The organism is Streptosporangium saharense, from assembly GCF_014203715.1.
Classification (GTDB): Bacteria; Actinomycetota; Actinomycetes; order Streptosporangiales; family Streptosporangiaceae; genus Streptosporangium; species Streptosporangium saharense.
Map to the genome: position 1 here is coordinate 583983 of NZ_JACHJP010000001.1, position 57671 is coordinate 641653.

34 protein-coding genes (2 of these 34 cut by a window edge) are annotated in these 57671 nt (G+C 70.6%); 18 read left to right on the forward strand and 16 right to left on the reverse strand.

Going from position 1 to position 57671, the window contains the following annotated elements; translation table 11 throughout:
- A protein-coding gene (mca, locus tag FHS44_RS02970) for a mycothiol conjugate amidase Mca (protein ID WP_246435058.1) crosses the window boundary here: on the forward strand, positions 1–427 show its 3' end. Its footprint begins 470 nt before the window's first position; 427 of the gene's 897 nt are visible here — the last part of the coding sequence; its start codon lies off the left edge, out of view; it ends in the stop codon at positions 425–427.
- A 234-nt stretch (positions 428–661) separates the two neighbouring features.
- On the opposite strand, the gene FHS44_RS02975 is transcribed toward mca, so the two are convergent.
- From FHS44_RS02975 to FHS44_RS02985, 3 genes are all read right to left on the reverse strand, one after another.
- Positions 662–1384: a PaeR7I family type II restriction endonuclease gene (locus FHS44_RS02975; protein WP_184712300.1), complete on the reverse strand. Its 723-nt coding sequence runs from the start codon at positions 1382–1384 to the stop codon at positions 662–664.
- Between the two features lie 15 nt (positions 1385–1399).
- Positions 1400–3043: an Eco57I restriction-modification methylase domain-containing protein gene (locus tag FHS44_RS02980; RefSeq protein WP_184713410.1), complete on the reverse strand. Its 1644-nt coding sequence runs from the start codon at positions 3041–3043 to the stop codon at positions 1400–1402.
- 190 nt (positions 3044–3233) lie between these two features.
- On the reverse strand, positions 3234–5198 hold the full coding sequence (locus FHS44_RS02985; protein WP_184712301.1) for a multicopper oxidase domain-containing protein: 1965 nt from the start codon (positions 5196–5198) through the stop codon (positions 3234–3236).
- A gap of 459 nt (positions 5199–5657) precedes the next feature.
- Between FHS44_RS02985 and FHS44_RS02990 the strand changes: the two genes are divergently transcribed.
- From FHS44_RS02990 to FHS44_RS03030, 9 genes are all read left to right on the forward strand, one after another.
- Entirely contained in the window at positions 5658–10334 is a 4677-nt protein-coding gene (locus FHS44_RS02990) for a non-ribosomal peptide synthetase (RefSeq protein ID WP_184712302.1), read from the forward strand.
- A 312-nt stretch (positions 10335–10646) separates the two neighbouring features.
- On the forward strand, positions 10647–15425 hold the full coding sequence (locus tag FHS44_RS02995) for a non-ribosomal peptide synthetase (protein ID WP_184712303.1): 4779 nt from the start codon (positions 10647–10649) through the stop codon (positions 15423–15425).
- 34 nt (positions 15426–15459) lie between these two features.
- Positions 15460–34620, forward strand: coding sequence for a non-ribosomal peptide synthetase (locus FHS44_RS03000; protein WP_184712304.1), 19161 nt, complete (start codon positions 15460–15462; stop codon positions 34618–34620).
- A gap of 359 nt (positions 34621–34979) precedes the next feature.
- Positions 34980–36317, forward strand: coding sequence for an enterobactin transporter EntS (entS, locus tag FHS44_RS03005; RefSeq protein WP_184712305.1), 1338 nt, complete (start codon positions 34980–34982; stop codon positions 36315–36317).
- Positions 36318–36334: 17 nt separating this feature from the next.
- The gene (locus FHS44_RS03010) at positions 36335–36547 is read left to right on the forward strand and encodes an MbtH family protein (RefSeq protein WP_184712306.1); all 213 of its coding nucleotides are present in this window, start codon (positions 36335–36337) and stop codon (positions 36545–36547) included.
- Positions 36544–38598: an ABC transporter ATP-binding protein gene (locus FHS44_RS03015; protein ID WP_184712307.1), complete on the forward strand. Its 2055-nt coding sequence runs from the start codon at positions 36544–36546 to the stop codon at positions 38596–38598. Before FHS44_RS03010 ends, FHS44_RS03015 begins: the two co-directional genes overlap by 4 nt.
- Complete coding sequence (locus FHS44_RS03020; protein ID WP_184712308.1) at positions 38591–40291, forward strand: ABC transporter ATP-binding protein; 1701 nt, start codon at positions 38591–38593, stop codon at positions 40289–40291. Before FHS44_RS03015 ends, FHS44_RS03020 begins: the two co-directional genes overlap by 8 nt.
- Positions 40288–41157: a siderophore-interacting protein gene (locus tag FHS44_RS03025; protein WP_184712309.1), complete on the forward strand. Its 870-nt coding sequence runs from the start codon at positions 40288–40290 to the stop codon at positions 41155–41157. The genes FHS44_RS03020 and FHS44_RS03025 overlap by 4 nt, the downstream gene beginning before the upstream one ends.
- On the forward strand, positions 41154–41888 hold the full coding sequence (locus FHS44_RS03030) for a class I SAM-dependent methyltransferase (RefSeq protein ID WP_184712310.1): 735 nt from the start codon (positions 41154–41156) through the stop codon (positions 41886–41888). The genes FHS44_RS03025 and FHS44_RS03030 overlap by 4 nt, the downstream gene beginning before the upstream one ends.
- A gap of 194 nt (positions 41889–42082) precedes the next feature.
- Here FHS44_RS03030 and FHS44_RS03035 read toward each other — a convergent pair whose 3' ends face one another.
- Positions 42083–43192, reverse strand: a complete 1110-nt coding sequence (locus FHS44_RS03035) for a tetratricopeptide repeat protein (RefSeq protein ID WP_184712311.1) — start codon at positions 43190–43192, stop codon at positions 42083–42085.
- A gap of 581 nt (positions 43193–43773) precedes the next feature.
- On the opposite strand from FHS44_RS03035, the gene FHS44_RS03040 reads away from it, so the two are divergent.
- Positions 43774–44667 (forward strand): nucleoside hydrolase, encoded by an 894-nt coding sequence (locus tag FHS44_RS03040; RefSeq protein ID WP_246435059.1) that lies wholly within the window; start codon positions 43774–43776, stop codon positions 44665–44667.
- Between the two features lie 49 nt (positions 44668–44716).
- On the opposite strand, the gene FHS44_RS03045 is transcribed toward FHS44_RS03040, so the two are convergent.
- The 5 genes from FHS44_RS03045 to FHS44_RS03065 all read right to left on the reverse strand — a co-directional run bounded on the left by FHS44_RS03045 (position 44717) and on the right by FHS44_RS03065 (position 46488).
- Complete coding sequence (locus FHS44_RS03045; protein WP_184712312.1) at positions 44717–44938, reverse strand: BldC family transcriptional regulator; 222 nt, start codon at positions 44936–44938, stop codon at positions 44717–44719.
- Positions 44939–44949: 11 nt separating this feature from the next.
- Positions 44950–45183 carry a hypothetical protein gene (locus FHS44_RS03050; protein WP_184712313.1) on the reverse strand — a complete coding sequence of 78 codons (234 nt, stop codon included), beginning with the start codon at positions 45181–45183 and terminating at the stop codon, positions 44950–44952.
- A gap of 293 nt (positions 45184–45476) precedes the next feature.
- Entirely contained in the window at positions 45477–45815 is a 339-nt protein-coding gene (locus FHS44_RS03055) for a hypothetical protein (RefSeq protein WP_184712314.1), read from the reverse strand.
- The gene (locus FHS44_RS03060; RefSeq protein WP_184712315.1) at positions 45815–46123 is read right to left on the reverse strand and encodes a hypothetical protein; all 309 of its coding nucleotides are present in this window, start codon (positions 46121–46123) and stop codon (positions 45815–45817) included. The genes FHS44_RS03055 and FHS44_RS03060 overlap by 1 nt, the downstream gene beginning before the upstream one ends.
- Complete coding sequence (locus FHS44_RS03065) at positions 46120–46488, reverse strand: hypothetical protein (RefSeq protein ID WP_184712316.1); 369 nt, start codon at positions 46486–46488, stop codon at positions 46120–46122. The genes FHS44_RS03060 and FHS44_RS03065 overlap by 4 nt, the downstream gene beginning before the upstream one ends.
- Positions 46489–46933: 445 nt before the next feature.
- Here FHS44_RS03065 and FHS44_RS03070 point away from each other — a divergent pair, with 445 nt between their 5' ends.
- The 3 genes from FHS44_RS03070 to FHS44_RS03080 all read left to right on the forward strand — a co-directional run bounded on the left by FHS44_RS03070 (position 46934) and on the right by FHS44_RS03080 (position 49754).
- Positions 46934–48280, forward strand: a complete 1347-nt coding sequence (locus FHS44_RS03070; RefSeq protein ID WP_184712317.1) for an NsdA family TPR-like regulatory protein — start codon at positions 46934–46936, stop codon at positions 48278–48280.
- Positions 48277–48750, forward strand: a complete 474-nt coding sequence (locus FHS44_RS03075) for a pyridoxamine 5'-phosphate oxidase family protein (RefSeq protein ID WP_184712318.1) — start codon at positions 48277–48279, stop codon at positions 48748–48750. The genes FHS44_RS03070 and FHS44_RS03075 overlap by 4 nt, the downstream gene beginning before the upstream one ends.
- Before the next feature lie 104 nt (positions 48751–48854).
- Entirely contained in the window at positions 48855–49754 is a 900-nt protein-coding gene (locus tag FHS44_RS03080) for a phosphotransferase family protein (RefSeq protein WP_184712319.1), read from the forward strand.
- Between the two features lie 6 nt (positions 49755–49760).
- On the opposite strand, the gene FHS44_RS03085 is transcribed toward FHS44_RS03080, so the two are convergent.
- Entirely contained in the window at positions 49761–50768 is a 1008-nt protein-coding gene (locus tag FHS44_RS03085; RefSeq protein WP_184712320.1) for an NAD-dependent epimerase/dehydratase family protein, read from the reverse strand.
- A gap of 155 nt (positions 50769–50923) precedes the next feature.
- Positions 50924–51187: a hypothetical protein gene (locus FHS44_RS03090; protein ID WP_184712321.1), complete on the reverse strand. Its 264-nt coding sequence runs from the start codon at positions 51185–51187 to the stop codon at positions 50924–50926.
- A 349-nt stretch (positions 51188–51536) separates the two neighbouring features.
- Here FHS44_RS03090 and cyaB point away from each other — a divergent pair, with 349 nt between their 5' ends.
- Positions 51537–52094 (forward strand): class IV adenylate cyclase, encoded by a 558-nt coding sequence (gene cyaB, locus FHS44_RS03095; RefSeq protein ID WP_184712322.1) that lies wholly within the window; start codon positions 51537–51539, stop codon positions 52092–52094.
- Here the strand turns inward: cyaB and FHS44_RS03100 are convergent.
- Both FHS44_RS03100 and FHS44_RS03105 read right to left on the reverse strand, forming a co-directional pair.
- Entirely contained in the window at positions 52088–52723 is a 636-nt protein-coding gene (locus tag FHS44_RS03100; protein ID WP_221460302.1) for a TetR/AcrR family transcriptional regulator, read from the reverse strand. The two genes, cyaB and FHS44_RS03100, sit on opposite strands and share 7 nt — an antisense overlap.
- A 95-nt stretch (positions 52724–52818) precedes the next feature.
- Positions 52819–53511 carry an alpha/beta fold hydrolase gene (locus FHS44_RS03105; RefSeq protein WP_184712323.1) on the reverse strand — a complete coding sequence of 231 codons (693 nt, stop codon included), beginning with the start codon at positions 53509–53511 and terminating at the stop codon, positions 52819–52821.
- A gap of 169 nt (positions 53512–53680) precedes the next feature.
- Here FHS44_RS03105 and FHS44_RS03110 point away from each other — a divergent pair, with 169 nt between their 5' ends.
- Positions 53681–54322, forward strand: coding sequence for an HNH endonuclease family protein (locus FHS44_RS03110; protein WP_184712324.1), 642 nt, complete (start codon positions 53681–53683; stop codon positions 54320–54322).
- A 42-nt stretch (positions 54323–54364) separates the two neighbouring features.
- Here FHS44_RS03110 and FHS44_RS03115 read toward each other — a convergent pair whose 3' ends face one another.
- Positions 54365–54667 (reverse strand): hypothetical protein, encoded by a 303-nt coding sequence (locus tag FHS44_RS03115; RefSeq protein WP_184712325.1) that lies wholly within the window; start codon positions 54665–54667, stop codon positions 54365–54367.
- 290 nt (positions 54668–54957) lie between these two features.
- Between FHS44_RS03115 and FHS44_RS03120 the strand changes: the two genes are divergently transcribed.
- Positions 54958–55152: a hypothetical protein gene (locus FHS44_RS03120; protein WP_184712326.1), complete on the forward strand. Its 195-nt coding sequence runs from the start codon at positions 54958–54960 to the stop codon at positions 55150–55152.
- Positions 55153–55279: 127 nt separating this feature from the next.
- Positions 55280–55729 (forward strand): hypothetical protein, encoded by a 450-nt coding sequence (locus FHS44_RS03125; RefSeq protein ID WP_184712327.1) that lies wholly within the window; start codon positions 55280–55282, stop codon positions 55727–55729.
- A gap of 290 nt (positions 55730–56019) precedes the next feature.
- Here FHS44_RS03125 and FHS44_RS03130 read toward each other — a convergent pair whose 3' ends face one another.
- Both FHS44_RS03130 and FHS44_RS03135 read right to left on the reverse strand, forming a co-directional pair.
- The gene (locus tag FHS44_RS03130) at positions 56020–56508 is read right to left on the reverse strand and encodes a DUF3237 domain-containing protein (RefSeq protein WP_184712328.1); all 489 of its coding nucleotides are present in this window, start codon (positions 56506–56508) and stop codon (positions 56020–56022) included.
- Positions 56505–57671, reverse strand: the 3' portion of a protein-coding gene (locus FHS44_RS03135) for an ABC transporter substrate-binding protein (protein WP_184712329.1). It continues 414 nt past the right edge of the window; only the last 1167 of its 1581 coding nucleotides appear in the window; its start codon lies off the right edge, out of view; it ends in the stop codon at positions 56505–56507. Before FHS44_RS03135 ends, FHS44_RS03130 begins: the two co-directional genes overlap by 4 nt.

The window sequence follows — 57671 nt, forward strand, 5'->3', positions numbered from 1 at the left end:
CTTCGACGCGGCCGGTGACGGCGGCTTTTCTCCCGAGTCGGGCGAGCCCTGGCGGCCCGCCAAGCTGTACTACCAGGGCGCCCTGTCCAGGGCGTGGTTCCAGGCGATGCACGACGCCATGACCGGACGCGGCCTCGACTCCGGCATGGGCGCCGTCCTGGCCGAGCTGCCCACGGACGACGCCGCGCCGGAGTGCACGACGCGCGTGCCCTGCGCGGAGTACTTCGAGGTCAGGGACCGCGCGCTGCTGGCCCACGCCACCCAGGTCGATCCGCACAGCGGGTTCATGCTGCACGACCGGGACGTCGAACGCGAGGTCTGGCCAACGGAGGACTACCACCTGGCCCGCTCCCACGTCGAGATCACACTCCCGGAGGACGACCTGTTCACCGGCCTCCGGCGCCGCGGCGCCGTACCGGATCGGTGACCGTGGCCGGGAGCGTGCGGGTTGTCTGGGGAGAACCACGAAGGGGCGCATCATCTTGTGGTCCTCGTGGAGGCGTGGCCGTTTCTGGTGCCTGGAACTCAAAACGTCTTTTCCAGGCTCCCGACACGGCCGAGGGAACGACCGTTTTGAGAACTGGCCGCCATGGTTCCGGCTTCACCGGCGCGGTTCACCTCATACCCCTTGAACCAGGAATCGGTTTCAAGGGGGCGTGCCCTATGGTCGAGGAATGCCAAGCTCTTTCAGATAGGTGATCCTGGCGACGATCGCGGCCGCGAAGTGCTTCCAATCGAGACTCTCGACCAACTCGACGGGGCGGGGGTCGTCCGCGGACGATGTTATGTAGCAGACGGCGTCGTAGAGCCCTTCTGACATGAGACGTTCACAGAAAATTGAAAATCGGCGCTGATACGAGGCCCCCTGCCAGACGTCCTCTACCGCGAACTTCCCGTTGGCAGTTCGTACCGGTGAGCGTGAGCCAGGCGCGTCCTGCATGATGAAGAAATAGCCCAACCAGGGCTTCTCGCCCGGGAAGAGACCGGCCAGAGCCGCGCGCCTGAGGTCCACGGCACTACCCAAGGCCTCTTCGACACGATTGTTGTAGTTGTTTCCGAAGGAGGGCCCGCCCAAGGCCTTGAGTTCGAAAGCGGCAACCAGGGTGTCGCCGTGTGCGACCACCACATCCCACTTTTTCTGTGGACGGTAATATCCCGGAAGCTCGAGGCCGGTTGATACGCGGATGTCATCCGGGCCGTACCCGGCTTCGAGAAAGAACTTCGCCAGCAGGGCCGCGATCTCGTCGAAGTGCTTGCCGCCCCGCACGTCCCCCGCGGTTCCAGCGCCAACTGCCCCCTTGATCGCTGACATCTCTCGCTGTGTCTGCTTGGCTCCCCAATACGCTGCGAGCGCATCCTCGAAGTCTTGGCGGGTGACGGTCAAATGTGCCCCTGGTCGCTAATCCGGCAACTCCTCAAGCCCGTAGGCTCGGAGCGCGGCCTCCGTTGCGGCCTGCACGTCACGTCGATCGAAGGCGTCGGCCAGCGCTGTGCGCAACTCTTCACTCATCTCCGCCGGATCGGGGACGCGGATCTTCCGAAGATACTGAGCTTGGAACCTGAGGGTTCCGCCGCGCATCTTCACCGCGTACGCCTCCACGAAGGCTCCGGCGACCTTGGACAGGAGCAGGCCGCCAAGCACGCGCATGTCCCATGAGTTCGACACGATGTAGTACAGGTTGTGGTGAGGATACATCCCACCGCGATCAAGAACAGGATGGATGGCTGACTTCATGTCAGGGAAGAGAAGTTTCTCTTTCGCGACCAGCTTGTGGTCGACCTTGTCGATGGTCTTGTACCAGCGCTCAGGTTGCTTCACCGCCACATAGCGCTTGCGGAGATCGCCCGCGTGCTTGGCGAAGTAGGCTGACAAGCGCGGGTACCGGGAGAGGTTCACGAGTTCGCCGTAGGCTCCCCATGGATTGACCAGGTATGCGCCACCCCAATCGAGTGTGCCGCTGGTCGTGTCACGCACCATGGCGAGCGGGAGAAGGCGATCGCCTTCGACGAGATCCTTCTCGTAGGTGATGAAGACCTTGTCCGCTCCGGTGGCAACGCCGATGCCCACCCGTGTGCCTGTGGTCTCGTCCTCCAGGAGGCGGAAGCGGTCGCTGAGGTCCTCCAGCATGGCAAGGCGTGCGGGGGAGGCGGCAGGCCAAGAGTCCTCATTCGGGAACCAGTGCGGGAGACGAGCCGCGTGATAAGTCTCGTGACCTGCTTGGAACTGCCTGCCCTTGGCCCATGCCACGAAGTCCGCCGCTTCGCGAGCTCCGAAACCCTGGGTGGTGTCCGCGGCGATGGCAGGACCCTGTGAGGCGTTTCGAATGATGGTAATCGCGGGGTATGCGGACACAGGCTCTTGGAAGGCGTCCACGTCGTGCATGCTGAGGACGACTTCCACGCTGTAGCGTCGCGTCACAAGCTGCCGAAGCTTCTGTCCGTATTGATTGCGCATCCAGCGATCCGCGCAGATGAACCCCAGCCGCCCTCCCGGCTTCAGACTACGCAGCCCGATCTCGTAGAAGCCGACGTATACATCCGCCCTTCCGCTCATGGATGGGCACGCGGTGCGGTATGCGGCCATACGAGCGGCCGGCACGTCTTCGAGCCGGATGTATGGAGGATTCCCAACGACGAAGTCAGCAGGTCGCCCGGTATGTAGCGGCTGAAGGAGGTAGTCGCCCTGATTGACCCAAACGCGGACGACCTTCTCGACATCGGCTGACTCCCAGCCATCGGCAACAAGCTGACCGATCAGCAACTCGCGGCTCTGCCGTACGTTCGGGCCGAGAAGGTCAAATGCCTTCACAGCGTTGATCGCCTCGGAGAGAGAACGCCCGTGAGCACGGCAGGAGGCGCTGAGCCGCTCAACGATCGGACCGAGAAATGCCCCGACACCGCAGGCGGGCTCCACGATCCGCATCTCGGCGAGGTCCTGATCAGCCGTGTAGCCAACCAGATCAAGGATGGTCTCGACCACCCAGGGTCGTGTGAAGACCTCACCGTGCTGGACCGCTTCCGCCAGAGCGGGGGACAGGGGCATGGTGTCCGGAAGGAGAAGCTCTTGAGTCGCCACGGGGCGACCATACCCACTGGTTGACCGCTGTGCGGGAGCGTCGCGTCGGCCTGTGGACAAAGTCGGCCGTGCCACAGGGAGGTTGCCGCGCCGCTTTCCGTGATCGGTCCTTGTGCTTCCCCCGCTCGGGGATCAACGCGGGCCTACCGGGTGGCCCTCAGTGACCGTGACCGGGGGCGTGGGGGTCCATGGCCATGATCTGTTTGGGGAGGACCACGAAGGGGCGCATCATCTTGTGGTCCTCGTGTTCGTAGACGTGGCAGTGGTGCATGAACCGGCCTACCGAGCCGGTGAAGCGGCCGACCGTGGTGATCATCTCCTCGAAGCCGAGCGCGATCACGTCCTTCCAGCCGCGCTCCTCCGGCCGTAGCGTGCCGGGGCCGAGGACCTTGATCGGGGTCTCGGTGCCGCCGCCGAGCCGTCCCGAGGGGGTGGTGAAGTAGCGGAAGGTCGAGCCGTCCACGCGGAGCCGTTCCACGGCCTGGAAGGAGAAGCCGTGGGTGTGCATCGGGTGCGGCACCCCGCTGCCTTCGAGGGAGACGAAGCGCCAGGTCTCCCAGTCGCCCTCGTTGACATGGAAGGCGACCGGGTCGGAGTAGTCGCGGGCCAGCCTGCGGTAGGTCGTCACCCTGCCCTGCTGGTCCTCGAACTGGACGATCCCGTCGATCGGCAACGGCCCCGCCGGAGGCTGCTCGACGCGTTCCATCTCCCACAGTTCGGCGTTGATCGGGAAGGCCGGGGTGACCAGGACGAGCCGCTGCGGGTGCTCGGGCAGGGCGGCGGGATCGACCGTCTCGAAGTCACGGCTGATCCTCGCGGGCGGGGTGAAGCGCGGTGGGCGCCGTTCCTCCCGAACCCGGAAGGCGAGCACCTCGGGCACGGGTGAGGCGATGAAGGAGGCGTCCACCCAGCGCAGCGTGCGTCCGCCGAGGCCGGTGAAGTCGACCAGCACGTCCGCCCGCTCCGCAGGGACCGTCAGCACCCAGTCGTCGATCGGCACCGGGGCGGGCAGCAGCCCGGCGTCCGTGCCGATCTGGAAGACCCGCCCGGTGACCGGCTGCCCCTCCTCGTCGACCAGCCGCAGCAGGTAGGGGCGGATGCTCGCGGCGTTGAGGATCCTGAAGCGGTACCACGTCGCCCCGACCTCGGTGTACGGCCAGACCGTGCCGTTGACCAGGGTGTAGGGACCGGTGAAGGAACGCACCACGGTCTCGGCCTGCTGGGGATACTCGGCGATCTTGTGCAGCAGGCGGCCGTTCACCCTGCCGTCCGAGCCGGTGTCGAAGTTGCGGTCGCACAGCACCAGCGGGATCTCGCGGTCCCCGGAGGGGAGGCCGAGGCCGCGTTCCTCGTCGTCGCGGATGAGATACATGCCGGCCGTCAGGCCCGCCATGGTGTTGAAGCGGGTGATGTGCATCGCGTGGTCGTGGTACCACAGGGCCGCCGAGCGCTGGTCGTTGACGTACTCGGTGAGCTGCGCGCCCCCGGGCAGGATCGCGTTCTCCGCCCAGCCGTCGTGGCCGCCGCCGATGTGCGCGCCGTGCAGGTGCACCACGGTCCACGGCGGCAGCGCCGCGACGTCCGCCCTCGGGGTCGCCCCGCTCCTGCCGGGCAGGTCCCACACCGGGGCCGGGCCCGGGGCGTTGGGCAGCTGGACGGCGGTGAGCGGGTAGGCGCCGGTCAGCGCGTTGACCCAGGTGACGCGGAGCCGTTCGCCACGCCGTACCTCGATGGTCGGGCCGGGGAAGTGCCCGTCGTAGGCCCACAGCGGGGTCGGCGGCAGGTCGGCGTGCAGGCGCGCGGTGACGGCGCGCATGGTGACGGTCAGGTGCGACATGCCGCGCTCGCGGACGGGCCGCGCCTTCGGCGGGACGCGCAGCCGGTCGCGGTGCGGGCGAAGCTGCAGGATGTCGGCCCCCGCGGCGGACGTGCTGACGAACACCCTCGCCGCTCCGGGGGCGCGCGGGACCGGCGCGACGGCCCGCGCTCCGGCGAGGGGATGTACGGCGTGCGCCGTGCCGGGGGTGAGTGCCGCGTGCAGGCCGTAGCCTCCGGCGACCCCGACGACGGCGGCGCCGGACAGGAGGGTTCTTCTGGAGATCGAGGGTGTGTCGTCCGGCATTGGGGCGGCTCCCGTCGGAGGGATCAGCGGGCAGACAGACATCGAGCAGACAGCGGGCATCGGTCAGACACGGGCGGCCGCTGGGCGGCAGCGAGCAGCGCGGCCACGGGCGGTCAGCGGCGGGGAGTGAGCGGGGCGGCGGGCACGGGCAGGCACAGGCGGACGGTGGGTGGGCAGGAGGTCGGTGGATGTGGTGTGCGAAGATCGGAGCAGCCTTGAAGTTAGGCTAGGCAAACCTAATAAACAACCCCTGCGGACTCTTGAAATGCCGCAAAAAACACTTACTATCCATCCTGACAATTAACCATCCAGAGTCAGGAAATAGCGCTAAACGCTCTTGTCTGGATGATTAGGTTTGCCTACCCTAACTTAGGGTCGTCCTTGCCGGACGGCCGTGCGACCGCGTGACCACACACCATCCGAGCTGGCCAAACGGTTACAGGAGGCGGGCGACCCCCGATGGCGACAGATCTCGCGCCGACGTCCCACGCGCAACGGGCACTGTGGTTCCTACACCGGTGGGACGGCCCGTCCCCCACCTACAACATGCCCTTCGCGTTACGTCTGACCGGGACGCCCGACGAGACGGCGCTGCGCCTCGCGGTCGCGGACGTGGCCGCGCGGCACGACATCCTGCGCACGGTCCTCGAACCCCTCGACGGCCTGCCGTACCAGCGGGTCGAGCCCGGGTGGACCGGGGACCTCGTCGTCCTCGACGTCGTGGGTCACGACCTGGAGGAGCGGGTCGCACAGCTTGTGGCGAGGCCGTACGACCTGGAGCGGGAGACCCCGTGGGGCGTGTGGCTGCTGCGGGGTGAGCGGGGGTCGCTGCTGCTGTTCGTCCTGCACCACGTGCTCGCCGACCGCTGGTCCTTCACCGTGCTCGCCCGTGACCTGCACGTCGCGTACGGCGCGCGCCTGGCGGGCGGGGCGCCGGTGTGTCCGGAGCCCGCGCCCCGGTACGGCGACTACGCCCGCGAGCAGCACGCCCTGCTCGGCTCCGGGGACGACCCCGGCTCGCCGATGAACCGCCAGATCGAGGAGTGGCGCGCGACCCTGGCCGGGCTGCCGGAGAGCGTCCCGCTGCCCGCCGACGGGCCGCCCGCGCCGGACGACCACACCGGGGCCGAGGTGAGCCTGACCCTGCCCCCGGAGACCGTCCGCCCCCTGGTGGCGCTGGCCAGGAAGGGCAGGGCCAGCCTGTTCATGGTGCTGCAGGCCGCCGTCGCCGCCCTGCTGCACCGGTACGGCGCCGGGGAGGACGTCCCCCTCGGCGTCACCGTCTCCGGTCGCGGCGACCGGCGCTGGGACGACCTGGTCGGACCCCTCGTCAACCCCGTCGTGCTGCGCGTCGACCTGTCCGCCAGGCCGAGCCTGCGCGACCTCGTCGGCCGGGTGCGGGAACGCGGCCTGTGGGCCTACGGCAGGAGCGCGGTCCCCTTCGACCGTCTTGTGGACGGCCTCAACCCGGCCCGCTCACCCGGCCGCAACCCGCTGTTCCAGGTGATGACGCTGTTCGAGCAGGCCGACGAGCGGGCCGTACCGCTCGGTGACCTGCGGGGGGAGGCCGTGCCCGTCTCCACCGCGACCGCGAAGTTCGACCTCACGTTCGTCTTCGTCCACCACGTCGCGGACGGAACCGTGGACGTGGTGCTCAACTACGCCGACGCCATGTTCGGCGCCGCGACCGCGCACGATCTCGTCACCCGGTTCGAGCGTCTGCTGACGGCCGCCGTCGCCGCCCCCGACACGCCCCTCGACCGCCTCGACCTGCTCTCACCCGACGAACACCGTCGTGGCCACGCCCTGGCCCACGGCCCGGAGCGGCCGGTCGAACGGCCTGAGAGCTGGGTGACCCGGCGCTTCACCGAGCTGGCGACCGCCCAGCCGGACCGCCCCGCCGTACTCGCCCAGGACGGAGAACTCACCTACGGCGAGCTGGACCTGTGGTCCAACAGGCTGGCCCGCTATCTGGTGAGCAGGGGAGCGGGGCCGGAGAGCGTCGTCGCGCTGGTGCTGCCCCGGGGCGCGTGGACGCTGGTCGCGGTCCTGGCCACGCTCAAGGCCGGAGCCGCCTTCCTGCCGCTCGACCCCGACCATCCTTCGGCCCGCAACGCCGCCCTGCTGCGGGACGCGGGCGCCCGCCTCGTGCTCACCCAGGGGGGCGGCGTCTCCCTGCCCCCCGAGGTCGAGGCCGTACGGCTCGGCAGACTCGACCTCGTGGCCAGGCTCGCCGCGCTTCCCGGCCACGACCCCGCCCCCGACCTCGCGCCCCCGCACCCCGAGCAGGCCGCCTACGTCATCTACACCTCCGGCTCGACCGGGCGGCCCAAGGGAGTCGTGGTCGGCAGGGCCGCGCTCGCCACCTACCTGGAGTGGGCGGTCCTCCACTACCCCGGTCTCGCCGGGGCGGCGCTGACCCACGCGCCCCTCACCTCCGACCTCAACGTCACCGCCGCCCTCGGCCCCCTGATGGCGGGCGGACACGTGGTCGTCGGCGACTTCACCGACCTCACCGAGCCGGGCCCGTGGCCGGTGACCCCGGTGACGTTCGTCAAGTGCACCCCGAGCCACCTGGCCCTGCTCGACGACGCCCACGGCGAGCGGCTCGCGGCGCTGCGCACACTGGTGGTCGGTGGGGAGGCGCTGAGCGGGGCGCACCTGCGCGCGCTGCGCGGCGCGGGTCACACGCCGGAGGTCGTCAACGAGTACGGCCCGACCGAGGCGACAGTCGGCTGCGTCGTCCACTCCCTGTCCCCGGACGTCCCGGACTCCCCGGTGCCCGTCGGGGCGCCCGCCGACAACTGTGTGGTTCACATCCTCGACCACACGTTGCGTCCCGTTCCGCCCGGTGTGACCGGTGAGCTGTATCTCGGGGGAGTGCAGGTCGCCCGTGGTTACCTCGGACGGCCCGGGGCGACCGCCGCCCGGTTCGTGGCCGACCCCTTCGTCCCCGGCGCCCGCCTGTACCGCACCGGGGACCTGGCCAGGCGACCCGTGGGCGGGCCGATCGAGTATCTCGGGCGGGTGGACGGGCAGCTGAAGGTCCTGGGCAACCGCATAGAACCCGGCGAGGTCGAGGCAGCCCTGGCCAGTCATGAGAACGTCGCCCACGCGGCCGTCGCCGTACATCCGGGTGGGGTTGATGGACGGGAACGGCTCGTCGGATACGTCGTCCCACGCCGCGACAACCACAATCACGGCCGTCACCCCGGTCACGACCTCGATCCCGGTTCCGAGCTTGGCTATGGCCTCGCTCATGGACCCACCCCTGACCATGATTCCGGCCTCGACTCCGGCTCCGACCACCGTTCCGGTCACGGCCTCGATCCCGAGGAGGTCCGTGGGTACGTCGCCCGGTCGCTGCCGCCCGCGTTGGTGCCCGCCGTCGTCGTGGTGCTCGACACGCTGCCCCTCACCCCGGCCGGCAAGGTGGACCGGGCCGCGCTGCCCGCTCCCGTTCCGGCTCCTCGGAGGGGTACGGCGGCGCGCGGGGCGGCGGAGCGGCGGCTGTGCCGGTTGTTCGCCGAGGTGCTCGGCCTGCCCGACGTGGGCGTTGACGAGGGCTTCTTCGCCCTGGGCGGGGACAGTATCGCGGCCATCAGGCTCGTCGGCAGGGCCAGGGCCGAGGGGATGACCTTCACCGCCCGCGACGTCTTCGAACGCCAGAGCGTCCAGGCCCTGCTGCGCGACACCCGGCGGGACGACTCCCGAAGGGCCGCCCCCACGGCCGGGGACGGGTCGGGCGAGGTGCCGGTCACCCCGATCCTCGCCGAACTGCTCACCCGGGTCGCCGGGAGCGGCTCGCTGCGCGGCTACACCCAGGCGCGCCTGGTGTCGCTGCCCAGGGGACTCGGCGCCGACCACCTGACCAGGGCGGTTCAGGCGCTGCTCGACACCCACGACGCCCTGCGCTCCCGGCTGCTGCCCCCCGGCGACGGGCACCGCGAGTGGCGGCACGTGATCAGGCCGAGGGGCCGGGTCCGCGCGAAGGACGTGCTGCGGGCCGTACCCGGAGAGCTCACCGGAGACCTGGAGGCCCGCGTCTCGGCGGCGCTCGACCCCGAGGTGGGGGAGGTGACCGCCTTCGTCAGGTCCGGCGAGGGCACAGGGCGGGACCGGCTGCTGGTCGCCGTGCACCACCTCGCCGTGGACGCCGTCTCCTGGCCCATCCTGCTCGGCGACCTGGCCACCGCCTGCGCCCAGCTCGCCGAACACGGCCAGGACGATGGGGTACGGCTGCCCGCCACCGGGACCTCCCCGCGCGAGTGGGCACGCCACCTGCGGGTGACGGCCACCGGCTCCGCCTGCGAGGAGACCCTCGACCACTGGCGTGGCCTGGCCCGTGACGCGGGCGCGCCGCTCGGCGGACGCCCCCTCGACCCCCGGCGCGACACCATCGCCGCCACCGACTCCCACACCGCCGTCCTGCCCGCCGAGGTGGCCGCGCCCCTGGCCGCCAGAAGCGGCGCCGAGACGCAGGAACTGCTGCTGGCCGCCCTGGCGCTGGCCGTACCCCGATGGTGTCCGCACGACGAGCCGCCGCTCCTGGTCGAGGTCGAGGGGCACGGCAGGGAGGAGGCACTGCTGCCCGGCTGCGACCTGTCCCGCACGGTCGGCTGGCTGACCAGCCAGTATCCCGTCAGCCTCCGCCTCGACGGAACCGCCCCCGACCAGGCGCCGCGCCTGCTCGCCGAACGGCTGCGCGCCACCCCCTTCAGGGGCGTGGAGTACGGCCTGCTGCGCCACCTCAACCCCCGCACCGCGCCCCTGCTGGCCGGGCTGCCCCGCGCGCAGATCGGCTTCAACTACTGGGGCCGGATATCGGGTGGTTCCGACGGGGACTGGCGACCGGTGGAACACGACGCCGTCGTGCGCGGCCACGCCGATCCCGCGCTTCCCGTGCCGCACTGCCTTGAGGTGAACGCCGCCCTGCGCGACGGCCCCTCGGGGGTCGAACTGCGCGTGCAGTGGTCGTGGGTGGAGGGCCCGTTGACCGGTACGGCGGTACGCGCGCTGGCGGACACCTGGGAACAGCAGCTCAGGAGCCTGCTGTGGCCGTCCCCCGTCTCCCTCCTCGACGACCTCGACCAGGACGAACTGGAGTCACTCCAGCGTGAATGGAGGCAGGCGTGAGCGCCCCGCGGGACGTGCTGCCGCTCGCTGGATGGGCCGGGGTCGTTCCGGCGGGATGGGAGACGGGCTTGAGGGCTTTGCGGGACGTGCTGTCGCTCACTTCGCTCCAGGGGGCATCCTCTTCCCTCTCGACGGTCTTGACCGGGACGAGCCGGAGTCGTTCCGGCGGGATGAGCGCGTTAATCCTCCCCGCCCGGCCGGGGTCGTTTCAGTGGGACTGGAGGCGGGCGTGAGCGCTCTCCGGAAGGGGCTCTTCTCTCATGCCCGGTTGGGCTTCCTCGACGACCTTGACCAGCGGGAATGGAGGCGGGCGTGAGCGCTCTGCGGGATGTGTTGCCGCTCACTCCTCTTCAGGAGGGGATTCTCTTCCACGCCCAGTCGGGTCATGATCCCTACCTCGTGCAGGTCACGCTCGATCTTGAGGGGGCGCTCGACGTGGCCAGGTTGTGTGCGGCGGGTGACGCCCTGCTGGCCCGTCACCCCAACCTGCGCGCGGCCTTCCTGACCCGTGCCTCCGGTCAGGCGGTCCAGGTCGTGCCCGATGCCGTACGGCTGCCGCTGCGCGTCCACGACCTGACCGGTGGGGACAGGGCGGCGTTCGAACGGATCGCCGCGGCCGACCTGGCCGAGCCGTTCGACCTGACCGCCGCGCCCGCGATGCGCCTGACGCTGCTGACGACGGGCCACGCGCGGCACCGGCTGCTGCTCACCTACCACCACGTCCTACTGGACGGCTGGTCGAACTCGCTGCTCGTCGGCGACCTGCTGCGGCTCTACGCCGCCGAGGGGGACGCGTCCGCGCTGCCGGGGGCGCCGCCGTACCGGAACTTCCTGGCCTGGCTGCGTGAGCGGGAGCGCGACGGGCGGACGCTCGACGTCTGGCGGCGCAGGCTCGCCGGGCTGGACGAGCCGACGCTCGTGGCCACCCACGCGGATTCGCAGGTGGGAAGGCCCGTGCGGGCCGTCGCGGAGCTTCCCGCAGGGACGAGTGCCGCGCTGGCCGCGCTGTGCAGGAAGACGGGCGTCACGCTGAGCACGGTGCTCCAGGCCGCCTGGGCGCTGCTGCTGCGCGGGCTGACCGACAGGCACGACGTCACCTTCGGGCTGACGGTCTCCGGCAGGGACGCCGACGTGCCCGGCATCGAGTCGATGGTCGGGCTGTTCGTCAACACGGTGCCCGCCCGGGTGACACTCGACCCCGCCGAAGCCCTGCCCGAGCTGCTGCGCCGGATCCGCGACGCCCACGCCGAGACGCTCGGCGCGCAGCACGTGGGGCTGGCCGCCGTACAGCGTGCCGTCGGGACGCGTGAGCTGTTCGACACGCTCGTGGTCGTCGAGAGCCATCCCGTCGATCCCGGCCTGCTCGGCGGCGACTTCGGCGGGCTGCGGCTGCGCGCGGTCCGGGGGAGCGACGCCACCGGCTACCCGCTCGCGCTGGTCGCCGTGCCCGGCAGGAGACTGAAGCTCAACGTGGACCACCAGCCCGGCCTGGTCGCCCCCGAGGTGGCCGGGCGGCTGCACCTGCGGCTGGCCGGGCTGCTCGCCATGATGGCGGGCAACCCCGGCGTCAGGACCGCAGACCTGCCCGTCACCCTGCCCGGCGAGCAGGAGCCCGGGTGGAACGCGACCGCCACACCGGTGCCCGGCCTCGACGTCGTCGAGATGTTCCGGGAGCAGGTCAGCAGACACCCCGGCAGGGTCGCCGTCTCCGACGAGGGGGAGTCGCTCACCTACGCCGAACTCGACCGCTGGGCCGACCACCTGGCGGGGGAGCTGTCGCGGTACGGCGCGGCCCCCGAGCGGCTGGTGGGCGTCGCCTGCGAACGCTCGACCGGACTGGTCGCGGCGCTGCTGGCCGTACTGAAGACCGGGGCCGCCTACGTGCCGCTCGACACCGACCATCCGCGGGACCGGCTGCGCGCGGTGCTCGACGACACCGACCCGGTGTGCGTCCTGGCCGACGCCACCTGGACCCACGACACCGGCCGCCCGGTGCTGCGGATCGACCGTCCCGAGGAGGGGGAGACGCCTCGGCGGCACGGGGGCGGCCACCACCGGGACCGGACGGCCTACGTGCTGCACACCTCGGGCTCGACCGGACGGCCCAAGGGCGTGGCGGTCACCCACCGGGCGCTGGCCAACCGGCTGCGCTGGACGCAGCACCGGTACCCGCTGACCGAGGACGACCGGGTGCTGCAGAAGACTCCGGTCAGCTTCGACGTCTCCGGCTGGGAGTTCTTCTGGCCGCTGACGCGGGGCGCCGAACTGGTCATGGCCCGTCCCGGCGGCCACCGCGACCCCGCCTACCTGGCCTCCGTCATCGCCGGACGCCGTGTCACGGTCGCCCACTTCGTGCCCGCCATGCTGCGGGAGTTCGTCGAGGACCCCGCGGTGCCCGCCGTACACCACCTGCGCAGGATCATCTGCAGCGGCGAGGCGCTGCCCTCCGCGCTGGTCGCCCTGACGCAGGCCAGGCTCGGGGCGGTCGCGGTCGAGAACCTGTACGGCCCGACGGAGGCGGCCATCGACGTCACCTCCATGCCGTGCGATCCCGCTGTTCTCGCGGAGGCGGCCGTTGTGCCGATCGGCCGTCCGGTGTGGAACACCGTGGCGTACGTCCTCGACTCCTGGCTGCGGCTCGCGCCGGTCGGCGTCGCCGGGGAGCTGTACGTGGGCGGGGTGCAGCTCGCCCGTGGCTACCACGGACGCCCCGGCCTGACCGCCGAGCGCTTCGTCGCCAGCCCCTTCGCCCCCGGGGAACGGCTCTACCGCACCGGCGACCTGGTCCGCAGGCGTGCCGACGGCGTGCTGGAGTTCCTCGGCAGGACCGACCAGCAGGTCAAGATCCGTGGGGTACGCGTCGAACCGGGCGAGATCGAGGCCGCGCTGCTGACGCATCCGGGGGTGCGCGGGTGCGCGGTACGGACCCTGCTCCACCCGGGCGGGGGCGCTTACTTGGCGGCCTATGTCGTGGGCGGGACCTCCGTGGGCGGCGTCTCTGAGGCCGGGGCCTTTGGGGATGGGGATTCTGAGAATGGGGCCTCGGGAAGCGGGGCTTTTGGGGACGGTGTTTTCGGGGGCAGGGTCTCCGTGGGTGAGGCTTTCGAGGGCGGTGCCCCTGGGGGCGGGGCCTCGGCAGGCTGGGTCTCCGGGAGTGGTGCCTTCGGAGGCGGGGCTTCCGGGGGTGAGATCGATGTCGCTGAGCTGCGTGAATACCTCGCCCGGCTGCTGCCCCCGGCCATGGTGCCCTCGGCGTACGTGCCGCTCGACGCGCTGCCGCTCACGGCGAGCGGCAAGGTGGATCTCGGGGCGCTGCCCGTCCCGGACACCACTTCGACGCGGGTACGGCGTGAGCCGTCCGGGCGGGGTGAGGAACGGCTGTGCGCGCTGTTCGGGGAGGTCCTCGGGCTGTCCGGCGAGGCGGGGGCCGACGACGACTTCTTCGAACTGGGCGGGGACAGCATCCTGGCGATGCGCCTGGCGGGCCGGGGCCGCAGGGAGGGCCTGGACCTCACGGTCGTCGACGTCTTCGAACACCGGACTCCCGCCGCCCTGGCGGCTGCCGTACCCGAAATCGATTCCGGGACTGTTTCCGAGGGCGCGGTCATGAGCGGGGCGGGAGCTCTCTCCGGGGAACCGGCCGCGTCTGCCGGAGGGCGGGAGACGGCGTCCGCGCAGGTGTTCCCGCTGGCTTCTCCGCAGGGTTCTTCACCGGCTCTTCCGCAGGCGCCTTCAGGGACATCCTTTTCCGGGGTGCCTGCTTCGGGAGCGCTCGTTTCAGGAGAGCCCGTTCCGGGGGCGCTCGCTTCGGAAGCGCCTGTTTTGGGAGCGTCTTCCCCAGGAGCACCCGTTTCAGGAGCGCCCACTTCGGGAGTGTTCCCTCCAGGAACGCTCGTTTCAGGAACATCCGCTTCGGGAGTACCTACCGCAGAAGCCTCTGTTTCGGAGGCACCTGCTTCAGGGGCGCCTACTTCAGCGGTGTCTTCTCTGGGAGCACCTACCGCAGAAGCGTCTGTTTCTGAGGCATACGTTCCGGGAGTGCCTTCCCCAGGAGTGCCCGCTTCAGGGGCTCCGGCGCAGGTGCGGGCGGTGGCGTTGCCGTTGGCGGCGCATCGGCTGCGGCGTTCCGGGCTGCCCCCCGCCACCTACCTGTTCACTGCCGTCCACACCCTGGGGACGAGGTTCGAGCCCGGGGCACTGAGCGAGGCGGTCGAGGCCGTGGCCCGTCGGCACGACGCCCTGCGGCTGAGGGTCACCACCCCGGTCCGCAGGCCGTGGAAGGCCGGGATCACCGCGCCGGGCCAGGCCACGATCCCGCTCACCCACGGGAACCCCGCCGACGACCTGTCCGGCCACCTGCGCCGGGCCAGGGCGGAGGTGGACCTGGAGGCGGGCCGTCCCTTCCACGTTGTGGCCGTAACCGACGAAGAGGGGACCCGGCTGGTGGCCGCCGCGCACGGCGCCGCCCTCGACGACCACTCCCTGCACCGGGTACTCGCCGAACTTGCCGGAACCGTACAGAACGGCACGGTGGAACACCCACCGGAGGCGGGTGAGGACGCGCTCGGGCGCTGGCTCGACCTGCTCGCCGGGGGAACCGCCAAGGTGTTCGGTCCCTGGAAACCCGGCCCCGGCGACCGGCTCAGGCTGAGCCTGCCCGTCGCGGGTCCGCCGTCGTGGCCGTCACTGCTGGCGGCCGTGGCACATGTACCCGGTTCCCCGCCGCCGCTCGCCGACCTGGAGATCCCCTCGCTCGCCGGGGTCGGCGCGCTCACCAGGACCTTCCCGATCCGCGCCGACGGCGCCTCCCACGGCGGCGACCCGTCGTCGTACGAGGCGCTGAGCCTGCTCGACCCCCGGGGCGCCGCCGCGCTGCGCGCCCACCCCTCCCGGCAGATCCTCCTGCGCCACCGCCCCGGCGACCCCGCCGAGGAGTACGGCCCCGCCGATCCGACCGAGCAGCACCACCCCCTGGTCATCTCGTACGCGGAGAACACCGGCCGACTCTGGCTGGCCTGCGACGACGCCGTCCTGAACCGTGACGGCGCGGCCGAGCTACTGGCCCGCCTGGGGGACCACACGCACGCCTGAGCGTGCTCCGAACCGACGCATGGAGACACGAACGGTGACGATCACGGACACCAGCCGTATGCCCCTGTCCGGTGGACAGAACGGCCTCTGGTTCGCCCAACGCCTCGACCCGGGCAACTCCATCTTCAACACCGCCGAGTACGTGGAGATCACCGGGAGACTCGACCCCGGTCGTCTGGCGGAGGCGATCGAAAGGACGATGAACGAGACCGACGTCCTGCGGGTGCGGTTCGAGACCGAGGGCGAACTGGTCCACCAACGCGTCCTGGACGCCACGCCGTACCGGGTGAGGGTGGTGGACCTGCGCGGCCGGGACGATCCGCGCGGCGCGGCACTGGAGTGGATGCGCGGTGACCTGGCAGAACCGGTCGATCTCACGGGCGGGAACCTGGTCGCGCAGGTGATCTTCAAGGTGGGGGAGGAGACGCACTACTGGTACCAGCGGGCGCACCACATCCTGCTCGACGGGTACGGCTACGCGCTGGTGCAGAACCGGACGGCCGACCTCTACGCCGCGCTGGTCGAGGGGCGCGAGCCCACGCCGTCGCCGTTCAGGCCGTTGCGCGACGCCCTCGATGAGGAGGCCGCCTACCGGTCCTCGGAACGCTACGACGCCGACCGGCGCTACTGGCTCGGGCGGTACGGCTCCATGCCCGCCCCGGCGGGTCTGGCCAGGAGGAACGGCGGTCCCGCACGGACCTTCCTCCGCGAACTGGGCACACTGGACGGTGCCCGTACGGCCCGGCTGACCGAGGTCGCGACGGCGCACCGGGCGAGCTGGGTCGAGGTCGTGATGGCCGCCCTGGCCGCCTATCTGCACCGGGTGACGGGCGAGGGGACGGTCGTGCTCGGCGTGCCCCTGATGGGCAAACCGGGCTCGGTGTTCTCGCGCGTCCCCGGCACCTGGGTGAACGTCGTGCCGATCGACGTCGAGGCAGGACCGGGGACGAACCGCCAGGAACTGCTGCGCCGGATCAGGGCACGGCTCGACGAGGTGCGCGGGCACCGTGACTACCGCTTCGAGGACATGCGCAGGGACCTGCGCGGGACGGGTGAGGACCGGCCGCCCTCCCGCGTCTGGGTGAACGTCAAGCCGTTCGACATCCCGCTGCGCTTCGGCGAGGCCCAGGGGAGTTCGCGCTATCTCGCGGCCGGTCCGGTCGAGGAACTGACCGTCTCGGTCTATCCCCGGCACGGCAGCGACGAGCTGTACTTCGAGTTCGACGGCAACCCGACCATGTACTCCCGTGCGGAGCTGGCCGCGCACCGGGAACGCTTCCTCGACTTCCTCGACCGGTTCGCCGCCGCGCCCCCGGAGCAGCCCGTCGGCCGCCTCGACACGGTGACCGCCGCGCAGCGGGACACGGTGCTGCGCGAGTGGGGTGGCCACGCCGTACCCGCCGCTGACCTCTCCGCGGCTCTTTCTGTGGCTGAGGCCTTCTCCGTGGCCGTACGGCGCGACCCGGGGGCGGTCGCGGTGCGGCACGAGGGGAACGCGCTGACCTACGACGAGCTGGACCGCCGCTCCGACGCGCTCGCGGCGCTGCTGCGCAAGCGGGGAGTGCGGGCCGAGACGCTGGTCGCGGTCTCCCTTCCCCGTACGGTGGAGCTGGTGGTCGCGATCCTCGCGGTGCTGAAGGCCGGGGCCGCGTACCTGCCGCTCGACGTGCGCTATCCCCCGGAGCGTGCGGCCTTCGTGATCCGCGACGCCACCCCGGTCCTCCTGCTACGCGGCCCCGGCCCAGGCCCCCGAGGCCGAGACCTGGCCCTCCCGGAACTCGTCCTGGACGCCGAAACGCTGTCCACCACGAGATCTGGGCCGGATCCGAAGGGGCCGGAGGCGGAGCGGGGACCAGCCTTGAACCCCGGAACCCTGTCCACCGCGAGTCCGGAGCCGGGGCCGGGGTCTGTCTCGGACTCCAAGTTGCTGGAAGCAGGACAGGCTTCGGGCACGGAGCCGGGATCCGTCTTGGCCGCCGGAACGCTGTCCACCGTGAGATCTGGGCCGGATCCGAAGGGGCCGGAGGCGGAGCGGGGACCAGCCCTGAGCTCCACGAATCCAGGACCCGTCCTGGACCCCGGAACCCTGTCCACCGCGAGTTCGGAGCCGGGGCCGGGGCCGGGGTCCGTCTCGGACTCCGAGATGCCGGAAGCAGGACAGGAGCCGGGACCCGTCTTGGCCGCCGGAACGCCGTCCACCGCGAGATCCGAGCTGGATGCGAAGGGGCCGGAGGCGGAGAGAAAGCGGGGACCAGCCCTTTCAGGACCCGCCCTGGACCCCGAAACGCCGCCCGTCACGGAGGTGGGGCCGGACTCCAAGGAGCCGGGTGCCGGGACACCGTCCTTCGCGAGGCCGGGGCCGGGGGCTGTCCCGGCTCCCAGGACGTCGCCTTCCGTGAGGCCGGGTGCCGTTCCGGCCCCCAGGAGGCCGACCTCCGCGAGGCCCGGGCCGGGGAACGCGGCCTATGTGATCTACACCTCCGGGTCCACCGGAACCCCCAAGGGCGTCGTGGTGACGCAGGGGGCGGTGGTCGGGCTGGCGGCGTGGGCGCGTGAGATCCTCGGCGAGGACCACCTGCGGCACGTGCTGGCGACCACCTCGCTCAGCTTCGACGTCTCGGTGCTCGAACTGTTCGCGCCGCTGCTCAACGGCGGCTGCGTCGAGATCCTCGACGACGCGCTCGCCCTGACAGGCGCCGGGCCCGAGGGAACCCTGGTCAGTGGGGTGCCCTCGGTGCTGGCCACCGTACTGGCCGATCCCGCCTTCCGGGTGCGGGCCGACTGCCTGATCGCGGCGGGGGAGGCGCTGCCCGCCGACCTGGTGGCGACGGCCGCCGAGCGGATGCCCGGCTGCACGGTCTTCAACATGTACGGCCCGACAGAGACCACGGTGATCGCCACCGCGGGCACCGCCGTACCAGGAGAGGGAAAGCCCAGCATTGGGCGGCCGGTTCCCGGCGCCCGCGCCTACGCCCTGGACGGCGCGCTGCGGCCCGCACCGCCCGGTGAGACGGCCGAGCTGTACATCGGCGGCGGTGTCCCGGCGCGCGGTTACCTCAACCGGCCCGGCCTGACCGCCGAGCGCTTCGTCGCCGACCCCAACGGGGAGCCGGGCAGCCGCATGTACCGCACCGGCGACCTGGTCAGTTGGCGCGACGACGGGCGGCTCGACTATCTGGGACGGGCCGACACGCAGGTCAAGGTGCGTGGCTTCCGTATCGAGCTGGGCGAGGTCGAGCACGCCCTGCGTGCCGTGCCGGGGGTGGCGCGGGCCGCCGCCGACGTGCGTGGTCCGTCCCGGCGCCTGGTGGCCTACGCCGTACCGGAGAAGGGGACGGAGCGGGACGGCGACGCGGTGCTCGCCGCGCTGCGGCGGACGCTGCCCGGATACATGGTGCCCAGCCAGGTGGTGTGGCTGCCCGACCTGCCGCTGAACGCCAACGGCAAGCTCGACAGGGCCGCCCTGCCCGATCCCGGCGTCCCCGTCTCCGCTCCGGGGAGCGGCGGCCCGGCGACCGCCGAGCAGGAGGCGCTTCGCAAGATTTTCGCCGAGGTGCTCGGCCTGTCGTCGGTCGGCCTCGACGACGACTTCTTCCGCCTCGGGGGTGACTCGCTGAGCGCGGCCCGGGTGACGGGACGGGTGCGCGCCGAGCTGTCGTCCGGAATCACCATGCGCGCGGTGTTCGACCACCCCACGGTCGCGGCCCTGGCCGCCCACCTGGAGACGGCCGAGGCCGGGCGCGCGCCGCTGCGCCGCCAGGCCCGCCCGGCCAGGATCCCGCTGTCACCGGCGCAGCGGCGGCTGTGGGTGCTCTACCGGACCGACGGCCCCAGGCCCACCTACAACATTCCGCTGGCCACCGAGATCGACGGGCCGGTGGACGTCGCGGCGCTGCGGGCGGCGCTCGCCGACCTGGCCGGGCGGCACGAGAGCCTGCGCACGGTCTTCCCCGAGGAGAACGGCCTGCCCTGGCAGCGCGTCCTCACCGGCCCGGAGGCCCACCCGCCGCTTGAGGTGGTGGACGTGACGGAGGACGGCCTCGACGCCGCGCTCGCCGCAGCCGCCCGCCACCCCTTCGACCTGGCGACCGAGCCGCCGCTGCGGGCCAGGCTGTGCGTGCTCGGCCCTGACAGACACGTGCTCCTGCTGGTGGCGCACCACATCGCGGCCGACGAGTGGTCAACCGTCGTGCTGCTCGACGACCTGTCCAGCGCCTACGCGGCCAGGCTCGCGGGAGGCGCCCCCGGCTGGTCGCCGCTGCCGGTGCAGTACGCCGACCACGCCCTGTGGCAGCACGCCCCCGACGGCCCCGCGGGGCCGGGCGCGAGTGCGCTGGCCGAGACGGAGCACTGGGTCAACCGCCTGACCGGGGTACCCGCCGAACTCGACCTCCCCGCCGACCGGCCACGACCCGTCCGCGCGGGGTACGGCGGTGCCGTACACGGCTTCGACCTGCCGACGGCACTGCGCGAGCGGATGGAACGGCTGGCGGCCGGGAGTTCGACGACGCCGTTCATGGTGGTGCACGCCGCCGTGGTCGCGCTGCTGCACAGGATGGGCGCCGGGGAGGACGTCTGCGTCGGCACCCCGGTCGCCGGTCGGGGAGACCCGGCGCTGGACGGGCTCGCCGGGTTCTTCGTCAACCTGCTGGCGCTGCGGGTGGACGTGTCCGGTGGACCGACCTTCGCCGAGCTGCTCGACCGGGCGCGGGCGGTCGACCTGGACGCCTACGCCCACCAGGACGTGCCGTTCGAACGGGTCGTCGAGGCCCTCAACCCGGCCCGTTCCCTGTCCAGGCACCCGGTCTTCCAGGTCCTGGTCAGCTACCACGTGCTGCCGGACCACACCGGGGACGGGGCGCTGCGCGTCACCGGGACCCGGCTGATCGACACCGGAACCGCCAAGTTCGACCTGACCTTCCGGATCAGCGAACGCGGCCCCGGCACCCCGCTGCGCGGAGAGATCGAATACGCCACCGCCCTGTTCGACCGGGAAACCGCCGAAGGCCTGGCAACGCGACTGCTAACCCTCCTGGAGACCGTCACCCGCGACCCGCACACCCCGCTCGCTGATGTGGACCTGGTAACCGACCAGGAACGGGAACTCCTCCACAGAACCTGGCAGGGACCACCTTCCACCGTGGAGAGGGCCGTGAGGCCGGGTTCGACGCGGGCCGTGGAACCGGTCTTGGAACCGGGCTCGGATCAAGCCTTGGAGCCGGTCGCCGTCGATGGGCTGGTGCGTCGGCGTGCCCTTGAGGATCCCGGGGCGGTCGCCGTCGAGTGTGAGGGGGAGCGTCTCACCTACGGCGAGCTGGAGAGCCGGGTCGAGGCGCTCGCGGGTGCGTTGCGGGCCGAACTTCACGGCCCTGAACCCGTGGTCGCGGTCGCGCTGCCCAGGACCGCGAACCTCGTGGTGGCGCTGCTGGCCGTGTGGCGGGCCGGGGCCGCCTACCTGCCGCTTGACCTGGACTATCCGGCGGAACGGCTGGCGTACATGCTGCGTGACACGGCGCCCGCGCTCGTGCTCACCGACGCACGGGTGAGCGCCCGCCTCCCCGGCCGCTCCTCCAACGGCTCCACCGGCCGCTCCTCCAACGGCCTCTCCGGTCGCCTCTCCGAAGGCGCGGACGTGCCCCGCCTGGACATCGCGGACATCCAGGCCGCCCAGTCCGTACGGCCCGCACCCGCGGCGCCGTACCTGCCGGGAAGGGCCGCCTACGTCATCTACACCTCGGGCTCGACGGGACGGCCGAAGGGCGTGGTCGTACCGATGGGGGCCGTGGTCAACTTCCTGCGGGCGATGACCGGCGAACGGGGCATCGGCCGTGACGACACGCTGCTCGCCCTCACCACCGTGGGGTTCGACATCTCGGTGCTCGAACTGTTCGCGCCGCTGATCGCGGGCGGGCGGGTCGTCGTCGCCGGGGACGGTCAGGTCCGCGACCCCTCGGGACTGCTGGCCGTGCTGCGCCGTACCGGCGCCAACGTCGTGCAGGCCACCCCCACCCTGTGGCGGCTGCTCGCGGACGCCGACCACGACGGCGCGCTGGGCGGGGTGCGGGCGCTGACGGGCGGCGAACGGCTGGAACGGGCGCTGGCCGGAGCACTGCGGGCCAAGGGGGCCGAGGTCGTCAACCTGTACGGCCCGACCGAGACCACGGTCTGGTCCACCCGCGCGGACCTGCCGCCCACCGACCTGCCCGGTGACCCGCCCATCGGCACGCCGATCGCCGGGACCGTCGCCCGCGTCCTGGACGAACGGCTGCGCGTCGTCCCACCCGGCGTTCCCGGGGACCTCTACCTCGGCGGAGCGGGCCTGGCCAGGGGATACCGGGGGATGCCCGCGCTGACCGCGACCCGTTTCGTCGCCGACCCGTACGGCTCCGCCGCCGTGCTCTACCGCACCGGCGACCGTGCCCGCTGGCGGCACACCGGCGACCTGGAGTTCCTCGGCCGCCAGGACGAACAGGTCAAACTACGCGGCTTCCGCATCGAACTCGGCGAGATCGCCGCCGCCCTGACCGACCACCCCGGCATCAGCCAGGCCGTGGTCACCGTCCACGAAGACGAAACAGGCCACCGAACCCTGACCGGCTACTACGTCCCCACCGCAGCACTCCCCCCGGAACCCGCACCGGGACCTTCAACGGAGGCCGAGGCCGGGCTCACCCCAGAGCCCAGGCCGAGGGCAGCCTCGGAACCTACCTCGGCGCCCACGCCGGGAATCGCGGCAGAGCTTGAGCAGAGGGACGAACCGGGATTCGCTCCAAAGCCCGTGCCAGAACTCGGGCAGGGAGCCGCACCAACGTCTTCACAGGGACTCGTCCCAGAGACCGAGGCCGGGATCGCATCGGAAACCGCGTCAGAGTTCACGCCAGAGCCCAAGCCGGAGCCAGCTTCGGGCCCTGCCTCGGCCCCAACACAGGGACTCGCATCAGGAGCCGTGTCAGAGGGCGCCTCGGAGCCCACGCCGGGAGATGCATCGGCGTTCAAGCAGGGACCCGTTTCAAAGCCCGAGGTAGGGCTTGGGCAGGGGGTCGAGCCTGTCTCAGAACCCGCGTTGGGAACCGCGTCAGGACTCGGCTCGGAGTCCGTGCCAGAGCTCAGGTCGGGAGCCACGTCAGCGTCCACACCGGGATCCACAGAAGAGCCTGCACAGGGGGACGAGCCGGAACCCGCCCCAGAGCCCGTGTCGGAGCTCGGACCGGAAGCCGCGTCAGAACTCACAGCAGAGCCGACGCAGGGGGACAAGCCGAGACCTGCATTGGGGCTCGCTTCGGGACTCGGGTCGGGAACTGCATCGACGTCTTCACAGGGACTCGCGTCCGAAGCCACGCCGGGAACCGCCCCAGAGGCCGAGGCCAGGCGCGCACCAGTACCCGCACAGAAGCTCGCGTCCGAAGCCGCGCCGGGAGTCGCTTCAAGATTCGCGCAGGGAGGTGAACCGGGACCCACCTCAGAGCCTGTGCCGGAGGTCGCTGAGCTGCGGGTTTATCTAGCCGCTCGGTTGCCCGGACATATGGTGCCCGCCCATCTCATCGCCCTGCGGACGCTGCCTACCACCCCCAACGGCAAGGTGGACAAGGCCGCATTGCCCTCCCCGGGCCAGGCCAGGGGAGCAGGCCGTCCGCCCGTGACCCCCATGGAGGAACGGCTCTGCGCGCTCTACTCCGAGGTGCTTGGCCGTACCGGAACAGGGGTTGACGAGGGGTTCTTCGAGCTGGGTGGGGACAGTGTGCTCGCGGTCCGGCTCGCGGGGCTGGCCAGGGGCAAGGGCGTGGTGATCGCTCCCGCCGACGTGTTCGCCCAGCCGACCGTCGCCGGGCTGGCCACCCTGGCCCGGCCGATCACGGGGACCGACACCGGCCCCACGGACTGGACGCCGCCCGCCCTCGACCCCGCCGACCTGGCGGCGCTGCGGGAACGGTACGGCGCGTTCGAGCAGGTCTGGCCGCTGACCGCCGCGCAGGAGGGCGTCCTGTTCCGGCAGGAGACCTCCGCCGAGCAGGACCCCTACGTCATCCGCTGGACACTCGACCTGGCCGGGCCGCTGTCGCCGGAGCGGATGCGCGACGCCGCAGCCGTGCTCCTGCGCCGCCACCCCAGCCTGCGCAGTTCCATCACCCGCACCCCGTCCGGCCTGGCCGTACAGGTCGTCCATCCCGAGGCGGAACCGTGCTGGGGCGCGGGACCGATCGACCTGGGCGCGCCCTCGCTCGTCCGCTTCGAACTGCTGGGCACCGGCCTGGACCGGTGGCGGCTCTCCCTGGTCACCCATCATGTCGTTCTGGACGGCTGGTCGCTGTCGGTGCTGGTCGAGGAGCTTCTCACCCTGTACGGCTCGGCGGGCGACGACGGTTCCCTGCCCCCGCCCGCCGACCCGCGTGACCACCTGGCGTGGCTGTCCCGGCAGGACCGGGCGGCGGCGGAGGAGGCGTGGCGTGGGCACTTCGACGGCTCCCCGGGGCCGACCGTGCTGGTACCCGCCCAGGACCGTGAGAGCGCCCCGCTGCCGGAACGGCTCGACATCGACCTGCCGCCCGGCCTGACCGCCGACCTGACCCGGATGGCCAGGCGCAACGGCCTGACGCTCAACACCGTCGTGCAGTGGGCGTGGGGAATGCTGCTGGCGCACTGGACTGGCCGTGACGACGTGGCCTTCCTCGGGATGTCCTCCGGCCGTTCCCCCGAGGTGCCGGGCTCCGAGCGGATGGTCGGCATGCTGGTCGACACCGTGCCCGCCCGGCTGACGCTGCGCCCCGCCGAGACCGCACTGCGCAGCATGCGGCGCCTGCAGGGGGAACAGGCCGCGCTCACCGCCCACCACCACCTCGGGCTGGCGGGCATCCAACGGATCGCCGGGTACGGCGAGCTGTGCGACACCTTCGCCGTCTTCGACAACTTCCCGTTCGACCAGGGCCGTCTCGACGCCCTGGCCGCCGTTTCGGGGCTGACGGTCGAGGCGGTCGACGGCTTCGACGCCACCCACTACTCGATCGGCGTCACCGCCCTGCCCGGCAGCGACCTGCGCCTGGTGCTACGGCACCGGCCCGGACTGCTGCCCGGGGAGCGGGTCGGGTCCGTGGCGCCGACGCTGGTCCGGCTGCTCACCGACCTGGCCGCCGACCCGGAGCGGCGGGTCGGCCGCTTCGACCTTCTTGGTACGGCGGGCCGCGAACGAGCACTGCGTCTTTCCAGCGCACCCGACACCGGGATCGCGCCCGCGACCTGGGCGGAGCTGTTCGCCGGACAGGTCGCCCGCGACCCCGGCGCCGTCGCCGTCGAGGACGGCGACGTCCGGATGACCTACGCCGACCTCGACCGGGCCTCCGACGCCGTGGCGGGCGCGCTCGCCGCGAGGGGAGTCGGCCGGGGAGACAGGGTCGCCCTGCTGCTGCCCAGGTCGGCGGACGCACTGGTCGCGATGCTGGCCGTACAGAAGGTGGGCGCCGCACACCTACCGGTCGATCCCGCCTACCCCCGCGACCGCATCGCCCTGATGCTCCACGACGCCGCCCCCGCCGTACTGATCACCACCAGGGATCTTGCACCCGGCGTCACCACGCGGAACGCGTCCGACGGCGGTAGCCGGGAGTTGGCACCGGACGCACCCATCGGCACCACGTGGAAGGCCGTTCAGAACGCGTCCGACGGCACCACGTGGAAGCCGGTGCCGGACACGTCAGGTGATGCCGCAAGGGAGCCTGGGCCGGATGCGCCCGGAGGTATCACGCGGGAGCCCATGCGGAACGTGTCCGACGGCGCTGTTCGGGAGCCGGTGCCGGACGCGCCTCGGGACATCACGCGGGAGTCGGCGTCGGGTATGCCGGGTGATGCCGTGCGGGAGCCGATATCGGACGCGCCCGATGGCATCGTGCGGGAGCCCACGCGGAACGCGTCGGATGACGCCGTTCGGGAGTCGGCGCCGGACGCGCTTGGCGGCGTCACGGGGGAGTCGGCATCGAACACGTCGGGTGATGCCGCGAGCGAGTCGGCGCCGGATGCGTCAAGCGGTACCACGTGGAAGCCGGTGCCAGGCGTGACCACGCGGGACAGCGTGTCGGGCCTGTCCGGGGACATCACGCGGGGGACGGCGCCGGGCGCGTTCGGGCCCGGGGTGTTGTTGATCGACGAGGTTCCTCGGGATGGCACCGCCCCGCCTGACCCCGGGACCCGGGTGGACGAGGCCGCGTACATGATCTTCACCTCCGGGTCGACTGGGAGGCCGAAGGGGGTCGTGGTCACCCACGCGGGGCTGGCGGATCTGGTGGAGACCATGACCGGGCAGCTCGGCGTGGGGCCGGGGAGCCGGGTGTTGCAGTTCGCCACGCTGAGCTTCGACACCTCGGTCTGGGAGGTCGCCATGGCGCTCCTGACCGGGGCGACGCTGGTGTTCGTACCGCAGGAACGGCGGCTCGGTGCCCCCCTCGGGGACTTCCTCGTCGAGAAGGGCGTCACGCACTGCACGCTGCCGCCCTCCGCGCTGGCCGAGATCGACGAGGCCGCGGTGCCGGAGGGACGGGTCGTGGTGGTCGCGGGGGAGGCGTGCCCGGCCTCGCTGGCGGCGCGCTGGGCCGTACGGCATCGCGTGTTCAACTCCTACGGCCCAACCGAGACCACCGTGGACGCCACCCTGTGGCGCTGCCGCCCGGTGGACGGGACGGGGCCGCTGCCGATCGGGGCGCCCGTCGTCAACACCGAGGTCCTGGTGCTGGACGAGGCGCTGCGACCGGTGCCCGACGACGTGCCCGGCGAGCTGTACGTGGCGGGCCGGGGCCTGGCGCGCGGCTACCACGGCCGTCCCGGGCTGAGCGCGAGCCGGTTCGTGGCCCACCCCTTCGCCGAGGGTCGGCGCCTCTACCGCACCGGTGACCTGGTGCGCAGGCGCGCGGACGGGGTGCTGGTCTACCTGGGACGCACCGACGACCAGGTGAAGATCCGGGGGTTCCGGATCGAGCCGGGGGAGGTCGAGGCGCTGCTCGCGGGCCACCCCGCCGTCACCCAGGCCGCCGTCATGGTGCGGGACGACCGGCTGGTGGCCTATCTCGTCGCCGGGGCCGACGCGCTCGAACCGGTGCGCGACCTGGTGGCCAGGAGCCTGCCGGACTATCTGCGGCCCTCGGCCTACGTGCTGCTCGACCGGCTGCCGCGCACCCCGCACGGCAAACTCGACCGGGCCGCGCTGCCCGCCCCTGAGCGTACGGCGCCGCCACCTTCGGCCGGGGAGATGGACGAACGGCAGCGGCTGGTCGCCGAGGCCTTCGCCGACGTGCTGGGCGCGGACGCGGTGGGGCCCGAGGACGACTTCTTCGAGCTCGGCGGCCACTCACTGCTGGCGATGCGGCTGGTCACGAGGTTGTCGGCACTGTTCGGCGTCACGCTTGAGGTACGTCACGTCTTCGACGGCCCCACGGTCGCCGAACTTGCCGACTCGGTGAACGACGCCCTACGTGACACCGTGAACGGCACGGCAAACCCCACCGGAACCGACACAGCGCCTCCCATGGGGACCGGCACAGGAACCGGCCCGGGAACCCCCGCGCCGACTCCCACAACGACTTCCGCAGCCCCTCCCACGGGGACCGGCACAGCGCCCTCCCCGGAGAACAGCACGGCGACCGGCCCGGGGACCAGCACGACGTCCTCCGTGGGAACCGGCCCGGGGACTCCCGCGACGACTTCCGCAGCACCTTCCATGGCGACCGGCCAGGGAACTCCTGCGACGATTCCCACAACGACCTCTACGGGAACCGGCACGGCGACCGGCCCGGAAACCCTCGCGACGACCTCCACAGCGCCTCCCGCAGGAACCGGCACGGCGACCACCCCGGGAACCCCCACAACCACCGGCGCGCCGTACGACCCCCAGACACAGAACGACGCCCCCCTCTCCCCCGCGCAGCGCAGGTTGTGGTTCCTCGACCGGCTCGAAGGGCCGTCGAGCACCTACAACACCGGGGTCATGATCGCGCTGACCGGGGGGACTGTCGATCCCGGCGTCTTCCGGCTCGCCCTGCTCGACGTGGCCGCCCGGCACGAGGTGCTGCGGACCGTCTACCCGCTGCGCGGGGACGAGCCCGTGCAGCGCGTCCTTCCGGTGACCGCACTGGCCGGGCACCTGCGCGCCGACCTCGTGGACCTGCGCCACCTCGGCGACGAGGACCGGGAGGAGGCCTTCCGTACCGCCCTGACCAGGCCCTTCGACCTGGAGACCGAACCGCCGCTGCGGCTGACCTTCTTCAGGACCGCCGACGGCGAGCATCTCATGCACATCGGCACCCACCACATCGCCTTCGACGGCACCTCCGCCCAGATCGTGCTGCGCGACCTGGGAGCCGCCTACGCCGCCAGGACCAGGGGCCTGGACCCTGCGCTGCCCCCGGTCGAGGTCAGCTACGCCGACTACGCGCGCGGGCGGAGCGACGCGCGGACCGCCGCCGACCTCGCCTTCTGGCGGGAGCGACTTGCCGACGCGCCGCGCCGCCTCGCCCTGCCCCTCGACCGTCCCCGTACGGCCGAAGGCACGGGGGAGGGACACGTCCTGAGCCACACCCTGGGCACGGACCTGTCCCAAAAGCTGCGCGAGCTGGCCCGCTCACGCCGTACCAGCGTGCTCACCACCGTCCAGGCCGCTGTCGCCGCGCAGCTCGCCAGGGCGGGAGCCGGGGAGCTGATCCCGCTCGGCTCGCCCGTCGACGGCCGCATCGAGGAGCGGCTTGCCGAGATCGTCGGCTTCTTCGTCAACACGCTCGTCTTCACCGTGGACCTGTCCGGCGACCCGCGCCTCGGCGATCTCATCGACCGGCTGCGCGCCGACAACCTGACCGCCATGGAACACGCCCAGGTGCCGTTCGAGCAGGTCGTCGAGCATCTCAACCCGCCGCGCGAGAGCGGCCTCAACCCGCTCTTCCAGGTCCTCGTCTCGTACGGCACCGCCCCCGACATCGCCCTCGCCTTCGAGGGGCTGCGGGCCGAGCCCCGGTTCGTGGACACCCGCACCACCAAGTTCGACCTCGTCTTCCACGCCTTCGACGCCGGAGGGCAGGCGCCGCTGGACCTGTCGCTGGCCTACGCGACCGCCCTGTTCGACGAGGACACCGCCCGTGACCTGCTGAACGGCGTGGCGGCCGTACTCGCCCAGACCGTCTCGCACCCCGAGACCCGCCTGTCCCGCCTGGCCGTACCGGACGGACCGGACCAGCCGGAGATCCTGCTCACCCCCGCGCAGCGCTGGTGGCTCGACGGGCACCGGGACGGGACGCCGCTCACCATGAGGAACCTGCCGCTGGCCCCCGGCACCGACGACTCCGACCTCGTCGCCGCGCTGCGCGGGTGCGTGCTGCGGCACGACGCGCTGCGCACCCGCCTGTGGCGGGACGCGACGGGCCTGTGGCGTACGGCGGTGCTGGACGGACAGCGGGCGATGGAACTGCGCCTGCTCGGCCACGCCGAACCCGGGGACGCGCGCCGTACCTTGGCGGAAACGCTCGACGCGGCCTCGGGCCGGGTGTTCGCCGCGGTGCGCGTCGGCGACGAACTGGTCGTCGGGGCGCACCCCGCGCTGGTAGACGAGCATTCCTGGGACCGCCTGCTCGCCGAACTGTCCGGGGAGCCGCCCGCCGGGGGCTCGTCCTTCGCCGCCTACACCACGGCGCTGGCCACCCTGACCTCCACTGCGGCGATCGAGGACGAGGAAGAACCCTGGCTCGACCTGGCCGACAGAATCACCGAAACAACCCCCTTCTGGCCGTACGGCCCGGCGCCCACGGACACCGATGGCCGGGAGACACGGCAGGGCCGCCCGCTTCCCCGGGGAACGAAGGGCCGGAACCTGGCCCTGGCCGCACTGGCCGCCGCATTGGCAGGGAGGGCCACCGGCCCGGTACTGCTCGACGTGTGCGAACCGGACAGGGAAGACAACCCCGACACCGTAGGCAACCTGACCAGGATCTTCCCCTACCTGCTGACCCAGGAGGCCATGGCCGATGGTCCTGATCGGGAGGCCGTGGGCGACGATGCTGACAGTTCGCCCGAGCAGGAAGTCTCGGCTGGTGACCCCGCCACTCTGTCTGACCAGGGAATCCCGACCGGGAACCTCAGTAGTCCACGCGACCGGGGAACCTTGGACGATGGCTCCGATCGTCCGCACAACCAGGAAGTCCAGGCTGATGGCCCCAACCATCGGCCTGACCGGGGAACCCTGACCGGGAGGCTCGACAATCTGTATGGCCGGGGAACGCCGAACGATGGTTCCGGTCGGCTGCGTAACCAGAGGGGCTTGGCCGGTAACCCCAACGCCCTGCCCGGCCAGGAAACCCTGACCGATGGTCCCTTCCGGTTGGAGGCCCTGGCCGATGGTCTCGCGCGGTTGGCTGGGCTGTTGCCCGGCGACCGTCGTACCGCTGTGGGCTACGGCGCCGCCCGCTACGACAGGCCCGAGACCGCCGAGGTGCTCGATGAGACGCCTCAGGCGACGGTTCTGCTCACCCTTGGAGGGGCCGCGCAGGACGGGCCGCCGCCCGACGGCTACGTGTTGGCGTTCGCCGTACGGGAAAGTGGTGATCTTGAGGTCGCCTGGACCCGGGAGGCCGACGCGGAGACGGCCCGCGCGCTGCTGCGGGGGTGGGCCGAGCGGCTGGAGGCGTGGGCGCCGGAGAGTCCCGCGCCTGTCTCCACGGCGCCGGTCAGGGAGCCGATGGTCGTGCTCCCGCCGTTCCAGCGGCGTCGGCTTGAGGACAGGACGGGGCCGCTGCGTGACGTGCTGCCGCTGTCGCCGCTGCAGGAGGGCCTGCTGTTCCACCTCATGCTGGCCGAGAGCACCGGCGAGGTGTATCTCACCGAGAACACCCTCCTGCTGCGCGGCTCTCTCGACGGGAGGAGGCTGAGGGAGGCGGCCGGGGCGGCGCTGGAGAAGTTCCCCAACCTGCGGGCTGGCTTCTTCACCCTGGGCGAGCGCACCGTGCAGGCCGTACCCGCAGAAGTGCCCCTCGACTGGGTGAGCGCCGACCTGCGCGGTGCGCAGGACCCGGGGGAGGCGTTCGAGCGGTTCCGCGAGCGTGAGGCGGCCAGGCCGTTCGACACGGGGAAGCCGCCGCTCATCAGGTTCGGCCTGGCACGTCTGGGCGAGGACGAGCACCGGTTCGTGGTGTGGGCGCAGCACATCCTGATGGACGGCTGGTCGATCTCGCTGCTGCTGCTCTCCGTGCTGGCCGCCTACACCGACCCCGAGGAGGAGGCGCGGCGGCCGGTCTGCGACTTCCGCACCTACCTGGAGTGGCTGGCCGCCCAGGACATGAGCGCCGCCGAGGACGCCTGGCGGGAGTTCCTGTACGGCGTCGGCACCTCCGGCCTCATCGCCCCGAACGCCCTGGAAACCGGCGTTGACGCCCGTTCCATGGACGAGCTGGAACGCGAGCTGCCCGCCGACCTCACCGCGAGGCTCACCCGGGTGAGCCGCGAACTCGGCCTGACCGCGAGCGCGCTGTTCGAGATCGCCTGGGCCGTCCTGCTCCACCAGCGCACCGGCGCCGACGAGGCCGTCTTCGGGCTGCTCACCTACGGCAGGCCACCGGAGATCCCGGACATCGAGACCACCGTCGGCCTGCTGTTCAACACGGTTCCCATGCGGGTGCGTACGAGGCCCGGCGACAGTCTGCGCGCCATCGCCGAACGGGTCAGGGCCGACCGGATGACGATCGTGCGCCACCCCTACGTCGGCCTGGCCCGCATTCAGGAACTGGCTGGACGGCGCAACCTGTTCGACACCCTCTTCGTCTTCCAGAACCAGCCCAGGGTCACCCCCGAGCAGCGCTGGGGGCCGGACGGTGACCTGCGGGTCGAGCGCAGGGACCTGCGTGACGCCACCCACTACCCGCTGACCATGGTCGTCAGCCCACCGGACGGTACGGCCAGGCTGCGCATGCTGTTCCGCACCGACGTGTTCACGGACGAGGACGCGACCGAGATCCTGGAGCGCTACGTCGCGGTCCTGACCGCCTTCGCCGACGACCCGGGGCGGCCGTTGGGCCGGGTTGAGGCGGTGTCGGACCGGGAGCGGGAGACCCTGCTGACCGGCCTGAACCCCGCGCCGCGCGCCGTACCCGAGAAGTCGATCGCCGACCTGCTGCACGAGCGGGCGGTGCTCGCCCCCGACGACAGGGCACTGGTCGCCGGGGACACCACCCTGACCTTCGCCCAGCTCGAAGCCGCCTCGGCCAGGCTGGCACGGCTGCTGGTCGCCAGGGGGGTGGGCGCGGAGAGCGCCGTCGCCCTGGTGCTGCCCAGGTCGGAACTGATGGTCGTGGCCCTGTTCGCGGTCTTCGCCGCAGGCGCGGCCTACGTCCCGATCGACCCCGACTACCCACCCGAGCGCATCGCCTACATGCTCGGGGAAAGCACCCCGGTGGTCGTCCTGACCATCGAGTCCCTGCGCCACCTGGTCGACGCGGGTGCGGTGGGGCATGTCGTGCTGTCGGACGGTACGGCCATGGGCCCGGCGGATGTGTCTGCGGGTGAGCAGGTCGTGTGGCCGGACGGTACGGCCCCGGCGGGAGACGTGCCGGTCACGGAGGTGGCGGGGCAGACCGTGCTGTCGGATGGCGCGGGTACGGCCAGCCGGGTCGTGTCGCTGGAGGGTACGGGCGCGGCGGACGTGTCGGCGGCTGGGCACGTCGTGTCGCCGGACGGTACGGTCCCAGCCGGACAGGACATGTCGGCGGGTGGCCACGTCGTGTCGGCCACGGGAGTCGTGTCGTCGGACGGTACGGCTCCGGCCCTGGACCCGGCGCCGGGCGTGGATGCGGCCGCGGGTACGTCCTTGACCACGGCCTCGGTCTCGCCTCCGACCACGGGCACGGCCTCGGCCACGAGTACGCCTCCGACCCCGGTCTCAGGCGTGGATACGGCCATGAGCACGCCTCAGACCACAGCCTGGTACGTCGTGTCCCTGGACGCGCCCGAGACCCTCGCCGAGTTGGCGGTCACCTCGCCCGAGCCTATCCCCGCGCACGAGCGGCATGCCCCCGCCGGGCTCGACCACCCCGCCTACATGATCTTCACCTCGGGGTCGACCGGCAGGCCGAAGGCGGTCGTGGTGCCCTATCGGGGGCTGACCACCATGTACTTCAACCATCTGGAGAACATCTTCGAGCGGGTCACCGTACGGCAGGGCGGGCGCGGGCTGAGGATCGCGCACACCACGTCCTTCTCCTTCGACGCCTCGTGGGAGCAGCTTTTCTGGCTGCTGGCCGGGCACGAGGTGCACGTCGTCGACGAGGAGACGCGCCGTGACCCGGCGCTGCTGCTCGGCTATCTCGACAGGGAGCGGATCGACGGCTTCGACGTCACCCCCTCCTACGGCACCTTCCTGGTCGAGGCGGGGCTGCTCGACCGGCCCCGGTGCCTGGGCGGGACAGATCAGGACGAACCCGGCCTCGTCTTCGTCTCCCTCGGGGGCGAGGCCGTACCCGCCGGGCTGTGGAACAGGCTGCGCGAAGCGCCGGGGGTGCAGGGGTACAACCTCTACGGCCCCACCGAGTACACGATCAACGCCCTCGGCGCGGACCTGGCCGAGAGCGCGACCTCGACCGTCGGCAGACCCATCATGAACACCCGCGCGTACATCCTCGGTCCCGGGCTGCGGCCGGTGCCCAGGGGCGTCGTCGGTGAGCTGTACCTCGCCGGGGACGGCCTCGCCAGGGGTTATCACCGCAGACCCGGCCTGACCGCGGAGCGCTTCCTCGCCGACCCCTTCGGACCGCCCGGAGGGCGCATGTACCGCACCGGCGACCTGGCCCGGTGGCGCCCCGACGGGCTGGTCGACTTCCTCGGCCGCTCGGACGGGCAGGTGAAGATCAGGGGATACCGGATCGAACCCGGAGAGGTCGAGGACGTGCTCACCGGGATCGACGGCGTCGGCCAGGCCGCCGTCGTGGCCAGGGACGACGCCGGGGGAGCCGCCCAGCTCGTCGCCTACCTCGTGCCCGAAGGTCTCGACATCGAAAGGATCAGGGCGGAGGCGGCGGCCGTACTGCCCGGACACATGGTTCCCGCCGCGTTCGTCACCCTGGACCGGCTCCCGCTGACCGTGAACGGCAAGCTGGACCAGCGGGCGCTGCCGGACCCCGTCGTCACCCCCCAGAACACGGGCGAGCCGCCCAGGGGACCGGTCGAGACGGCGGTCGCCGAGGCCTTCCGCGACGTGCTCAGGCTCGACGAGGTGGGCAGGGACGCCGACTTCTTCGCGCTCGGCGGACACTCGCTGCTGGTCGTACGGCTGGTCGGCCGTCTCAGGCAGGCCCTCGGTGAGGTGTCCGTCCGCGACGTCTACGACGCGCCGACCCCGGCCGGGCTGGCTGCCAGGTCGGGCGGACGCCGTGGCGACGGCGGGCTCAGGCCGCTGCTGGAGATCCGCGCCTCCGGCCAGGCCGCCCCGGTCTTCTGCTTCCACCCCGCGGGCGGGCTCGGCTGGTCCTACACCGGCCTGCTGCCCCACCTGCCGTCCGACCACCCGCTCCACGCCCTTCAGGAACCCCTGCTGTCGGACCCGGATGCCCCGCACCTGACCTTCGACCAGGCCGTCGCGGCCTATCTGGCCCGTATCGGGGAGGTGAGCCCGTACGGCCCCTGCCACCTGGTCGGCTGGTCCTACGGCGGTCTGATCGCCCACCGCGTCGCCACCACCCTGCGGCGCCAGGGGCGGGAGGTGGCCTCGCTGACCGTCCTTGACGCCTACATCACCGAGACCGGTGGCGGGGCGTCCGGCGGCGGTGACCTGCGGGCGGAGGCGATGGCCTACGTCGCGGCCTCGGCCGGGCTCGACCCCGCCGCTCTCGACCTCACCGACCGGCGTGCCCTCTACGCCCGGGTACGGCGGAGCGAGAGCGTGCTGTCGTCCTTCGACGAGGCCGTCCTCGACCGGATCGTGGAGTCCTACCTGCGGCACGGCGACCAGATGGGCAACGCCTCGTTCGAGGTGTTCGACGGCGACATGCTGTTCGTCGGCGCCTCGGTGGGCACCCGCCCCGGAGAGGCCGAGGCCAACCGGGAAACCTGGCGCCACCACGTCGCGGGCACCCTCCTCGACCACACCGTGGACCTCGACCACCACTCCCTCGGCAGAGCGGCGGGCTGGTCCGTAACAGGCCCCCTCGTCGCCACCCACATCACCGACGCCGAAGGGAAACAGCGATGAGCGGCGCCGTGGACTCCCCGCGTCGTCACGGAGTTCCCGGGGCCGTGCCGTACGACGCCTGTGAGGGCCGTTCTGGACCCCATCTGTGCCACAGGGAGAAGGGTTCCCCCGGCCCTACGGCGTCCGTGGCAGGAAGAGACGCCAGGTCTTCCGCCTGTTCCAAGAGGAGGCAGCGATGAGGAGCTCGTGTCCGTGCCGTAGACAGACGCCCGCCCGTCTTGGCGTCCGCATCACCGGCGTCACGGGGAGGCGGCGATGAGGGTCGTCCCGGACCTCTCACGTTCGCGGCGTGATCCACGTCCGTGTCACCGGGTGCTGCCGCGTCACATTCGTTCCGGCCGTGCGGTCAGGAGGTCGCGGTGAGGATCGCCCTGGACTTCTCGCCGTTGCGGCGGTCGCGGTCGTTCCGGCTGGTGTTCACCGCGCGGCTGACCTCCCTGTTCGGTATCGGTCTGCTGATGGTCGCGGTGCCCGTCCAGGTGTACGGCCTGACACGTTCGACGGTGCACCTGGCGGCCGTGGCGACGACGGCGGGGGTGTTCGTCTTCGCCGGGACGCTGGCCGGAGGGCTGCTCGCCGACCGGCACGACCGACGTTCGGTCATCCTGACGGCCAGGTCGGCGGCGGGGATCGGCTTCCTGCTGCTGGCGGGCAACGCGCTGCTGCCCGAGCCGATGCTGTGGCCGATCTACGCGCTGGCCGCCTGGGACGGCCTGGCCACCGGGATCAGCGCCAGCACCCTGACCGCGCTGGTGCCGAAGCTCGTCGAACGCGAGGACCTGCCCGCCACCGGAGCACTGCTCAGCCTGACCGCCGACCTGTCGTCGATGCTGTCACCCGCGCTCGGCGGGGTGCTGATCGCGATGTGGGGGGTGGCGTCGAACTACGTCGCCGCCGCGCTGGCCACCGCGTTCACCGTCCTGGGCATCAGCCGCCTGCCCCACTTCCCCGCCTCACCGAGCGGCAGGGAGTCACCAGGCCGTGCGATGGCGGCGGGCCTGGCCTTCGTGCTGCGGCACCGTACGGTCAGAAGCGTGCTCATCGCCGGGCTGGGCACGATGCTGCTCAGCGGGCCGGTCGTGCTGCTTCCCGCGCTGGTCGCGACCCGCCTCGGCGGCGGCGAGACCACCCTGGGCCTGCTCTACAGCGCCCCCGCCGTGGGTGCCGTGCTCGGCTCGCTGACCAGCGGCTGGATCGGGCAGACCCGGCACACCGGCCTGGGACTGCTGGCCGCCATGCTCGTGATGGGGCTGGCCATCCTGGGCGCCGGCCTCAGCGCCGTCCCCGTCGCCGCCTTCCTGGCCCTCACCGGCTACGGCCTCGGGCGGGTGCTGACCGACATCCTGCGCTTCACGCTGCTCCAGCGGCACACCCCCGACGAGGTCAGGGGCAGGGTTTCGAGCCTGTGGCAGGCCCAGATCGTGGCCGCCGCCTCGGTCGGCTCCATGGTCGCAGGGCTTCTCGCCGACGCGTACGGCCCGGCGACCGCTCTCGTCGCCTACGGCACCGGAGCAGCCATCGTCGTGATCGCGCTAGCCGTACTCCTCACCCCCCTCCGAGCCCCCGACAACGCCAGCACACCCGACCGCGACGCCAACGAAAAACCCGGCAGCGCACCTGTCAGTCCACCCGACCCCGTCACCGCGCCCAAGAACGACCCCGACACCCCGCCGATCCGGTCCACCCCGGCCGGTTGAACACTTCTGGAGGTTTCATGAGCAATCCCTTCGACGACGAGAACGGCACCTTCCTGGTCCTCGTCAACGACGAGAACCAGCATTCGCTCTGGCCGGAGTTCGCCGACATTCCCGCAGGATGGCGGGTGGTCTTCGGTCCCGGAGCCAGGGACGCCGCCCTCGAATACGTCGAGCGGAACTGGACCGACATGCGCCCGCTCAGCCTCCAGCACGCCATGAGTGGAGCATGACGACCATCACCACCGGTCCCGGGCCGTCCGCGACGTCGTGGGCGGCCCGGGACCTGCTCCGCTGGTGCCTGCGTGTCGAGGGGCGGGCCATCGCCGTCGCCACCGCCCTGACCACGCTCTGGCAGCTCGCGATCGTCTCGTTGCCGCTGTCGATCCAGCGGGCGCTTGACGACGGGCTCGTGGCCGGGAACCGTACCGCCCTGCTCACCTGGACCGGGGTGATCGCGGGGACCGGCCTGTTCGCCTGGGTGACCCAGCACGCGGGGCAGCACCTCAACTACATGGCGGGGGCGAAGATCGTCAACAGGCTCAGGGCGCGCCTGTCCGACCACCTGCTCAGCCTCGACACCCGTACGGCCGGCGCCTTCGGCAGGGGCGATCTCCAGGCGCGCAACTCCCACGACGTGGACCTCGTCTGGATCTGGGTCGGCGGCACCGTGGCCGTACCGCACCTGGTCATCGGCCTGGGCGCGGCCGTCGTCGCGGTCGCCGTGCTCGATCCGCTGCTGGCGTTGCTGTGCGTCGCCGCGATGGCGGTCGTCCTCGTCACGAACGTCGTCTTCGGCAGGGCGCTCGCCACCCGCAGCGCCGCCCTGTCCGCGGCGCACGGCGAACGCGCCGACCTCGTGGACGAACTGGTCTCCGGCGGTCTCACCGTACGGGGATCCGGTGGAGAGACCGCGCTGCTGCGCGAGCACCACGCCCGCAGCGCCGAGGTGAGCGGCAGGGCGCTCGACCTCATCAGGGTCGGGGCCAACTGGTCGGCCTCGTCCTCCTTCGTGCCGCTGCTGGCCATCGGCGCGGGAATCGGCCTGGCGGCGCCCGCCGTACTGGCCGGGACCATGACCGTGGGCGGGCTGACGGCGTTCGCCACGTGGATGCTGATGCTCACCGCGACCTCGACCACCCTGTCGGTGCGGATGTCTCAGCGGGCCCAGGCCGTCGAGGCCGCGACCAGGATCGCCGAGGTGCTCGCCACCACCCCCGGGGACACACGGACGGGCACGACGGTCCCCGAGCACGGCCCGATCGAACTGTCCGGCGTCACCGTCGCCCACGAGGGCCGCACGCTGCTCGGCCCGCTCGACCTCACCGTGGAACCCGGCGAGTTCGCCGTCGTCACCGGCCCGGTCGCCGGGGGCAAGTCAACGCTGCTGCGCCTGCTGGTCCGCCTCCAGGAGCCGGACGCGGGACGCGTCACCTACGGCGGCGTCGACCTGCGTGACCTGGACGCCGACGCCCTGCGCGGCCGGATCGGCCTGGTCCCGCAACGTCCCGTCCTGGTCTCCGGGACGGTCGCCGACAACCTCACCCTCGGACTTTCCGATCCGCCAGGCCGTACGGCATTGCGGAGGGTCTGCCGGGCGGCGGCGATCCTCGACGAGATCGACGCGCTGCCCGACGGGCTGGACACCGTGGTCGGCGAGGGCGGCGCCACCCTGTCCGGTGGGCAGCGCAGAAGGCTCGCCCTGGCCCGCGCGCTGCTGCGCCATCCCGACGTGCTGCTGCTCGACGACGTGACCTCCGCCGTCGACGAACCGACCGAGGAACGGATGCTCGCGGGCATACGCGAGCTGCTGCCCCACGCCACGATCCTCGCCGTCAGCCACCGCCCCGCCGTACTACGCACCGCCACCCGAATCATCCCGCTCTCCCCACCCTCGGGATCCACAACCGCGCCGAAGGACGTGGGCCAGTCAGGAACTCCGGCCCCATCGGGGAGTACGGTCCCGCCGAGAAACCCAACCGCACCGGGAGGCGCGACGCCACCGAAGGGCATGGTCGAGCCAGGGGATCCGGCGCCACCGGGAGGCGCGTCCGCGTCAGGAGACACGGTTCAGCCAGGGGATCCGATCCCGCCGGGGGACGCGGGCCAGTCAGGAAATCCGGCCCCATCAGGGGGTACGGCCCCGCCGAGGGACACGATCCCACCAGGAGGCACGACGCCACCAGGGGATCCGATCCCGCCAAGAGACGTGGACCAGTCAGGAAATCCGGCCTCGCCGGATGGCACGGCTCCTTCGGCAGGTGGGGAGGGGACCCATGGCTGAGGTCACGCTTCTGAAGGACGCGCCGCCCCGGAGTGGGTTGCTGCGGGCCGCCTGGCCGTACCTGCACGCACATCTGGGACGGATCACGCTCGGGGTGCTCGCGAGCCTGGTCGCCACCGCGTGTGTCGCGCTTGTGCCCGCCGCGGTCGGTGCCGCCGCGACCGCCGCGCTCGAACGGGACGGGGGCGGGATCACGTTCGCCACGTCCGCCCTGCTCGTGCTGGCCCTCGTGCACCTGGTGCTGCGCCGTGCCGGGGACCTGTTGCTCGGCGGCGCCGGGGAGCGGGTGGTCAGGGACCTGCGGGAGAAGGCGGTCGGGCACCTAGCCGCGGCGCCGCTGCGGTTCCTGGAGAGCCATCCGGCCGGTGAGCTGGTCGGCAGGGCCACCGCTGAGATCACCGAACTGTCCACGTTCGTCCGCCAGCAACTCCCGGCGCTGCTGGCCAGTGCCGGATACCTGGTCGTCGGCGGTTACGTGCTGGTCTCCCGGTCGTGGCAGCTCACGGCGCTGCTGTTCGTCGCGTTCCTGCCGCCCGCGCTGTTCGTGCTGCACCGCTTCCGGGTCAAATCGGCGACCGCCTGGGACGCCGAGGCCGCCTGCCAGGCCAGGGTGGCCGCGACCTTCGCCGAGGGACTCGAAGCCCGCGAGACGTTGCAGCTGGCGGGCGCCAGGGAGCAGTGGGGACGCCGCTACGCCCGCGACAACGACCGCCTGCTCACCGGGATCGCGCGCACCACCCAGGCGCTCAACACCATGACCGCCATCCAGTTCTTCGAGTGCCTGACGATCGCGGGGGTGATCCTGCTCGGTGGTTCGCTGCTCGGCGGTGGCCCCGAGGGCGTCGGAACCGTTGTGGTGTTCGTGCTCGCCTCCCGGGGCATGTTCGACTCCTTCATGGAGCTGACCCGTCTTGCCGGTGCCGTACAGCGGACCGGGGTTGGCCTGGCACGCGTCCTCGACCTGCTGACCGCGACCACCGTCAGGCGGACCGTCACCCCCGCACCGCAGGAGAGCGGGCAGGGGCTGGCGCTGCGCGGGGTGTGGTTCGGCTACCAGCCGGGGACCGACGTCCTGCGCGGCGTCACGCTGACCTTCCCGCCGGGGGACAGGACCGTCGTCGTCGGCCCGACCGGCGCGGGCAAGTCCACCCTCGCGAAGATCATCGCGGGCCTGTACCACCCCGACCGGGGACACGTGCTGCACGACGGCGTCGATCTGACCACCCTCCCGCCGGAGGAGGCCAGGCGGCGTGTCGTCCTCATCCCGCAGGACGTGCAGACCATGCGCGGCACGATCGCCGACAACCTCACCCTCGGCTCTGGCGCCGACCGCGCCGCCGTACTGGACGCCGTGGACAGGCTCGGGCTCGGCGACTGGCTGCGCGGCCTGCCCGACGGGCTCGACACCCAGACCGGGGCCAGGGGAACCCTCCTGTCGGCGGGTGAGCGCCAGCTCGTCGGGCTCATCAGGGCCGTGCTGCTCGACCCCGCGGTCCTCGTCCTCGACGAGGCCACCGCCGACGTCGATCCGGCCACCTCGGCCCTCATCGAGGGGGCCTTCGACCGGCAGACGGGCGACCGCACCCTGATCGTGGTCGCGCACCGCCGCAGCACCATCGACCGTTTCACCCGGCGCGTACGGCTCCGCGAAGGCGTCGCCGTGACCGGCACCATCAGCGAGGAGACACAATGACGGACGGCCTGTACACCGCGGAGGTCCTGCGGACCCGGTACGTGACCCCCCTGATGGTCAGGGTCACCCTCGGCGGGCCCGGCCTGTACGGCTTCGCCGGCAGCGGCGTCCCCGACGAGTATTTCAAGATGTTCTTCCCGGCGCCGGGCCGTACGGCACCCACGATGCCCGACGTCGTGGACGGCCGCTGGGTCTATCCGCCCGGAGAGCCGGAGCCCGAGCTGCGCACCTACACCGTGCGCCGCTACGACGCCGCGGCCGGGGAACTCGACGTGGACTTCGTCGTCCACGAGGGCGGCGTCGCGGGTCCCTGGGCCGTCGCCGCCCGGCCCGGTGACAGGGTGGGGCTCGCGGCCCCGCACGGCGTCTACCGCCCGCCCGCGGACACCGGCCTGCGGCTGCTCCTGGCCGACGCCACAGCCCTGCCCGCCGTGGGACGCATCATCGAGGAACTGCCCGAGGGGGCGCGGGCCACGGCCTACGTCGAGGTGGCCGGGCCCGCCGAGCACCAGGAGTTCGAGACCGCGGGCGAGGTGGAGGTCACCTGGATCCACCCCGGCGACGGGACCGGCCTTGAGCAGGTCCTCAGGGCCCACGATCTCGACGCGACGACCTACGTGTGGGCGGCGGGCGAGGCCGGGGTCATGCGGGCCATCCGCAGGCACCTGCGCCACGAGCGCGGCCTGCCCGCCGAGCGGTACGCCACCCTCGGCTACTGGCGTCCGGCCGCAGAGGAGTGGCAGCGCCGCTTCTCACGGGTCGCCGACGACGTACGGGCCAAGGTCGCCGAGGCGCGCAGCAGCGGCAAGGACAGCGAGGAGTGCCAGGACGAGTTCGACGCGGCGCTGGAGGCGGCGGGGCTGTGAGCGAGGTCACCGAGGACCGCTACGCCGACTTCTACACCCGTCAGCTCGCCAGCCCCACCCTGGCCCGCATCTACCGCGAGGTGTACGGCGACGACCACCCGGAGGAGCTCAGGCCGTTCGGCTTCGTCACCCGCACCGACCTGGCCCGCTTCGCCGACCTGCTGTCGCTGCGGCCCGGGGAACTGCTCGTGGACGTCGGCTGCGGCAGGGGAGGGCCGGGCGTCTCCCTGGCCAGGGACGCGGGGGCCCGCCTGCTCGGTCTCGATCCGGTCGAGTCCGCCGTGCGCGGCGCCCGCGAACTGAGTGTCACGCTCGGCCTTCCCGAGGCCCGCTTCGAGATCGGCGGCTTCACCGCGACGGGACTCGGCGACGCCTCCTGCGACGCCGTACTGAGCGTGGACGCCCTGTGGATGGTGTGGAACAAGCGCGCGGCGTTCGCCGAGATGGCCAGGATCCTGCGTCCCGGCGGCAGGCTGGTGTTCAGCACCTGGGAGCCGGGCTATCTCGACCACGCCAAGATGCTCGTCCGCGCGGGCTTCACCGTCACCGCGAAAGAAGAAGCGCACCGCTGGCTCGAACGGCAGCTTGAGGTCTACCGCCTTGTCCTCCAGGAGGCCGACACGCTGCGGGAGGAGCTGGGGCCGGGCGCCCCGGTCCTGCTGGCCGAGGCCAAGGACACCCCCGCGACCCTGCCGGACACCCCCCGATACATCATCGCGGCGACCCTGTGAGGCGACTTCCGAAGTTGTTGATTCACCTGAAGTGATCGACTGATCACTGGTAGACACGTCATCGGTGGGCGCGGTGCTGGAGGAGGAACCGGGCCCACCCGAGGGGAAGGGACGGGACCATGGCCGCCGCCGCACGCCAGCCCCACCCCGTCCGTCCCCTGTCACCGCGTTCGAGCATGCCGTACGGCCCGGCCTCAGTTGTGGTCGGCGGGAGAGTCGTCGGTGGGCGGTTCCGCGGGCTCGGGGGCGTAGATCAGCCCGATGGGAAGCGCCCCGTCGGTGTTCCACGGGGCCTGGGTGAGCTGTTCGGAGGCGCCGTCGAACTTCCGTGCGGCCTTGGGATGCCCGTTGTTGTCGGCGCGGCTGAACCAACTGGCCGCGGCCCAGTCTTCTCCCTTGCTCTGGTGGATCATCGCCAGCCGGTAGGCCGCGTCCGCCTGCCCGTGGTTCCCGGCCAGCCGGTAGAAGAACATCGCGACGCTGAGGTGCTCCGGCCCCGCCCGCTGGTAGTGACGGCCGTAGCGGTAGGCGAGCTCGGCGGCGGCCCGCAGCTGCTGCGGATCGTTGAACAGCGCGGGCGCGTCGGCGTGCCCCGCGTCCCCGGCCCGGCGCAGCCACTGCCGTCCCTCCTCCGGCCAGCCCTTCAGCAGGGCGATGACGGCAAGGCGCATGCAGTCGTCACCGTTGCCGACGTCGCTGTGCTGCAGCAGCCGGGCCCCGGTCCTGCCGTAGACCTCCAGCCGGTGCTGATCGTCCTCGGACAGCGGGGGCTCACCGGTGGTGTCGGACCGCTGCCGCGTCCTGCGCGGAAGCGCGGGCCGCTGCTCCCGGTCTTCTTCCCGGTCTTCTGGCCGGGGCCGTACGGCGGGCGGGGTGAACGGCGAGGGCTCGTCCTGAGGCAGCGGTGAAAGCGTCTCCACCGACGGCGGCCTCCGGGACTCGGGGGCGTCGCGGTCGGCGGGGTCGCTGTGGGTGGGATTGCCGAGGTGGGCGGCGCGCCAGCGCCGGTGCCAGACGTCCGTGTCCCCCAGGGTGCTCACGTCGAGTCCGGTCCGCTCCGCGGCTGTCGTGCAGGCGGCCACGAAGGAGGACACCCATGGCCAGCCGGGGACGCGCTTGCGCTTCCCGCTGAGGATGTCGTGGGTGGTGCTCTCGGTCAGCTCCCTCGCCAGGCCCGGGTTCTTCCCCGACGGCCGAGAGATTCTGCGCAGGTCGGACAGCGTGGGGGAACCGGCCAACTCACGCAGCTCGTTGAGCTGCGCGATGAAGGCGCGTAGCGTCGCGACGTGGTGTGAGTGAGCCATCGCCCCCAGCCGAAAATGAGTGATGTGTGATCTACGGGTCGTAGTTGCAGTCATATTGGCATCAACTGAGGGTCAAGCAAGGGGAGATCCCATATCCCGCCTCGTCCGGGCCCGATCGGAGGTTGACCTGCACAGGCACACCCGGACGAGTCCGAACAACCCCGAAACGATCCGGATGACTCCGGATAGGACCGGATGAAATCGGATGGCCTCGTAACGGCCAGGAAAAAACCGAAGATCGTTGGGATCCAGTGAATCCCAAAACCATTCCCCAGCCGCCCTCTTTGCCCCAACAGACGGCGCACCCGCAAATAACATCCCTCATTTTCGACAAACCGAACACTCCGCCGCCAGTCACCCGAGAAGCCCCGAAGCCAGGCGACGCTGGCCATCCCGTACTTCGGAACGCCGTAGCGTGCCCGATCACCGCCCGGCCTACGGCGGGATCCAGGTGGCCACATACCTGGTAGCTGGCGAAGCCGTACACCCGATTAAATCGGTCGCTTCGCTTGTGGAGGATGAATACCATCACGGCACGCTCTGGGGGATTTCGCCTGGACTCACGGAGGGACATCCCCGCGATGCTGGACCTGATCCTCGACCTGGAGACCCAGGATCCCGACGACGTACTGACCCTGTGCCTGGTCGCGGGACATCCGGCCGTACGGCTGCGCGCGGTCACGATCACTCCGGGGTCGCCGACACAGGTGGGGCTGGTCCGGCACGTGCTGCGACGGCTGGAGCGGGACGACGTCATGGTGGGCGCCGACGATCCCGGTACGGGCAAGAGCCATGTGTCGGGCTTCCACGACCGCTGGCTCGGCACCCCTCCCGACGCTCAGCCGGACGCCTCGCCCGCCGACGTCATCGCCGAGACCCTGCGGCGTCACCCCGGCGCCACGCTCCTCACCGGCGGACCCCTGCACAACCTCCGGCGCTTCCTCGACACCTATCCGGATATGGGACTGAGCCGGTGGGTGGCCCAGGGCGGGTTCGCGGGAGACAATGTCGTACCGCCCGAGCACCGGTTGGCGAAGTTCGAGGGCCGCACCGTGTGCCCGACGTTCAACTTCAACGGTGAACCCCGGGCCGCCCTGCTCGCACTGTCCTCGGACCGGATCGCCCGGCGCGAACTGGTGTCCAAGAACGTCACCCACAGCGTCGCCTACGACGGCGGGTTCCACGAGCGGCTGCGCCCACACCGCGACCGCACCGCCGGGCTCGCCCTGCTGTTCACCGGCATGGAGCACTACCTGCGCAAGCGGCCCAAGGGAAAGCTGCTGCACGACCCCACCGCGGCCTGCGCGGCCATCGACCGAACCATCGCCACATGGGCCGAGGTCGAGATAGTCCGGGAGGAAGGCGGCTGGGGCGCACTACCAACACCGGGCAGCGGCACGTTCATCACCACAGCACTCGACCCCGAACGCCTCTTCGAGGTCTTTGTCGGCGACAACACCTACCGGTCGGCCTGACCCGGCCTTCAACTGGAGACGCGGGCCGGGGCCACGGAGGCGTTGACGATCAGGCGGGGTTCAGCAGGACGGCGATGTCGGTCTGCCGGTAGCGGCGCTGGCCACTCGGCGTCCTGATTGAGGGAATCTTCCCGGTGAGGGACCACCGGTTGACGGTCTTGGGATCGACTCCGAAGATGTGAGCAACTTCGCCGGGGGTGAGAAGCCGGTCGGTAGTCTCCGGCCCGGTGGCGAAGGTCCCGTCGGGGGCGACGGCCTTGCTCGTGGACATGGGGGGCTCCTTCAGTAGCGGAGGTTGTGGAGGATCTCGTCGTGCCTGGCCAGCGCACTGGCCAATCGCCGGAGGCTGGTACGGCCCAACACGTCCCTGGCCCCGGCTTTGCGCTGGTCAGGCCGCAGCGGGTAGTACCGGGTGGCCCACCACCGGGGCAGGCCGGGCAGATCACGCTGTTCGTAGCGCCAGCCGGGGTGGGTGCTGGTGAGCAGGTCGATCAGGCGGCGTTCGAGGTCGGTCATGGTCGCCTTCTGGGTCGAAGGGCGGGATGGAGATGGGTGCCCGACCCCGAGCCGGGGAGCACGGGCCGGGCACCCGGTAGGAGGACCGGCCCCGCGTGTGGGGAGGCGAGACCGGCACGCGAGACAGCTCCCCCCTTCCCCAACACGCCCGGCCCTTGGGAAAGCCGTGTCCCGGCGTGCGTGGGAGCCACCTTGCGGAGATGTGCGGCCCAGACCCCTCCGTCTGGGCCGCACGCTTGGAGGTACGGCAGACAGTGGGTGGGAGATGAGTCCCGCTGCCCGCCGTACCGGCTTCAGGAGCGCAGCAACCTGCGCAGACCGGGAGACCGCTGACCAGCCCACTCAGCCTGAACGGTGGTGGCGGCCCGGACGACATGGGCGGTTCGGGCCTGGAGCGCACGGGCAACGGCGACAGCCCGGATGCTCGGCGGCACCACCGGGGACGCTTGAGCGGCCAGCTTGCGGTCCAACTCCTCAACGGAATCGGCCCGCACCAGCGACACGTCCCCGGGCTCCAGCCTGTACGGCAGGGCACGCCGATAGGCGCTCCACACCCCGGTCGCCGAGTTGTGGAACACCAACCAGTCCGGGTGAGCCTGCTGTACGGCGTCGCAACTTCGACGCGGTGACATCACGCCGCCCTCCCCAACCGATCGTCGGCAGGCGGCATGTGGAGAATCAGCAGCGTCTCCGCCTCGCGCATCCGCTGCTCCAGCCCTTCGGCGGTGTCGTCACTGATCATCACCGGCTGAGGGGAAGGCCAGGCGCACAGGCCGAAGAAGCGGCGCATGCTCAGGCTGTAGAGCACCGCCCACCCCGGTGAGACGCTTCCCAGCACCTCAGCCTCAGCCCGGGCCGGGACGTCCCACACCCGCCGATACACCGGGGTGTGCGCCTGCCCGTCGCGGTGGCGTCCTGCGGGCCGGGACCGTCCGATCACGAGGGCGCCCCCTCGACCGGGGCCTCGCAGGCGGCCCCCTCCGTCCCGGAAGCCGCCGCCAGGCGGGCCAGGTGGTCGGCGATCTGACGGGCCGCCTCCTCGGCCTGCTCCACCGGCACCTGAAGCGCCCACTCGTTCTGGTGCTTCCAGAAGTAGATCCGCTCCCGACGATCGGTCCAGATGACAACCTCCCGCCCGGGAACCTCCACCCGGGGAGCACCGTCCTCACACACGAACGTCGTCTCCACCCGCAACCGAGCCAGCAGGCTCTGCAGGTGCCGCAACTGGGGCGCCTTGGGGTCGTAGAAACCTTCACTGAACTTCCGGCGCAGGGCATCGGTCATGGGCGTATTGAGCGGGAACACGGTTCGGCTCCTTCAAGGACTTCAAGGGATGGGATGACAGCTCCGGGGTTGTTTCCGGTTCGACCAGCAGCGGGGTCTTCGGCATCGGAAACGCGCCCGGGGCCGTCCGAAGCGGCACGGCCTGGATGACGTGTATGTGGATCACCTGCGGGAGGAGGGGCCTGTCACCGGCTCAAGGGAAAGTTGACGACAGCCACCAGTCGTTGGAGAGCCGTACCGAAACCAATGAGCCGTGGAAAGCCATGGCCTGACGTTAGGAATTGACGAACCGCTCCGGAAAGGTCGCGGGTGCGTCACCATGCGTCATGGACGCGTCATTCCCCGGGCACGCTTCATGCGGTAACCCAAGTAAGGGGTACGAAAGGAACAAGCCTCAAGGCTGAAGCCGCCCGGGAGAACGTACGGCCAGCTCATTTCTTCATCCTGTGACGAAGGGGTGTGATCTATGACCAACCAGCGCAGTCTTCTCAAGGTGCTTTTGGCGAGGCGACATCTGACGACGCGTGCGGCGTTCGCAGCCGAGTACGACAAGGTCGCTCGGCAGGTCGACAGAACCCTGATCGGGACTGCTCCCAGCCGAGAGCAGTTCACCCGGTGGCTGGCATGCAAGGTCAAAACCCTGCCCCGAGCTGATCACTGCCGGGTGCTGGAACGGATGTTTCCTGGACACAGCGCCCAGGAACTTTTATCACCTTATGATCCCGTTGTGGCTTTTCCGGATACCGGAGACAGTCCTCACGGAGAGGAGAAGAGCACGAACAGGAGAGAGATATTTCGGCTGGGTGCGACGGCCATGGCCGTTGGCCTTGTCGAAAACGTATGGAATGGTCCTGACCTTCTTGAACAGGCTCTGGACCTGGGAAGCGTCAGCGAAGGACGCCTTGTCCTGCTTGAACAGGAAGCCGAACGGCTCGGACAGCGCGTCGTGAAGGTCCCTCCCGCGAGCCTGCTCCAGGAAACACTGCTGAGCCTGTCAAGCGTGCGCGAATTGCTTGGGCAGCGCCAACCAGCTCATGTTCAGCAACGCCTGGCCCGGGTCGGTGCCCAACTCGCCACCGTGGTCGGCGAGATCCTGTTCAACTCCAACCAGTTTCCCCTGGCTCGGCGCTGGTATCTTGCTGCGGCACGTGCGGCCCTCGAAGCCGGGGACGGCTACCTCAGCGACATCGCGCTGGCTGGCGCCGCTTACCTGCCCACCTATGCAGGGGAACCACGAGAAGTCCTCGCTCACGTTCTGCCGCGCCTGGAACAGAACCCCTCTCCCAGCCCAGCGGTGGCCTGGCTGTGGGGATTCGCCGCCAAAGCGCACGCCGCCCTCGGCCACCGGGACGCTTTCGAACGAGCGATTGACGCATCCCGGACCGCGCTTGAACGATCACCCGCTGACAGCGTTCGACCAGGCATTTTCTCCTTCCTGCCAGAGAAACTCTCCTTCTATGAAGCACGGGGCCGAGTAGACCTGCGAGATGCCCCAGGAGCGGCTGATGCCGCCGCCCGAGCACTCGCCGCCTACGACCTGACCGACACCACCGAACCCGCTCTGGTTCGCTTCGAGCATGCCTCCGCCCTCGTGCAGACCGGCGAGACCGAGGAAGCCTGCCGGATCGCCCTCGGCGCCGTCACCGACCGCCACACCTTCCTCAGCGTCAGCGTGATGACGCGCGCCCACGAGTTCGGCACGCTCCTGCCTCCCCAAAGCCCCGAGGCCCACCAATGGCGTGACGTTCTCACCGGTTTCGAAAGCTCCGAAACCCTGCCCACCCCCCTTCCAGCTTCAAGGACGCACCTATGACCACGGCCCGAGTTCTGCTCCAGGAGTACGTCGCCAGCGGATCGTTGATGCAGGTGGCGACCCTCACCGGCGAGGGCGATCCTCAGGTGTGCAGCGTCTGGTACGACCCGCACTTCGCCCCTGACGTGCTGCGGTGGATCTCCCGCCATGACCGCGCCCACAGCCAGGCCATCACGAAGGACGCGCGGGTGGCCGGTGCGATCGTCGCCATCCCTCTGGACGGGCTCGGGCAGACGGTACGCGGTGTGTCCTTCACCGGACAGGCCCACCAACTTCCCACCGAGGGCATCGACCAGGAGATCACCGACTTCGTCACCCGCTGGCCAGCCGCCGCAGGAGCCCTGGACAGGGAGAAACTCGCAGCCGGACACACACCGACACGGTTGTACGAGGTCACGGTGACCGAGTGGGTGCTGTTCGACGAGGAGAACTTCCCCGACCAACCCCGACAGGTGATCACCTGTGAATGACCCACAAGGCCAAGCCGAACGGGTGACCTTCCAGCGGCTGAACACCAACGAAGCGCGACAACTATCGCTGAACTTCGCCACCAGATCCAGACGGTGATCCAGGCATGACCCTCGCCCAGGAGGCGGAGACCGAGGCCAGGGCCGTCCTCGACGAGGCGTGCCGTACAGCGGGAATCGACGCTTCCGGAGCGGAGCTGATGCGGCTGGGCGAGAACGCCCTCTACCGGCTGCCCGGCCGAATCGTCGCCCGTATCGCCCGGGCCGGGCAGGCCATGGCAGCCGCCCGCGAGGTGAAGATCGCCCGTTGGTTGGAGGCCCACCAGGTGCCCGCCGTACAGGCCGTGCCAGGGCTGGAGCAGCCGGTCGTGATTGAGGGGCGCGCGGTCACCTGGTGGGTGGAGTTGCCGCCGCACCGGCACGGCACCGCCATACAGGTCGCCACCGCCCTACGCCGACTGCACGACCTGCCGATCCCGACCGGCTTCGAGATCGGCAGACTCGATCCGTTCGTCCGGCTCACCGAACGGATCGAGCGGGCCGCCACCCTGACCGAAGACGACCGGGCCTGGATGCGGAAACGGCTGGCCGCCCTGCGGACCCGCTGGGAGGTGCTTCCCGCGGGGTTGCCCGACCGTGTTGTGCACGGTGACGCCTGGATTGGAAACGTCGTGGGCACCGACGACGGCCGGGTGGTGCTGCTGGACCTGGAACGCTGCTCGGTCGGCCCCCCGGAGTGGGACCTGACCTCCACCGCCGTCAAGGCGTTCACCCTGGCCGGGATCAGCACCGACGACTACCGCAGATTCGTCGCCTCCTACGGACACGACGTCATCACCTGGCAGGGTTTTGAGACCCTGCGCGACATCCGCGAATTCCGCATGACGTGCATGGCCGCCCAGGTCGCCGGAGAAAACCCGGTCCGCCACCCGGAGATCGTGCACAGGCTCGCCTGTTTGCGCGGACAGCGCGGCCCCCGCCCCTGGACCTGGCAAGCGGTGCCCTAACCCCGCTCAGGAGGGTGTCTTACCATCCCAGGCAGTGAGGATCGCCGCTTCTCGTTCTGTGGAGATGCCCAGCTCCGCTGAACGTTCGGACGACACCACGGCACCGGTCTGGAGCCATCGCCAGGTGTCGGCCACGGTCTCCTCGATCGGGCGGTACGTCAGGCCAGCGGCGTGAGCGCGGGAGGCGTCCACGTGCCAGGTGCCGTCGTAGTCGCGCCAGATCGGCAACTCCGTCCACTCCTTGACGCCGTGCTTGCGAAGGAACGGGTCATCCACCCACACCAGTTCGGCGGTGCTGCCGGTCGCCTTCCGGCACGCGGCGAGAAACTCCCCGAACGTCGCATGCCCGATCGGCGCGGCCACATTGTAGGAACCGGTCAAGTGCCGCTCGGCGCACTCCAGCGCGAAAGCGGCGACATCACGGACGTCGATCGGCTGGATCTTCCAGGTCATCTTGCCCGGAGCCAGCACACGACCACCGACACGAATGCGCGACAACCACCACGGCAGACGCCCCACGTACTCGTGCGGACCGAGAATCACGCTCGGCCGCAAGATGGTGGCCCGCTCCCCGAAAGCGGAGGTGATGGCCCGCTCACAGCCGACCTTCTCCCTCCCATAGGCGTCAAGGCCACTCTCCCCTTCCGGGGCTTCAGGCGTGTACTCGCGCAGCGGGGAAGCGTCCGTCAACGGCGTGGTGGGCCACCCCTTGTAGACGTTCACGGTGGAGACGAACACATACCAGCCAGCGACACCGGCCAGAGCGCGGACGGTGTCCTCCACCATGGCCGGGGTCATACCGCTGGGGTCAACCACCGCATCCCACGGCCCCGCATCAGCGAGCGCCGCCAAGTCCTGACCGCTGGTGCGGTCTCCACGGATCACGCTGACACCGGGCACATCATCGCCGGAACGGCCACGGTTGAACGTCGCCACCTCGTGGCCACGCTGCAGGGCCTGCTCAGCGAGCACACGCCCCAGGAACTTCGTACCGCCAAGGATGAGGAGTCGCATGGCCTTGATCCTGACCCAAGAAGACCTGATCCACACAGGCGGTTGCGGGAAGTAGTTCATAACCGTGCCCCCTGGAACCATCGAGTACGGCCCTGCGAGGCTAGATTGTGTGCCGACCGCCGTCGGATGCGAGGCAGAGGAGAAGTGTTACTGAATCAGACCGAACCCAAGATGATCAATGCTCTGGCCTGCGCTTCTGCGATACCGCCGGACTGCTGCAAAAAACAGTGCATACTGCCCTCGCGGCGCCAGCTCTGATCTGGGGCTTTACCCTCGGGTCGCTCATCACCCTGAAAGGTTTGTGACGTCTCGATGGCGACCGGCCAGCGTCCGGTAGCCGGTCGCTCATCACCCTGAAAGGTTTGTGACTGCTGGCCATGATGGAGTGCGGTGCACTTCGATCCTGTCTTGCCCTGCATGTGGCTAAGAAGGGTATTTCCTTCTGATACCTCACCTGAGGTAACCGAAGAGGGAAGCGCTGCGCGAGGTTGGTCGGCACTTCGGGGACGAGCCTGCGGGCTTGATTCGGGTCGCGTTACGCTACGCCCTGCAGCGTGCCCCAGATGCTCCTGTGCTGGTTGGATTCCGTGACGCCGAGCAGATTACGACGAGCCTCACCGGCCTTGGCGCCCCTCTCACCGGGGAAGCGATCGCGCTGTTGCGTCACCTCATGGCCCCCGCCAGGCAGATGATCCACGGGCTTTCTTCCGGAGACCGCAGTTCCGGCCCGTCAATGCCTGACCCGTTGCTCCGACAGAAAGGAACACCGTGAAGTACATCGAGGTCGAGCAGAAATACGTCCTGACCGACCCGGAAGCCCTGAAGGCGAAGTTGAAGGGGCTCGACGCGGTGCCGGGCACCGCGACCCGCCAGATCGACTCCTACTTCAATGCGCCCCATCGCGACTTTCTGGAGCCTCAGGTCATCTCCGAGTGGCTGCGCATCCGTGAAAGCGACCGTGGCGCGTCGGTTAACTTCAAGCTGTGGCACCCGGTGGACGCGGTGACCAAGACGCACGCCGATGAGTACGAGACCGGCGTCGAGGACCCGGAGGCGGTCCGCCTCATCTTGACCGCGCTCGGCTTCACGCCCCTGGTCACCGTGGACAAGACCCGGGAGGAGTGGACCGTCCCCGGCACGGTGGCTGTCGCCTTCGACACCCTTGCCGACGCCGGGACGTTCGTCGAGTTCGAGTTCAAGGGGGAGGCCGACGGTATCGACGACGCCATCGAACAGCTCGATGGCTTCATCGCCGGATTGGACGTGCCGTTGGGCGAGCGCGTTGCTCGGGGGTATCCCCATATGTTGCTCGATCGTGATCACTGACCCTTGTGCAGGCAGCCCGGGGTTGGGTGGTGGGCGATGCTGGCGAGGGTCAGGTTGAGTTCGGTGAGGGAGTCTTCCAGGGCGGCTTGTTGGTCTGGGGCGCGGGCTATGTCGAGGGCCATTTCGCAGATGCCTCCGTACAGCAGGGAGGCGACGGGCTCCAAGGGCCGGGCCGGGATGCATCCGGCCTCGATCGCGATGGTCAGGCCGCGCCGCATCAGTTCCTTGCATCCGGCCTGGATGTCCCGCATGGCGGACCAGCCGAGCGCGCCCGGCGCCTCGACGAGGGTGATCTGGCGTACGGAGGGTTCGAGGGACGCCTCAAGCAGGCGCCGACAGGCCGCCGCCATCCCGTCCCAGGGATCCCGCTCGGCCCGGAACGCCTGCCGTACGATCACCGCGAGCGCCTTCTGGTCGGCGGCGTAGACCTCGCGGAAGACGTGTTCCTTGTTGGTGAAGTGATGGTAGAACGCGCCACGTGTCACACCGGCCCTGGCGCAGATCTCGTCCACCGAGGTGGCGGAGAAACCGTCACTGATGAAAAGCTCACGCGCCGCGGCGACCAGGGCGCCCGTGGTCGCCCTGGTGCGCTCGTGCTGGCTCCGCCGCACACCCGTGTTCCCTGCCACCCGCGTGTCTCCTCCTGCTCCGAACCCGAGGGTAGAAGAACTTACGCGGCGAACGTGTTTCCCGAGCCGTCGCGGACGGAACTCGGCGGCCTGGTTCAGGGGGTGCGAAGGAGGATGTCTGCCAGGGGGTGGGGGGCGGTGACCATGGCGTCGTGGCCGGTGGGGAGGGGGGTGGTTGGCCAGCCGTACTCGGTGGTCAGTCTTGCGAACGGCATGGGGCCGTCGAGGGTGCAGAGGACCGCGCGGCAGGGGATGGTGTCGACGGCTCCAGACAGTTGGGTCGGGTCGGAGAAGGTTCGCCGGGGCTGGGGCGTCAGCAGGGGTTCCAGCCATGCCACCTGGTCCGGTTCCGTCACGCCGATGGCGGCGGGCGGGGAGGGCGGAATCATGCCGTTCACGGTGGCCGACTCCATCCAGTCGAGGAAGAACGGGGGAGCCAGGTCCTCAAGCGACTCCCCGTCCCGGGCCGCCCAGGCGTCGACCATGACGAGCTGGGAGACGCGTTCCGGCGCGCGGTCGGCGGCCTCGCGCACGACCAGACCGGCGTAGCTGTGCCCGACGAGCACGACGTCCCGCAGATCCTCATATTTCAGTAGGCCCAGTAGGTCGTCCACGTGGGTCCGCAGGCCGATCTCGGGACCGGCCAGGTGGGCCCGCTCGCCGAGACCGGTCAGCGTCGGGGTGTGGACCTCGTGACCGGCCTCCCGCAACCGCGCGGCCACGTGCCGCCAGCACCAGCCGCCGTGCCAGGCCCCATGAACCAGTACGTATGTCGCCGACCGCCGCATGATCGTCCCTCCTGTGATGACGTCAAGGACGATACATACATACACCATGTATGTAAATGTGGAGGAAACACCTCAGAAGGAACACATGCCACGCGTCCCGAGGCGTACGGCCCGGCCAAAGGCTCTTGTTGGCCGACATAGGTGGATCTTCGTGGGTATGGGGAAAGTCATGATTTTTCCGAGGCGGGCAGTCTGCGTCGCCGTACTGACCCTCGTGCTCATCCCCGTCACCACCCCGCAGGCGGAGGCGCGACCGCGCAAGCAGTCACAGGCCGCGAGTGTGGCTCTCGCCCGGCACATGCTGGCGCACCTCAAGGTCGCCAGGTCCCTGAGCATCCGCGGCTACAGCCGTAAGCGGTTCCAGCCCCAGTGGGAGAACCGCAGGGGCAGGTGCAGCACGCGGGAGTTGGTGCTGGCCCGCGACGGGCGGGGCGTGCGCCGTAACGCGGCCTGCCGTCCGGTCAAGGGACTCTGGTACAGCCCGTACGACGGCAGACGGCTCAGGAGTGAGAAGCAGGTGGACGTGGATCACGTGGTGCCGCTCGCGCACGCCTGGCGATCGGGTGCCAAACGATGGAGCCAGGCCAAGCGGCGCGCGTTCGCCAACGACCTCGTCCGTCCCGAACTGCTCACCGTCAGCCACTCCGCCAACATCGCCAAGGGCGGGCAGGGCCCACAGAGCTGGCGCCCGCAACGCCGCGCGTACTGGTGCCGGTACGCGACCTCATGGATCACCGTGAAGCACCACTACCGCCTCTTCGTGACCCGCAAGGAGAAGGTGGCCCTGACCAACATGCTCCGCACCTGCTGACGTCACGCTCTCCGGTGGCTGCGGCAGAGGGGCGGGCTTCTCTCACGGCGTTCTTTTCGCTCCGCTCTCGGTCATCGAGCAGGAGTGGGCGCCCAGGGTGCCGTTCCAGGGGAAACCCCGGCCGCAGTGGTAGGTGCCCGCCGCCGCCCCGGACCTGACGGTGACCGTGAAGTCGACGTAGCCGGTGCCGCTGCAACTCCACGCGTCCAGCGCGTAGCCGTCCTGCTCCTGTTGCCGCTGCCCGAACCAGCAGTCGAAAGAGCCGTCGGCGTGTGCGGCGGGCATTCCCAGCAGCGGGACGGCCAGAACCACCGCGGCACCGAGAATGAGCCCGATCGGTTTCATGATTCCCCCTCATACGCGTCCTCTCGGACGGTACATAGCCGGTTTGAACGTGTCGACGGTGATATCTCATTGGTTTTATGTGGGTTTCTCCCACCGGTGTTGCGGGCGCCGGATGCCCGTCAAAAACCGTTGGCGCTGAATTCCCAATAGGAGAGCGGAAGGCCAGGAACGAGGTAGGGGTGGGATTTCCGGATCTGTCCGGAAGTGTTTGGAGTGGTGGCGGTGGGGGTTCGTGGGGGCGCAGGGTTGGGGCAATCCTCCCCGCCTACCCTCTCAGGAGGCGACCGTCCATGACGCGCGCCGACATCTCCCACACCTTCGTGCGCACCCCCGGCCGGGACCCCGAGGACGACCGGCTGCTGGCCCTGTTGGTGACGACGTGGGTCCTGGTGACCGGGCGGGTTCCCCCTGACCGCCCCTTCGACGAGTTGGATGCCGGTGAACTGCTCGACTTCTGGGCCGACGACCAGAGCGCGGGGCGGTGACCTGCCGGATTCCGATCCATGGACACCGCGGTTCTGCGTCCGCCGTATCCTCTGGAATGCTGGGCTGAGAACCGCGCCCCTGCTGCGCCAGGACCGGTGCCAGGTTTTCCTGGCGGAGAGGACCAGCATGCCCATCGCCTTCCACTACGCCGACGACACCGAACGCGGGCACGCCGAGAAGCTAGCCGCGACACGTCACAAACTCCTCCACGAGGGGACGGCCCACCCGGCGTGGGAGGAGTTGACCGCCACCGACCGCGAGCGGGCCACGGCGGAGGCGGCGTGGTACCTCCGGGCCGGGCGCCGGGCCGGGCTGTACGACCTCAACGCGGCTCCGGTCACCTCCATGGTCCGTGGCGCCGACGGCAGGCCGATCTCCCGCGACGAGTACGAGGCCCTGCTGCGCACCTGGATCGAGAAGAACGGCACCGGGGAGCGGCTCGCACTGCTGGACAGGGCGGAGCTGTCGGTGGTGACGGCGCTGTTGAACGAGCTGTGCGGTGCCCTGCCCAAGGAACGGCTCGGCCAGTTCGCCCGCGAGATGGCGGTGAAACTGAACGACCGGGGCGGAGTCTGAGGACTCGCCTGGTCACGGTGCCTGCCTGGCCGTCGATGGTGGCGGCCCGGTCTGGCCGGTCGCGGTGACAGCCCATCCGCCTGGTTACGGTGACGGCTCTGGAGGGTTCCCGACAACGGGCTCACCCGCCCTGGCCCAGGATGTGGGCGGGCGGGTGAGGTCCCCTCTTCCCGGAGGGTCTGGGTTCCCGGCGACATGGCTTCCGGGGCGCGACCCAAAGGAACGGTTTCCAGGAGGTACGGCCCGCAGCCCCCGTTTTCCGGAGACACGGAAGCCACGGCCTCAAGGAGTCAGTGGACGAGGAAGTAGCTCATGGTCGGGCCCTGGTTCTCCTGGGCGGCGGGTGGGTCCTCAAGGCGGCCGACGAAGATGTTCTCGGTGAGCCAGTGGAACCTCGGGGAGGCCGTCTCGAAGGTCGGCACCACCCTGAAGTAGAAGTCGTCGGCGGTTACCGGTTCCGACCTCGTCATCCAGGCGGTCATCTTGGCCGGGTCGTAGGCCCGTCTGATGCCCCGGTTGCGGACGTAGATGACCGTGCCGTCCTCCTCTTCGAGGAGCCATCTGGCGTTGATCATCAGGGATCCGTCGGGCCGCAGGTGCGGGTTCTCGATGCCGCCGGGCAGCACCTTGCCACGCATGCCGGGTCCCTCGAAGACACCTCCCGCGACGTTGATCGACCAGCGGTCCCCACCGCCGGGAAGGCCCTCGATCCTGCGGAGGCTGCCGGGGACCATGGTCAGGGTGACGGTCATGACGTGTTCGAGCTCGGGTGGGTTCATCGTGCTATCCAGGCGTTCCAGAAGATGCGGTAGAAGTTGTCGTAGCCGTGGAGCTTCGAGGTGTAGGCGGCGTAGAACTTCGACTGGCTGATGGCGATGCCGGGGAGTTTGTCCCAGATGTAGGTCTGCAGGCCGTCCACGGCCGCCCGCGCCTCGGCGTCGTCCTTCGCCTGGTCATAGGCGGCGATCTTCGACTGCCCCTCCTCGTCGAACCCCTGCATCAGCGCGAACTGCGCGGGGGTCGTCATGCTGCCGTTGTACATCATGAGCGAGATGTCCCAGTCGGCGGGGCGGGACTTGGTGGTGGCCAGCATGGCGGTGAAGTCGTAAGTCTCGATCTTCGACTCGACGCCCGCCTCCTGGAGTTCCTGCTGGATGACGACGGCCCACTGGGAGAGCTGCGGGTAGGCCTTGGTCGTCACGATCCTCAGGACCTGGCCCGGCTTGAGTCCTGCCTGGTCGAGGAGCTTCTTGCCTTCGGCGGGGTCGTGGGCCTGGAAGCGGTCGGTGCCCGCGGTGGAGAGCATGCCCTTGTTGGCGGGCATGGCGTAGGAGCCGGTCAGGGTGGTGATGTCCTTGCTGCCGCCGCCGACGGCGTTCAGCTCCGGCTTGTCCAGGATGAGGTTGAGGCCCTGGCGGGCGCGGACGTCGCCGAAGACCGAGGCGGGGTTGGTGTTGGGCAGCACGAAGTTGACGTTGCCCGAGCTCCAGGTGGCCACGGTCAGCGAGGGGTCGGCCTTGAGCAGGTCGTACTTCTCGTTGGAGGGCATGGCGTAGTCCCAGCGGCCCGCCTTCAGGCCGTTGACCAGGGCGTCCTCGTCGGAGACGACGAGGTAGGTCACGGTGTCGAGGTAGGCGTGCTTGGCTCCGGCCTGGCCGCCCCAGTCTTCCTCGCTCCGCGAGGCGTACTTGTCGTACCGCTCGAAGACGATCTTCTGGCCCACGTCCCAGGACTTGAGGCGGTACGGCCCGGTGCCGATGAGCTGCTCGGTCTTCAGGCCGTTGGCGTCGGTTCCCTCAAGGGCCTTGGCCTGGTAGATGGCCGCGGAGGAGGTGGTGAGCTCCTTGATCAGGCCGTAGCGCGGCTTGGAGAGCTGGAACCGTACGGTGTGGTCGTCAGTGGCCGTGACGTCCTTGACCTGGGTGGCGACGAGTTTGCCCGT

What these genes read in the sequence shown, in the direction of transcription:
- FHS44_RS02980 (WP_184713410.1), bottom strand. Translation starts at nt 3,043, where the DNA reads ATGCCCCTGTCCCCCGCTCTGGCGGAAGCGGTCCAGCACGGTGAGGTC.
- FHS44_RS02985 (WP_184712301.1), bottom strand. Translation starts at nt 5,198, where the DNA reads ATGCCGGACGACACACCCTCGATCTCCAGAAGAACCCTCCTGTCCGGC.
- FHS44_RS02990 (WP_184712302.1), top strand. Translation starts at nt 5,658, where the DNA reads ATGGCGACAGATCTCGCGCCGACGTCCCACGCGCAACGGGCACTGTGG.
- FHS44_RS03010 (WP_184712306.1), top strand. Translation starts at nt 36,335, where the DNA reads ATGAGCAATCCCTTCGACGACGAGAACGGCACCTTCCTGGTCCTCGTC.
- FHS44_RS03015 (WP_184712307.1), top strand. Translation starts at nt 36,544, where the DNA reads ATGACGACCATCACCACCGGTCCCGGGCCGTCCGCGACGTCGTGGGCG.
- FHS44_RS03020 (WP_184712308.1), top strand. Translation starts at nt 38,591, where the DNA reads ATGGCTGAGGTCACGCTTCTGAAGGACGCGCCGCCCCGGAGTGGGTTG.
- FHS44_RS03025 (WP_184712309.1), top strand. Translation starts at nt 40,288, where the DNA reads ATGACGGACGGCCTGTACACCGCGGAGGTCCTGCGGACCCGGTACGTG.
- FHS44_RS03035 (WP_184712311.1), bottom strand. Translation starts at nt 43,192, where the DNA reads ATGGCTCACTCACACCACGTCGCGACGCTACGCGCCTTCATCGCGCAG.
- FHS44_RS03040 (WP_246435059.1), top strand. Translation starts at nt 43,774, where the DNA reads ATGCTGGACCTGATCCTCGACCTGGAGACCCAGGATCCCGACGACGTA.
- FHS44_RS03045 (WP_184712312.1), bottom strand. Translation starts at nt 44,938, where the DNA reads ATGTCCACGAGCAAGGCCGTCGCCCCCGACGGGACCTTCGCCACCGGG.
- FHS44_RS03050 (WP_184712313.1), bottom strand. Translation starts at nt 45,183, where the DNA reads ATGACCGACCTCGAACGCCGCCTGATCGACCTGCTCACCAGCACCCAC.
- FHS44_RS03055 (WP_184712314.1), bottom strand. Translation starts at nt 45,815, where the DNA reads ATGTCACCGCGTCGAAGTTGCGACGCCGTACAGCAGGCTCACCCGGAC.
- FHS44_RS03070 (WP_184712317.1), top strand. Translation starts at nt 46,934, where the DNA reads ATGACCAACCAGCGCAGTCTTCTCAAGGTGCTTTTGGCGAGGCGACAT.
- FHS44_RS03075 (WP_184712318.1), top strand. Translation starts at nt 48,277, where the DNA reads ATGACCACGGCCCGAGTTCTGCTCCAGGAGTACGTCGCCAGCGGATCG.
- FHS44_RS03080 (WP_184712319.1), top strand. Translation starts at nt 48,855, where the DNA reads ATGACCCTCGCCCAGGAGGCGGAGACCGAGGCCAGGGCCGTCCTCGAC.
- FHS44_RS03085 (WP_184712320.1), bottom strand. Translation starts at nt 50,768, where the DNA reads ATGCGACTCCTCATCCTTGGCGGTACGAAGTTCCTGGGGCGTGTGCTC.
- FHS44_RS03090 (WP_184712321.1), bottom strand. Translation starts at nt 51,187, where the DNA reads ATGCAGGGCAAGACAGGATCGAAGTGCACCGCACTCCATCATGGCCAG.
- FHS44_RS03105 (WP_184712323.1), bottom strand. Translation starts at nt 53,511, where the DNA reads ATGCGGCGGTCGGCGACATACGTACTGGTTCATGGGGCCTGGCACGGC.
- FHS44_RS03110 (WP_184712324.1), top strand. Translation starts at nt 53,681, where the DNA reads ATGATTTTTCCGAGGCGGGCAGTCTGCGTCGCCGTACTGACCCTCGTG.
- FHS44_RS03115 (WP_184712325.1), bottom strand. Translation starts at nt 54,667, where the DNA reads ATGAAACCGATCGGGCTCATTCTCGGTGCCGCGGTGGTTCTGGCCGTC.
- FHS44_RS03120 (WP_184712326.1), top strand. Translation starts at nt 54,958, where the DNA reads ATGACGCGCGCCGACATCTCCCACACCTTCGTGCGCACCCCCGGCCGG.
- FHS44_RS03125 (WP_184712327.1), top strand. Translation starts at nt 55,280, where the DNA reads ATGCCCATCGCCTTCCACTACGCCGACGACACCGAACGCGGGCACGCC.
- FHS44_RS03130 (WP_184712328.1), bottom strand. Translation starts at nt 56,508, where the DNA reads ATGAACCCACCCGAGCTCGAACACGTCATGACCGTCACCCTGACCATG.